At 42.8% G+C, this 57,671-nt stretch carries 54 protein-coding genes, 1 tRNA gene and 1 pseudogene (1 of these 56 cut by a window edge); 36 read left to right on the forward strand and 20 right to left on the reverse strand.

Annotation, left to right across the window (positions count from 1 at the left end):
- The 5 genes from rng to V7R42_RS14690 all read left to right on the forward strand — a co-directional run.
- Positions 1-897, forward strand: partial view of a ribonuclease G gene (gene rng / locus V7R42_RS14670; RefSeq protein ID WP_334021009.1) — the 3' portion only. It extends 570 nt beyond the left edge of the window; 897 of the gene's 1,467 nt are visible here — the last part of the coding sequence; the start codon falls outside the window, past its left edge; its stop codon occupies positions 895-897.
- Positions 898-923: 26 nt separating this feature from the next.
- The gene (locus V7R42_RS14675) at positions 924-4,919 is read left to right on the forward strand and encodes a YhdP family protein (protein ID WP_334021010.1); all 3,996 of its coding nucleotides are present in this window, start codon (positions 924-926) and stop codon (positions 4,917-4,919) included.
- Positions 4,912-5,730 carry a carbon-nitrogen hydrolase family protein gene (locus V7R42_RS14680; RefSeq protein ID WP_334021011.1) on the forward strand — a complete coding sequence of 273 codons (819 nt, stop codon included), beginning with the start codon at positions 4,912-4,914 and terminating at the stop codon, positions 5,728-5,730. The genes V7R42_RS14675 and V7R42_RS14680 overlap by 8 nt, the downstream gene beginning before the upstream one ends.
- Entirely contained in the window at positions 5,723-7,165 is a 1,443-nt protein-coding gene (gene tldD / locus V7R42_RS14685) for a metalloprotease TldD (RefSeq protein ID WP_334021012.1), read from the forward strand. The genes V7R42_RS14680 and tldD overlap by 8 nt, the downstream gene beginning before the upstream one ends.
- An 80-nt stretch (positions 7,166-7,245) precedes the next feature.
- Positions 7,246-8,172 carry an acyl-CoA thioester hydrolase/BAAT C-terminal domain-containing protein gene (locus V7R42_RS14690; protein ID WP_334021013.1) on the forward strand — a complete coding sequence of 309 codons (927 nt, stop codon included), beginning with the start codon at positions 7,246-7,248 and terminating at the stop codon, positions 8,170-8,172.
- 128 nt (positions 8,173-8,300) lie between these two features.
- On the opposite strand, the pseudogene V7R42_RS14695 reads toward V7R42_RS14690, so the two are convergent.
- The 3 genes and pseudogenes from V7R42_RS14695 to yjgA form a co-directional block, all read right to left on the reverse strand.
- Positions 8,301-8,486: pseudogene (locus V7R42_RS14695) on the reverse strand (dual-action ribosomal maturation protein DarP); the annotation flags it as partial.
- Between the two features lie 96 nt (positions 8,487-8,582).
- Positions 8,583-8,951, reverse strand: coding sequence for a hypothetical protein (locus tag V7R42_RS14700; RefSeq protein ID WP_334021014.1), 369 nt, complete (start codon positions 8,949-8,951; stop codon positions 8,583-8,585).
- Positions 8,952-9,011: 60 nt separating this feature from the next.
- Complete coding sequence (gene yjgA, locus V7R42_RS14705; RefSeq protein ID WP_334021015.1) at positions 9,012-9,569, reverse strand: ribosome biogenesis factor YjgA; 558 nt, start codon at positions 9,567-9,569, stop codon at positions 9,012-9,014.
- A gap of 72 nt (positions 9,570-9,641) precedes the next feature.
- Here yjgA and pmbA point away from each other — a divergent pair, with 72 nt between their 5' ends.
- Positions 9,642-10,973: a metalloprotease PmbA gene (pmbA, locus tag V7R42_RS14710; RefSeq protein WP_334021016.1), complete on the forward strand. Its 1,332-nt coding sequence runs from the start codon at positions 9,642-9,644 to the stop codon at positions 10,971-10,973.
- On the opposite strand, the gene V7R42_RS14715 is transcribed toward pmbA, so the two are convergent.
- A complete protein-coding gene (locus V7R42_RS14715; protein WP_334021017.1) occupies positions 10,970-11,824 on the reverse strand; it encodes an AraC family transcriptional regulator in 855 nt (284 codons plus the stop codon). The genes pmbA and V7R42_RS14715 overlap by 4 nt on opposite strands.
- 104 nt (positions 11,825-11,928) lie before the next feature.
- Here V7R42_RS14715 and V7R42_RS14720 point away from each other — a divergent pair, with 104 nt between their 5' ends.
- Positions 11,929-15,054 carry a beta-galactosidase gene (locus V7R42_RS14720; protein ID WP_334021018.1) on the forward strand — a complete coding sequence of 1,042 codons (3,126 nt, stop codon included), beginning with the start codon at positions 11,929-11,931 and terminating at the stop codon, positions 15,052-15,054.
- Positions 15,055-15,383: 329 nt separating this feature from the next.
- Positions 15,384-15,677 carry a hypothetical protein gene (locus V7R42_RS14725; RefSeq protein ID WP_334021019.1) on the forward strand — a complete coding sequence of 98 codons (294 nt, stop codon included), beginning with the start codon at positions 15,384-15,386 and terminating at the stop codon, positions 15,675-15,677.
- A gap of 111 nt (positions 15,678-15,788) precedes the next feature.
- Here V7R42_RS14725 and arcA read toward each other — a convergent pair whose 3' ends face one another.
- From arcA to V7R42_RS14755, 6 genes are all read right to left on the reverse strand, one after another.
- Positions 15,789-16,496: a two-component system response regulator ArcA gene (arcA, locus tag V7R42_RS14730; RefSeq protein ID WP_334021020.1), complete on the reverse strand. Its 708-nt coding sequence runs from the start codon at positions 16,494-16,496 to the stop codon at positions 15,789-15,791.
- 154 nt (positions 16,497-16,650) lie between these two features.
- The gene (locus V7R42_RS14735) at positions 16,651-18,297 is read right to left on the reverse strand and encodes a sensor histidine kinase (protein ID WP_334021021.1); all 1,647 of its coding nucleotides are present in this window, start codon (positions 18,295-18,297) and stop codon (positions 16,651-16,653) included.
- A gap of 107 nt (positions 18,298-18,404) precedes the next feature.
- Positions 18,405-19,829 carry a glycogen synthase GlgA gene (gene glgA / locus V7R42_RS14740; RefSeq protein WP_334021022.1) on the reverse strand — a complete coding sequence of 475 codons (1,425 nt, stop codon included), beginning with the start codon at positions 19,827-19,829 and terminating at the stop codon, positions 18,405-18,407.
- 147 nt (positions 19,830-19,976) lie between these two features.
- Positions 19,977-21,059 carry a methyltransferase gene (locus V7R42_RS14745; protein WP_334021023.1) on the reverse strand — a complete coding sequence of 361 codons (1,083 nt, stop codon included), beginning with the start codon at positions 21,057-21,059 and terminating at the stop codon, positions 19,977-19,979.
- A complete protein-coding gene (trmB, locus tag V7R42_RS14750; protein WP_334021024.1) occupies positions 21,059-21,778 on the reverse strand; it encodes a tRNA (guanosine(46)-N7)-methyltransferase TrmB in 720 nt (239 codons plus the stop codon). Before trmB ends, V7R42_RS14745 begins: the two co-directional genes overlap by 1 nt.
- 92 nt (positions 21,779-21,870) lie before the next feature.
- Positions 21,871-22,575 (reverse strand): alpha/beta fold hydrolase, encoded by a 705-nt coding sequence (locus V7R42_RS14755; protein ID WP_334021025.1) that lies wholly within the window; start codon positions 22,573-22,575, stop codon positions 21,871-21,873.
- Between the two features lie 150 nt (positions 22,576-22,725).
- On the opposite strand from V7R42_RS14755, the gene mutY reads away from it, so the two are divergent.
- The 6 genes from mutY to V7R42_RS14785 all read left to right on the forward strand — a co-directional run bounded on the left by mutY (position 22,726) and on the right by V7R42_RS14785 (position 27,502).
- Positions 22,726-23,793: an A/G-specific adenine glycosylase gene (gene mutY / locus V7R42_RS14760; protein ID WP_334021026.1), complete on the forward strand. Its 1,068-nt coding sequence runs from the start codon at positions 22,726-22,728 to the stop codon at positions 23,791-23,793.
- Positions 23,794-23,857: 64 nt separating this feature from the next.
- Positions 23,858-24,130 carry an oxidative damage protection protein gene (locus V7R42_RS14765; RefSeq protein WP_014947929.1) on the forward strand — a complete coding sequence of 91 codons (273 nt, stop codon included), beginning with the start codon at positions 23,858-23,860 and terminating at the stop codon, positions 24,128-24,130.
- A gap of 151 nt (positions 24,131-24,281) precedes the next feature.
- Positions 24,282-24,357: transfer RNA gene (locus V7R42_RS14770), tRNA-Phe, on the forward strand.
- Positions 24,358-24,665: 308 nt separating this feature from the next.
- A complete protein-coding gene (locus V7R42_RS14775; RefSeq protein ID WP_069943559.1) occupies positions 24,666-25,763 on the forward strand; it encodes a nucleoid-associated protein in 1,098 nt (365 codons plus the stop codon).
- On the forward strand, positions 25,756-26,907 hold the full coding sequence (locus tag V7R42_RS14780; RefSeq protein ID WP_012516803.1) for a hypothetical protein: 1,152 nt from the start codon (positions 25,756-25,758) through the stop codon (positions 26,905-26,907). The genes V7R42_RS14775 and V7R42_RS14780 overlap by 8 nt, the downstream gene beginning before the upstream one ends.
- Before the next feature lie 253 nt (positions 26,908-27,160).
- Positions 27,161-27,502 carry a DNA cytosine methyltransferase gene (locus V7R42_RS14785; RefSeq protein WP_333973638.1) on the forward strand — a complete coding sequence of 114 codons (342 nt, stop codon included), beginning with the start codon at positions 27,161-27,163 and terminating at the stop codon, positions 27,500-27,502.
- Positions 27,503-27,584: 82 nt separating this feature from the next.
- On the opposite strand, the gene V7R42_RS14790 is transcribed toward V7R42_RS14785, so the two are convergent.
- Positions 27,585-28,604: a DUF429 domain-containing protein gene (locus tag V7R42_RS14790; RefSeq protein ID WP_334021027.1), complete on the reverse strand. Its 1,020-nt coding sequence runs from the start codon at positions 28,602-28,604 to the stop codon at positions 27,585-27,587.
- Positions 28,605-28,732: 128 nt separating this feature from the next.
- Here V7R42_RS14790 and V7R42_RS14795 point away from each other — a divergent pair, with 128 nt between their 5' ends.
- Together V7R42_RS14795 and V7R42_RS14800 are read left to right on the forward strand one after the other, a co-directional pair.
- Positions 28,733-29,491, forward strand: a complete 759-nt coding sequence (locus V7R42_RS14795) for a DUF2034 domain-containing protein (RefSeq protein ID WP_334021028.1) — start codon at positions 28,733-28,735, stop codon at positions 29,489-29,491.
- Positions 29,492-29,512: 21 nt separating this feature from the next.
- The gene (locus V7R42_RS14800) at positions 29,513-30,262 is read left to right on the forward strand and encodes an NYN domain-containing protein (protein WP_012516807.1); all 750 of its coding nucleotides are present in this window, start codon (positions 29,513-29,515) and stop codon (positions 30,260-30,262) included.
- Position 30,263: 1 nt separating this feature from the next.
- Here V7R42_RS14800 and V7R42_RS14805 read toward each other — a convergent pair whose 3' ends face one another.
- The 6 genes from V7R42_RS14805 to V7R42_RS14830 all read right to left on the reverse strand — a co-directional run bounded on the left by V7R42_RS14805 (position 30,264) and on the right by V7R42_RS14830 (position 35,469).
- A complete protein-coding gene (locus V7R42_RS14805) occupies positions 30,264-30,557 on the reverse strand; it encodes an RNase H1/viroplasmin domain-containing protein (RefSeq protein WP_334021029.1) in 294 nt (97 codons plus the stop codon).
- Between the two features lie 58 nt (positions 30,558-30,615).
- A complete protein-coding gene (locus V7R42_RS14810) occupies positions 30,616-31,023 on the reverse strand; it encodes a DUF2787 family protein (protein WP_334021030.1) in 408 nt (135 codons plus the stop codon).
- Positions 31,024-31,298: 275 nt separating this feature from the next.
- Entirely contained in the window at positions 31,299-31,766 is a 468-nt protein-coding gene (locus V7R42_RS14815) for a hypothetical protein (RefSeq protein ID WP_334021031.1), read from the reverse strand.
- Between the two features lie 18 nt (positions 31,767-31,784).
- A complete protein-coding gene (locus tag V7R42_RS14820; protein ID WP_334021032.1) occupies positions 31,785-33,815 on the reverse strand; it encodes an AAA family ATPase in 2,031 nt (676 codons plus the stop codon).
- A gap of 12 nt (positions 33,816-33,827) precedes the next feature.
- Positions 33,828-34,721 carry a tyrosine-type recombinase/integrase gene (locus V7R42_RS14825; protein WP_202285880.1) on the reverse strand — a complete coding sequence of 298 codons (894 nt, stop codon included), beginning with the start codon at positions 34,719-34,721 and terminating at the stop codon, positions 33,828-33,830.
- Positions 34,722-34,842: 121 nt separating this feature from the next.
- Complete coding sequence (locus V7R42_RS14830; protein WP_334021033.1) at positions 34,843-35,469, reverse strand: hypothetical protein; 627 nt, start codon at positions 35,467-35,469, stop codon at positions 34,843-34,845.
- 332 nt (positions 35,470-35,801) lie between these two features.
- Between V7R42_RS14830 and V7R42_RS14835 the strand changes: the two genes are divergently transcribed.
- The 20 genes from V7R42_RS14835 (at position 35,802) to V7R42_RS14930 (ending at position 53,013) form a co-directional block, all read left to right on the forward strand.
- The gene (locus tag V7R42_RS14835) at positions 35,802-37,907 is read left to right on the forward strand and encodes a DUF3987 domain-containing protein (protein ID WP_334021034.1); all 2,106 of its coding nucleotides are present in this window, start codon (positions 35,802-35,804) and stop codon (positions 37,905-37,907) included.
- 168 nt (positions 37,908-38,075) lie between these two features.
- On the forward strand, positions 38,076-39,299 hold the full coding sequence (locus V7R42_RS14840; protein WP_334021035.1) for a hypothetical protein: 1,224 nt from the start codon (positions 38,076-38,078) through the stop codon (positions 39,297-39,299).
- 304 nt (positions 39,300-39,603) lie between these two features.
- Positions 39,604-40,491 carry a DNA-processing protein DprA gene (locus V7R42_RS14845; protein ID WP_012516816.1) on the forward strand — a complete coding sequence of 296 codons (888 nt, stop codon included), beginning with the start codon at positions 39,604-39,606 and terminating at the stop codon, positions 40,489-40,491.
- The gene (locus V7R42_RS14850) at positions 40,488-41,150 is read left to right on the forward strand and encodes a hypothetical protein (protein WP_334021036.1); all 663 of its coding nucleotides are present in this window, start codon (positions 40,488-40,490) and stop codon (positions 41,148-41,150) included. The genes V7R42_RS14845 and V7R42_RS14850 overlap by 4 nt, the downstream gene beginning before the upstream one ends.
- Before the next feature lie 1,152 nt (positions 41,151-42,302).
- Entirely contained in the window at positions 42,303-42,686 is a 384-nt protein-coding gene (locus tag V7R42_RS19960) for a CopL family metal-binding regulatory protein (RefSeq protein WP_438823657.1), read from the forward strand.
- A gap of 104 nt (positions 42,687-42,790) precedes the next feature.
- Entirely contained in the window at positions 42,791-43,282 is a 492-nt protein-coding gene (locus V7R42_RS14860; RefSeq protein WP_334021037.1) for a DUF411 domain-containing protein, read from the forward strand.
- Positions 43,283-43,362: 80 nt separating this feature from the next.
- A complete protein-coding gene (locus V7R42_RS14865) occupies positions 43,363-43,716 on the forward strand; it encodes a copper resistance CopC family protein (RefSeq protein WP_012516900.1) in 354 nt (117 codons plus the stop codon).
- A gap of 21 nt (positions 43,717-43,737) precedes the next feature.
- Complete coding sequence (locus V7R42_RS14870; RefSeq protein WP_203565510.1) at positions 43,738-44,625, forward strand: copper resistance D family protein; 888 nt, start codon at positions 43,738-43,740, stop codon at positions 44,623-44,625.
- 20 nt (positions 44,626-44,645) lie between these two features.
- A complete protein-coding gene (locus tag V7R42_RS14875; protein WP_012516902.1) occupies positions 44,646-45,116 on the forward strand; it encodes a YybH family protein in 471 nt (156 codons plus the stop codon).
- Positions 45,117-45,252: 136 nt separating this feature from the next.
- Positions 45,253-45,615 (forward strand): DUF4440 domain-containing protein, encoded by a 363-nt coding sequence (locus V7R42_RS14880; protein WP_231514349.1) that lies wholly within the window; start codon positions 45,253-45,255, stop codon positions 45,613-45,615.
- Positions 45,616-45,873: 258 nt separating this feature from the next.
- Complete coding sequence (locus V7R42_RS14885; RefSeq protein ID WP_015066038.1) at positions 45,874-46,710, forward strand: formyltransferase family protein; 837 nt, start codon at positions 45,874-45,876, stop codon at positions 46,708-46,710.
- Positions 46,711-47,504: 794 nt separating this feature from the next.
- Positions 47,505-47,939 (forward strand): MerR family transcriptional regulator, encoded by a 435-nt coding sequence (locus tag V7R42_RS14890; RefSeq protein WP_012516906.1) that lies wholly within the window; start codon positions 47,505-47,507, stop codon positions 47,937-47,939.
- Between the two features lie 75 nt (positions 47,940-48,014).
- A complete protein-coding gene (locus V7R42_RS14895; RefSeq protein WP_012516907.1) occupies positions 48,015-50,258 on the forward strand; it encodes a heavy metal translocating P-type ATPase in 2,244 nt (747 codons plus the stop codon).
- An 11-nt stretch (positions 50,259-50,269) separates the two neighbouring features.
- Positions 50,270-50,623, forward strand: coding sequence for a cupredoxin domain-containing protein (locus V7R42_RS14900; RefSeq protein WP_012516908.1), 354 nt, complete (start codon positions 50,270-50,272; stop codon positions 50,621-50,623).
- An 8-nt stretch (positions 50,624-50,631) separates the two neighbouring features.
- A complete protein-coding gene (locus V7R42_RS14905) occupies positions 50,632-50,979 on the forward strand; it encodes a DUF2933 domain-containing protein (RefSeq protein ID WP_334021038.1) in 348 nt (115 codons plus the stop codon).
- Positions 50,963-51,628, forward strand: a complete 666-nt coding sequence (locus V7R42_RS14910) for a methyltransferase family protein (RefSeq protein WP_334021039.1) — start codon at positions 50,963-50,965, stop codon at positions 51,626-51,628. Before V7R42_RS14905 ends, V7R42_RS14910 begins: the two co-directional genes overlap by 17 nt.
- Complete coding sequence (locus V7R42_RS14915; protein WP_012516911.1) at positions 51,612-52,022, forward strand: hypothetical protein; 411 nt, start codon at positions 51,612-51,614, stop codon at positions 52,020-52,022. Before V7R42_RS14910 ends, V7R42_RS14915 begins: the two co-directional genes overlap by 17 nt.
- 17 nt (positions 52,023-52,039) lie before the next feature.
- A complete protein-coding gene (locus V7R42_RS14920) occupies positions 52,040-52,411 on the forward strand; it encodes a hypothetical protein (protein WP_012516912.1) in 372 nt (123 codons plus the stop codon).
- A 99-nt stretch (positions 52,412-52,510) separates the two neighbouring features.
- Entirely contained in the window at positions 52,511-52,756 is a 246-nt protein-coding gene (locus V7R42_RS14925) for a DUF5676 family membrane protein (RefSeq protein ID WP_012516913.1), read from the forward strand.
- 101 nt (positions 52,757-52,857) lie between these two features.
- On the forward strand, positions 52,858-53,013 hold the full coding sequence (locus tag V7R42_RS14930) for a hypothetical protein (protein ID WP_012516914.1): 156 nt from the start codon (positions 52,858-52,860) through the stop codon (positions 53,011-53,013).
- 155 nt (positions 53,014-53,168) lie between these two features.
- On the opposite strand, the gene V7R42_RS14935 is transcribed toward V7R42_RS14930, so the two are convergent.
- The 3 genes from V7R42_RS14935 to V7R42_RS14945 form a co-directional block, all read right to left on the reverse strand.
- The gene (locus V7R42_RS14935) at positions 53,169-54,494 is read right to left on the reverse strand and encodes an APC family permease (protein ID WP_012516915.1); all 1,326 of its coding nucleotides are present in this window, start codon (positions 54,492-54,494) and stop codon (positions 53,169-53,171) included.
- Between the two features lie 157 nt (positions 54,495-54,651).
- Positions 54,652-55,398, reverse strand: a complete 747-nt coding sequence (locus tag V7R42_RS14940) for a copper resistance protein B (RefSeq protein ID WP_334021040.1) — start codon at positions 55,396-55,398, stop codon at positions 54,652-54,654.
- A gap of 9 nt (positions 55,399-55,407) precedes the next feature.
- The gene (locus tag V7R42_RS14945) at positions 55,408-57,222 is read right to left on the reverse strand and encodes a copper resistance system multicopper oxidase (RefSeq protein WP_014978042.1); all 1,815 of its coding nucleotides are present in this window, start codon (positions 57,220-57,222) and stop codon (positions 55,408-55,410) included.
- Positions 57,223-57,671 lie beyond the last annotated feature (449 nt).

Genomic DNA, 57,671 nt, shown 5'->3' on the forward strand with positions numbered 1-57,671 from the left:
CGGCTGTGGGACAAAATCCAGTCGCGTATGAAAAAGCGCAAGTCAAACGTGCTTTACGAAGACTTACCGCTAGCGCGACGAGTGCTACGCGACTTTGTTGGTACAGAGCTCGACAGAATTCGTATCGACTCAAAACTATCATTCAATGAACTTCACCAGTTCACCAAAGAGTATGTGCCTGAGATGAACGGCAAGCTTGAGTACTACCCTGGTGATAGACCTATTTTTGATTTATACGATGTGGAAAACGAAGCACAGCGTGCCTTAGAACGTCGAGTTGACTTGAAATCTGGCGGCTATTTGATTATCGATCAAACAGAAGCCATGACCACTATCGATATTAACACCGGGGCCTTTGTTGGCCACCGCAACTTAGAAGAAACCATTTTTAACACCAATATTGAGGCGACGCAGGCGATTGCCCGTCAGTTAAGGTTGCGTAATTTAGGCGGTATGATCCTTATCGACTTCATAGATATGATTGAACCTGACCACAAGCGACGTGTCTTACACTCATTAGAGGTGGCGACGAACAAGGACAGAGCCAAAATAAATATTCATGGGTTTACGGCGCTAGGGCTAATTGAAATGACCCGCAAGCGCACCCGTGAAAGCATTGAGCATATATTGTGCGGAGAATGCCCTGTGTGCAAAGGGCGAGGCACGGTAAAAACCATTGAAACCATTTGCTTTGAAATTATGCGTGAAATTGTACGGGTGAATCGCGCCTATGACGCAGACAAGTTTGTGGTTTACGCTTCACCGAAAGTGGCGGAAGCCTTGATGGGTGAAGAGTCTCATATGCTGGCAGAACTAGAAGTATTTGTGTCTAAACAAATCAAGGTTCAAATGGAAACATTGTACAATCAGGATAAGTACGACGTCGTCATGATGTAATGCATTAACGTATACAAAGGCAAAATGTGACAAATTTTTCGTCGGTAGCCGCCTATTTACTTAAGAAGTTCTGGCTGCTACTCGCCGTATTACTTGTAATTTTCGCGCTTTTTTTAAGCGCTGCACGCTATGCTCTGCCGCATATTGAGCACAACAAACACCTGTTGGAAAATTATATTAATGAGCAGTATGGCGTAAACCTATCCATTCAAAGTGTGCATGCTGTTTGGCAGCGCAATGGTCCAAGTATTGTGCTCAATTCGGTGTCGTTGGCTAAAAACGATGCATCCCCTGTTGCGTTGGATATCAGGCAAATCTACGTCGAGCTAGACTTTTGGCAATCGCTACGTCATCAACTTATCTCATCTACACGTTTCGAGCTGCGTGGTCTTAAGCTTGATATTGATGCTGATCGTCTCTCTGGCGGTGGTAAGAACAATTTCCCTGTGGTGAATGCCCTTGAACGCCTGTTTCTAGAACAGCTTCAAAGCTTCTCATTAGAAGATGGCGTCGTGTCAATTACGCATCTCAATGAAACTAATTCTTTTGATATCGAAAGTTTATCCTGGAATAACCATGAAGAGCGGCACCAAGGTTTAGGGCAGCTTAAGGTTGCAGATTTAGCGGCTAACTCTGCGTCGTTCATCATCGACATAACGGGCACGCGGGAAGACTTTGACGGCGTGTTCTACGCAAAAGCAGAAGAGCTGGATATTTCTCCGTGGGTCAGCGATCTCATCAAAACCAAGCGTCCACTAGCGCAAAGCCGCGCAAACTTTGAAGTATGGACTAACTTTTCTCAAAGCGAAGTCACTAGCGTACAAGCCGAGCTTAGTGAAAGCCTTCTAGAGTGGGGCAGTGGCCGCGCGAAAACGGTAACAGGTATCAGCGGAGGTAGTCTTCAGGCGTTGCCTAACGATGAGAACAAGCAGGGAGGCTGGAATGTTCGGGTTGATCAATTGGTGCTTAATTCGAGCAACGAGACCCTTACCACAGACCTAATTGGCAGTATAAGTGCAAACGGTGATGTGCTGATAAACACCGTAAAGCCAGTGCAAATTAACCCCTTTTTGCTGTTGCTACCGCTTTTCATGGATGATACCAATGAAGAAGAAATACGAGGGCTTAACCCAAAAGGCGAGTTGGCCACGTTACAGATTCAATGGCACAACGGCCAACCTTCTTTAGCGGCTAAAGTGCTAGATTTGCAATGGGACAAAACAGATAAGATACCAGGTCTTTCGTCCCTAGACGCAGACTTTTTCTGGTATAAAAATAATGGCGCTATTTACTTAGAAAGTGCGGATAGCTTACTAAGTGCCAACGGCGTAATTAAGAAAGACGTCAATATAAACCTGTTTAAATCCCAGTTTTATATTTACCCCGAGCAGGTCGATAGCGAAGACAAGCAGTGGGTAGTAAAAGGCAGCAATATGCTGCTAGATAGCGATGCCGTTACCCTTCACCCGCAGTTCAAGCTGAATACTTCGACGGGGTTTATGTCGCTTTATGTGGATGTAAGTCCATTGCCGTTAAATGAGGTGAGCAGTTTATTTCCCGCTTCTTTAATGGGAGCAAATACCGATAAATACCTCACGCGAGCGTTTACAGGGAAAGGTGAAATCGCGAAAGCGCGCGTGCTCTGGCACGGTCGCACGAGTGACTTCCCGTTTGAAGACAACACTGGCATTTTTCAGGCGTATGTCGATATTGAGCAGGGGGATTTTCTTTTTGCGCCAGACTGGCCGGCACTTAATAACTTAGATCTATCTTTGTATTTCGTGAACAATGCATTGGTAATGGAGAGCCCGAGCGCAACACTCGCTGGTATGCAAATCAGTAATATGTCGGCAGCTATCCCAAGCTTCACCTCCGATGCTCGCTTGCTTATTTACGCTATTGGCACAGGCACTGGGGATGCGCTAGCCGCGTTAATGATGGATTCGTCCCTTGAAAAGTCTTTAGGCAAAGTACTTAACGATGAGGTACAAATTAGCGGGCCTTTATCTGCCGACATAAAGCTTGATATCCCGTTCAAAGGCAAAGATGTGGTGGCGTCGGGAACGGCGCATTTGTCGGGTAACCCTGTTTACATTACAACCACAAATATGCTGTTTGATAAGGCATCGGGAGAGGTGTCATTTGTTAATGGCGATATAGACGCAAGTGGACTTCAAGCGCGCTTTCTTAAACAGCCGGTGAATTTGTCGTTATCCGGTAGACAGGGCAACACGTATGACCTAAATGTAGAGTTAAGTGGACGGTGGCATGTACACCCGTTGGCTAACTATGTGAACACGGATCTCACCGAATACATCGACGGCGAAAGTGATTGGAACACTACAGTCGATCTGTCACTTTCAAACAGTGGATTTAACTATACCGCCAATTTAACTGCAGATTTAACGGCGACACAAAGTGTATTGCCTGCTCCCTTCGATACACCAGCGGGCAGCAGTTTACCGCTGCTTATTACCAGTACTGGCGATGGCAAAGCATCAAATGTGGAAGCGTCACTTGGTGATAACATCCGTTTTGATGGCGTACTACCGCACAAAGAAATGCAGTTTTCACGTGCGCACTTGGCACTTGGCGAAAGCGATATAGCCAATATTGGTACAGGTTTTAGTATCAGTGCGAATCTAGCTCAAGCTGATGTGCAAGAATGGTTTACCACTATTAATATGTTACTTTCTGGCAAAGGGAAAGACACCAGCACCGCCATTACAAAAACAAATGCCCAATCGAGTATCCAATCAAACGAAAGCAAAAAAGCGAATTTGTTTGGTACTCCCTCGCGGATATTCGCCAAAGCCGACAAGCTAAATTTTGCTGGCCACAGTATTAAAGATGCGCAGCTCAGTGCAACAGAACGCAATAAAGATTGGATCTTAGACTTAGCGTCGCCTCAAGCAAGAGCCACTGTTCGTATTAATAGTGATTTGGACGAGCAAGGCATTGAAATAAATGCCGACTACTTATCACTAGAGAAGCCTGTTGATACAGAGGTGGCTATAAAGGACGGCGTAAACAGCAACGTCGTATTAGCGACGAATAGCGCTACGCTAAATGAGGAAGGCGAGTCGCCCTACAATATTGACCCTAATTCACTTCCGCCCATTTATTTTTATTGTCAGTCCTGTGGCGTGCACGGCATCGATTTAGGTGAAATTACCTTAGACATCGCAAAGGAAGAGAATGGTTTAGCCATTCGCCAGCTTCTAGTGAAATCTGATGAAACTAACGTTACCGCAACGGGTTATTGGAAGCACATGGGAGGCGAGATTCAAAGCGCGTTAAACGGAACATTAACGTCTCCCGACGTTGGGCAGATGCTAAAAGAGTACGGTGTTGAATCAGGAATAAAAGATTCTAGCGCAAACGTCGCGTTTGATATCAACTGGCCAAATGCGCCAATGGACTTCGGGTTTGAGCAACTAAACGGTAACGTAGAATGGTCGCTGTCTGATGGATATCTCACCGAGTTGAGTGATAAAGGGTCACGTATCTTTACCCTATTTAGCTTGAATTCGTTAGTGCGCAAGCTAAGCCTCGATTTTCGAGACGTTTTTGCTAAGGGATTTTTCTACGACGACATGGGCGGTACGTTAAGTATTGTTGATGGCAAAGCCTACACTGACGATACTGAAATTGACGGCGGCGCGGGTGAAATAGAAATCACTGGTTTCACCGATCTCAATACAGGTGGGTTAAATTACAACGTATCGTTTGCGCCAAACGTAACTGGGAACTTACCGTTTCTGGTGTATTTCTTGGCTACGCCGCCTACTGCATTGGCAGCCCTTGCTATTGATCAAGTGCTAACCTCTGCGAAAGTTATTTCGAATGTGAACTATCGTGTGACGGGCACCATAAAAGATCCTAAGTTCGACGAAGTTGAGCGCAACAGCAAAGACATCAGCTTACCTGCGCAAAATGCGCCTGTACCGGTCAACCCGCAAGACAGGCCATTAACGGAAGATGACGTACGCAGGATTAAAATGGAGGTGATCGATGGTTAATTTAGTTGCACTACAAATGACATCTGCGCCAAGCGTAGAAGAAAATCTCGACACCGTTGCAGACGAAATGGCATCGGCAAAGATTGAGAAAGACAGTTTAGTTGTGCTTCCAGAGTGTTTTGCTTATTTCGGCGGTAAAGACAAAGGCCAACTTGCTGTGGCAGAAACAAAGGGCGAAGGTGAGATTCAGCGCCGTTTGTCAGCGCTTGCTGCACAATACCAGTGTTATCTGGCCTCGGGTACGTTTCCAGTGAAAACCAATAGCCCAGAGAAGTTTTCCGCAGCCTGTATGCTGTTTGGCCCCAATGGCGATGTGTTAGCAGACTACCGCAAAATTCACATGTTCGATGTATCAGTTAACGACAACACGGGCAGTTATCGTGAATCGGCGACAACCGAAGCGGGCAACAAGGTGGTTACTGTTGAAACGCCAATAGGCAACATTGGTCTTGCGGTGTGCTATGATGTACGCTTTCCAGGGTTATTTACTGCAATGGGCGATATCGATATTTTGGTGTTGCCAGCGGCCTTTACCCAGCGCACCGGAGAAGCTCACTGGCATGCGTTGCTGCAAGCCAGAGCCATTGAAAAGCAGTGCTTTGTGGTAGCTGCAAATCAAAGTGGTGTGCATGCAAATGGCCGCGAAACATACGGTCACAGTCTTGTACTGTCGCCTTGGGGCGAGATCCTTGTCGAACGTAAAACTGACGTAGGGTTCGTGTCGGCAAAAGTAGACATTGCAGAAAGAGAAACCATCAAACAGAATATGCCGGTTGCCGAACATAACCGATTCAGGAGTCACTTTGTCTAAATCTGTTGAGCGTCATTTATTATCTGACTCAGGGCTAGATATCACTAAGCTAGAGCGTGCTTTAGCGACTATTCATCGTCACGATACCGACTATGCTGATTTATATTTTCAGTCAAGCCAGCACGAAAGCTGGGTGTTGGAAGACGGCATTATTAAAGAAGGCAGCTATAACATAGAGCGCGGCGTAGGCGTGCGTGCTATTAGCGGCGAGAAAACGGGGTTCGCTTATTCAGATGAAATAAGCGAAGAAGCGTTGACTAAAGCGTGTAAAGCAGCCCGCGGTATTACGCAAAGCGGCGGGTCACAACAAGTTGCTTCGCTTGGACAAAAACCAGTGCAAGCGCGATACAGCGAAAATAACCCTATTCTTGCTATGCGAGACGCTGAGAAAATTTCGCTTTTAAAAGCAGTAGATGCTTATATTCGCAAGCAAGAGCCGTCTGCCAATCAGGTAGTGGTGAGCTTAAGCGGTGTATATGAAGAAATTTTAGTTGCTGGCAGTGACGGTACTTTAGCTACTGATATTCGTCCGCTGGTGCGCTTGAACTGCTCGGTATTGCTAGAACAAGGCGATAGACGTGAACGTGGTTCAGCGGGGGCAGGTGGTCGCTATGCCTACTCGTTCTTTAAGCAAGACGAAAACGGCAAACCGTATTACGAAACGTTGGCAGAAGATGCTCTTCACATGGCACGCGTTAACATGCAGGCTGTGGCGTCACCGGCAGGCGCTATGCCTGTAGTATTAGGTAACGGCTGGCCTGGTGTTTTACTTCACGAAGCGGTAGGGCACGGCCTTGAAGGCGACTTTAACCGTAAGGGGGCATCAACATTTAGTGGCCGTATTGGTCAGCGCGTTGCGGCAAAAGGCGTGACGGTTGTTGACGATGGCACATTAAACGACCGTCGTGGCTCGTTGTCGGTAGACGATGAAGGCACACCAACAGCGCATAACGTGCTTATTGAAGATGGTATCTTGAAAGGCTATATGCAGGATAAACACAACGCCAAGCTTATGGGCGTTGCACCTACCGGTAACGGTCGTCGTGAATCCTATGCGCACTTGCCTATGCCCCGTATGACGAATACTTATATGTTGGAAGGCCAACACGATCCGCAGGAAATTATCGCGTCTATCGACAAAGGTATTTATGCTCCGAATTTTGCTGGCGGACAGGTAGACATTACGTCAGGAAAATTTGTATTTTCTAGCGCGGAAGCCTACTTAATTGAAAACGGTAAAATTACCGCACCGGTGAAAGGGGCTACCTTAATTGGTAACGGTCCAGAGGTTATGCAAAAAATCTCAATGATTGGTAACGACACTGCCCTAGATAAAGGCGTAGGTGTATGCGGTAAAGACGGTCAAAGCGTACCGGTAGGTGTAGGTCAGCCTACGCTTAAAATAGATGAACTGACGGTAGGCGGAACCGCCTGATAATTGTACACTTCCACTGGCTTGCGCCAATGCAAGTCAGTACTTTGCTTCGTGCTTTTTCTAGATAAAAGGAATTATCAATGATTGTTAGTGTATTAAAATGGATGGCTATCGCAGTACTGGTTTTAGTGGCCTCAGCTGCAGGATACGCTCTTTTTGTTCAGCTTTCTTTTGACAGCACGAAGCCCATCGAAAACTATGGCAATGTAGACACTGCCCTTTTCACGGACAAGTCACAAACGCGCCCCCTGCTTGTTTATTTTGGCGGCAGCGAAGGTGGCAACAGCATGACAAAGCCATCCAATGTATCTGAACGAAACCTGTATTTAGACGCGGGCTACGCTGTTCTCGCGGTAGGGTATTTCAAGATGCCAGGTTTACCTGAAGAACTTGATCGTATATCGCTAGATGCAATTTACGAGAAAGTAATAGAGGCCCAGCAATTGCCGTTTATTGACTCTCAGTGTGTTGTCGTAATGGGAGGCTCTAAGGGGGCTGAGTTGGCTTTGCTGCTTGCATCATTATATCCCGACATCGACGGTGCTGTTGCGTTCGCTGGGAGCCACGTTTCTTTTGCAAGCCCCTCTTTTAGGACAGGAGCGTCTACCGCTTCGTTTCAGCACAATGGTCGTGACATCCCCTTTGTTCAGATACCAAATGGCGCTATTCCTAAAATGCTTACCGGAAATTTTCGCGAGGCACATAACATTGCTCTTGAACAAGGCGCGCAGGAAGCAGCAAATGCAGCGATTCGCGTTGAGAATATAAAGGGGGCAGTGTTGCTAGTATCTGGTGAAAACGATCATGTTTGGCCGTCTGCAGAAATGTCGGACAGAGTCATAAAGCGGCTTGAGGAAAACAAATTTGCTTACCCGTACGAACATATTGTGGCACCTGGCGGTAATCATTTTACGCCTCAAAGCGACTACCACGATCGTGCAATAGCCTTCTTAAATAGACATTTTAAGACTACTTGCCAAAGTGAAACCAACGGGAAAAAAGCGTAGAATCATCTTAACGTTGCTTTGAATTAGGTATTGTCTAGACTTCCTGGTTGTACTTCGCAAGATAAGCCACAACAGCTGGCTTCCACCTCTTGGAAGCCATGTGTATTCATTGCAGAGAACGCGCCTTTTTAATCATCTAGCATGGCGTCTTTTAAGTACTGAAACAGCTCTCTGAAAGCTTTAGGCGGCGCATTCTTTTCACGCTCTTTCTTAATTTGGCGGTCAAGTTCAGGGTGCGCTTCAATCAGCTTTTGAATAGCGGGGTCACCCTGTTCAATTACGGCTTCACGGGCTTTTTCTAGTTTTGTATGCGAATAGTTATGCGTCGTGGCTAACTTTCAAACCCTTTTTCGCTGAGCCACTCAATAGCATCTTCCTCGTTGGTAAAAATACCTAGCTCAAGGCCTGCATTATCGTAAATTCTCTGAAATTGCGCTCTTACAATAGGCTGCACCGTGGTATCGCCGATAACTAGCGCGCCAAGCGCCATTCCATGCCTTGCACGCCATTCCATGCCTTGCACGCCATTCTATTGAACGCTGTAGTTCTGTCTCACCTGATTTAGTGAGAAGGGCAGAACCATGCAAAAAACCTAAAAATGCCCAGTGACTCCCACCAAAGCTGTTAATTACATCCATCATATCCCGCGCATAGCGTTCAATGGCTGAACCATCGGCAATACCTTCAGCCGACACGCCAACAATGCTACCAAGTACTGCAATTTGATATTGACCGTACTTGCTCTTAAGTTTTGCGTTAGGGTTAGAAAATATTTTCATACTCTCCCCTTTTGCAGGTGAATATCGCACTTACATTGAGAATCAACGAAGTGTAGACCATTAATCTTCGTGAATAACGCCTTTCAAATACTGAAACAGCTCTCTGAAAGCTTTCGGTGGTGCATTCTTTTCACGCTCTTTCTTAATTTGGCGGTGAAATTGGCGAAGCTTTTGGCGGTCAAGTTCAGGGTGCGCTTCAATGAGTTTTTGAATAGCGGGGTCGCCCTGTTCAATTACGGCTTCACGGGCTTTTTCAAGAGCGTGGAAAGCAGCATTGCTCGCCTGATGCTGATGGGTAATTTTAGCCAACGCCTCTTCAAGAGGAGCGATGTCTCGCTGACGCAATACCTTGCCGATAAATTGAAGCTGGCGGCGGTAACCGTCTTTTTTCTTGTTCACTTTGCGGGCAATAGCCACCGCGTCAGCAAGCTCTTCATCCATAGGGATTGTAGCAATGTGAGCATCGGTAAGATTAACCAACGTTTCACCTAGCTTGTGAAGTTCTTTAGCTTGACGCTTTAGCTCAGTTTTACTGATTAATTCTTCCTCTTCGAACTCATCTGCTTGCGCATCTTCGAAGTAAGGATCTTCAGGAGAATTGTATTTCTGATCACTCATTTCAAACTCATTAGTGTTACACTTTAGCTAAATTGTAACTATCACAGTCGAATTAAGACAGCGAAACTTACTATGCAAATTGAGCAGCAGTTAGCCGACATTCAAAATGTCGTAGATGATGTACTGAAATTAGCCCTTTCTAAAGGCGCAACACAAGCCGAAGCCAGCATGTCTAAAGTGCAGGGCATCGCCGTTTCTTCACGTATGCAAGAAGTTGAAAACGTTGAATTTACCAACGACGGTGGCTTAGGTATAAGCGTATACGTAGGTAAACGAAAGGGGAGTGCGTCTACTGCCGACCTGAGCAAAGCGGCGCTAACACTCGCGGTAGAAAAAGCCGTCGATATTGCACGCTATACCAGTGAAGACCCTTGTACAGGTTTGGCCGATGCCGATCTTATCGCCACTGAATTCCCAGATTTAGACCTGTATCACCCTGAAGAGTTAGATACTGAAAAGGCCATTAAAACTGCCATTGAAGCCGAAACGGCAGCAATGAATTACGACTCGCGCATTACAAATTCAGATGGCGCGTCGTATAACGCGAATTTAGGCATGCGTGTGTATGGTAATACTCACGGCATAAATGCGGGCTATCCAAGCAGCCGTTATTCATTAAGCTGTATGGTTATTGGCTCACAAGATGACGACATGCAGCGCGATTACGCTTACACAGTAAGCCGTAAAGCCTCTTTGCTGCAATCGGCAAGTACAGTAGGTATTGATGCCGCGAAAGCTACTGTAGACCGTTTAGGCGCCCGTAAAATTAATACGGCCAATGTGCCTGTTCTTTTGCACCGTGACATCGCATCTAGCTTGTTTGGCCATTATGTTGGGGCCATTAGCGGTGGTAGCCTTTACCGTCGTTCTAGCTTCCTACTTGATAGTCTCGGTAAACAAGTTTTCCCAGAATGGCTTAACATTGAAGAACGTCCTTTCATTAAAGGCGGGCTGGCAAGCTCAAGCTTCGATAACGAAGGTGTGGCATGCTCAGATATGACTATTGTAGATGCAGGTAAGCTGGCCACGTACCTTTATACCACTTACTCGTCGCGCAAGCTTAACACCCGCTCGAATGGTCACGCTGGTGGTATTCATAACTGGTTAGTAGGCGATACGGGCCACAGCGACGACGACCTGCTTAAAGAAATGGGCACAGGGTTGTTCGTTACCGAACTGATGGGGCAGGGCGTTAACGGTGTGACGGGTGATTACTCGCGCGGCGCAGCGGGATACTGGGTTGAAAATGGCATCATTCAATACCCAGTTCACGAGGTAACTATTGCCGGTAACCTAAAAGATATGTTTAAAGGCATCGTGGCAATTGGCGCTGAAAAAGATGTGCGCGGTAGTGTACAGACCGGCTCTGTGCTTATCGACCAAATGAAGATAGCTGGCAGTTAGTGTTCGCTTTCTCGAAACGCTGAAGGAGATTGACCCGTGGATTTCTTAAAGCGTTTCGAGAATGTAAATACATTTGCATAACCCACATAACTGGCGATATAGGATACGGGCCACTGCGTGCTTAGCAATAAGCTTTTGGCTCGCGTCATACGCAAATGAATAACGTGCTGTTTTGGGCTTCGCCCGAACAATTGCAAGCACAGCCTGTGAAGGTGAGGGGCAGAATAATGCGCTTTCTCACTTAAGTTTTCCATATCCCAATCAAACTGAAGCTGTTTTTCAACCGCAGAAAAGAGGCTGTGTAGTCTGCTTACCTGGCGTTGTTCTTTCTCATCGTGAGTATGTACGTTGTTCAAAGGCGCATCAATAATACGGTACAGATATCTAGACACGACCTGCATCGCTGCACTTCTATTGTCGACGTCACGTTCCAAATAAAGTAGCTCCATGGCGTGATGTAGTCCTTCTAGCATGGCATTATCCATTACTACAGCATTGCTATTGTTAAAGGATTGCCAGCGTTCGACGTCTGCTAGATTTACCCAAATAATATCCCATTGCTCACTGACTATTGTGACTTCAAAACTTTGTCCAGCGGGTAAAATAATCAACTGTCCTTCATTTAACTGTATCTCGCCTGACGGGACGCGAAACTTTCCTTGTCCATGAATGCTGTAAAACAAGGTATGGTTGGGAGGCGAAACGCGACCTACGGTATAGTTACCTGATAAGTTAGAGCATCCAGCTAATTCAATCTCTAGATCGCTGATTTCTGGCGCGTTACTACTATCAATAAAGCGTTCAAAGCAGTTGGGGCCTATATCGACTATGTCTCTGAAACTAAGTTGCATAAATGTAAAATGATAGTTTTGGATAAATATATGAAAGATTAGAGCATAAAGGATTTAATGAAAGTTAGCTATATTGCGCTTAACGAAAAAGTAAAGGATATGACATGCTTAATGTTGCGCAAGTAGTGGCTCAAAACGATTGGCAAAACCCGGTTGTATTTCAGAGGAATCGCATCAATTCCCACAGTCCACATCACGGGTATAAAACGCTAAAAGACGCATTGCACAATACCAATGCGCAAAAGCGTAGCTTAAATGGTCAATGGGATTTCCGTTTATTTGATGCTCCAGAAAGTGTACCTGAAAGCCTGCTTTCTAAAACACTCAGTGATAACGAGTCTGCTAATTGGCAGCCTATTCCCGTGCCTTCTAACTGGCAGTTGCAAGGTCACGACAAACCGATTTACTGTAACGTGAAATATCCCTTCGCGGTGAACCCTCCTGTGGTACCCAGCGAGAATCCAACGGGTTGCTACCGCACAACGTTCAACATCACCAGTGACCAGTTAAAACAGCGCAATCATATTGTCTTTGAAGGGGTAAATAGCGCGTTTCACTTGTGGTGTAACGGTGAGTACGTAGGCTATTCCCAAGACAGCCGACTACCGGCTGAATTCGATTTGTCTGACTACTTAGTTGAAGGCGAGAACCGTCTAGCTGCAATGGTGATCCGATGGTCAGACGGCAGCTATTTAGAAGATCAGGATATGTGGTGGCTTAGCGGAATCTTCCGCGACGTAAATCTAGTCACCAAACCTCAGCACCACATTCAAGACGTGTTTGTTACGCCAAGCCTCGACGCCTGCTATCGCGACGCAGCTGTATCAGTTCGTACCGCTATTAATGCGCCTTCTACTTTCAAAGTGGGTATCCAGCTTTTTGATGGCGATAACGCTGTTACCGAGCAAGTCATTACCGGCACTAACAATAAGCGTATTGATGAAAAGGGCGGTTGGGATGATGTGGTTTTTCAAACGTTACATGTGAAAGAGCCCAAACACTGGACTGCGGAAACGCCTAATCTGTATCGCATTGTGGTGTCACTGATTGACGATAGTGGCAATACAGTAGACCTTGAAGCCTATAACGTTGGCTTTAGAAATGTCGAAATGAAAAACGGTCAGTTGTTAGTAAATGGCAAAGCCGTGCTAATTCGTGGGGTTAACCGTCACGAACACCATCAAACAAAAGGGCATGCAATCAATGAAGATGACATGCTAGAAGACATTAAGTTGTTAAAGCAAAACAACTTTAATGCCGTGCGTACTGCACATTATCCAAATCATCCAAGATGGTATGAGCTTTGTGATGAATACGGGCTTTATGTGGTAGACGAAGCTAATATTGAAACCCACGGCATGTTCCCCATGGGAAGGCTGTCTCGTGACCCACTATGGTCCGGCGCTTACATGGCCCGCTTCACGCAAATGGTCGAGCGAGACAAAAACCACCCTTGTATTATTATCTGGTCGTTAGGTAACGAATGTGGCCATGGGCCCACTCATGATGCGATGTATGGCTGGGCAAAGTCGTTTGACCCATCGCGCCCCGTACAGTACGAAGGCGGCGGCTCTGATACAACGGCCACCGACATTATTGCGCCCATGTACGCAAGAGTTGATACCGACGTTAAGGACGATGCTGTACCTAAATGGGCGATTAAGAAATGGTTGTCAATGCCGGGTGAAAACCGTCCCGTGATCCTGTGCGAGTATGCTCACGCAATGGGTAATAGCTTGGGTAGCTTTGATGAATACTGGAAAGCATTTAAAGACTATCCGCGTCTTCAGGGCGGCTTTATTTGGGACTGGGTGGACCAAGGATTAGTAAAACACACCAATAGCGGCGAAGCTTACTGGGCTTACGGCGGAGACTTCGGCGATACCGATAACGACCGTCAGTTCTGTATTAATGGTTTGTTGTTCCCCGACAGAACGCCACACCCGCATTTGTTTGAGGCGAAATATTGTCAGCAACACTTAAGCTTTTCGCTGGTTGAAAAAGACAACAAGTTTGAGCTTAAAGTAAGCAGTGACTACCTGTTTAGACGCACAGACAATGAGCTATTGCGTTGGCAAGTGCTAGAAAACGGAAAACCCATTGCCGGAGCAAAGGGCGAGTGCAAAATCGATATCGGGCCGCAACAAACACAAACTTTTTGTCTAGCTGTTGATATTGATTGTAAGGCGGGGGCAGACTATCACCTAAACATTGACGTGGTACTAGTAAGTGACTGCCCGTGGGCGAGTGCTGGACACGTTATGGACACTGCTCAGCTGACGCTAATCAATAAGCGTGGAATAGTGTCATTTACTCTTAATGATAATGACATAACAAACGGTACTAGTGAGCTATCAATTGAAGCTCAGGATGGGATGTTGCTGGTACATGCGCGAGACAACGTATTAAGCTTCAATAGTGAAAGCGGGCTGTTAACCTCGTGGCGTAAAGCCGCAGAGGAAACCCTCAGCGCGCCACTAGAAGATAGCTTCTTCAGAGCGCCGCTTGATAACGATATTGGGGTAAGTGAAGTTGATAACCCAGACCCAAATGCGTGGGAGTCTCGTTGGCGTCGTGCAGGTATTGGCCAGTGGACACGCACTTGCACGGGCGTAAGCGTTGAGCAAGGCGCGCAAGACGTGCGTATAACATCGTTATTTGATTATCACCATACAGAAAAGTTAGTGGCGGCATCCAAGTGGATTTATACCATCAATTCACAAGCCGAGCTTTCGGTAGAGGTAGAGGTGCAATTGGATGATGCTTTACCACCCATGCCTCGTATTGGTATACAAACGGCAGTACCTGTAGCCCAAAAATCGTTGGCCCAAGAGGACATGCCGATCACTTGGCAAGGACTAGGGCCGTTTGAGAACTATCCAGACAGAAAAGCGGCGGCGCGTTATGGTCGCTACTCCTTACCTATCGGCGATATGCAAACGCGTTATATATTTCCAACAGATAGCGGCTTACGCTGTGGCTGTAAACAACTTGAAGTGGGCAGTCTAAAAGCAAAAGGGCAGTTTTATTTTAATGTGAGCGAATATGGGCAAGCACAGCTAGATAAGGCAAAACATACCTGTGATTTAACGCCTCAAGATTGCGTGTTCGTTTACATTGATCATGCCCACATGGGGGTAGGTGGCGATGACTCATGGAGCCCAAGTACACACAAAGCATTCCTGTTGGAAGAAAAGCATTACCGCTACAGTGTGATATTTCACAACTAAAGCTAGATAAATGGTTAGTGGAAATTCAATGTCTGCAATGCGCTGTAGTCATTAACAAAACAACATTTGCTCAATGAATAAAGTCAGCGGGTATTGCAAACCCAGAAAACCCGCTGTCTTTAATTTCATCCGCTGAACTCCAGAAATGGTTGTTATTTCCTTGATAATAACTACTATTTGATATTGATTCGCATTATCGGTATCTTAAAACACTTGAGACCGAGAGCCCCTTATAAGTATTGAACTGAGTTATTTTTGATATTTTTCGCCTGACCTCGCTTACTAAATTTATCAATACTAGTTATCACCAAGCAAGAGATGTCTGAAAAATGAAGAAAGCAAAAAAAATTTCGAAAGAAGATGCATTCGACATTGTTAAAGGCATTCTCTGTGAGTATTGGGACCCAATTGGCCTATACCGTTGTAGGGCTGATTGGGATTGGGAATATGACAGTTACATAAAGCCGATAATAAAACATCTGAAAGCGGGACGAGACCAAGTTTGGATGGAACAGTTGCTGATTTCTTTCGTTAAGGGAATGGGGTTAAGCCCAGAAGGAGAGCTTTCATTAGCATGCGAAACTACCGCTGAAAAATTGGTAGACGTCGCTGACTTATTATAAGGGGATATTGATAAGGTTGGATAAATCCAAAACAGTCAGAGTTAGCCAACAACCAAAAGCAGAGAGCTAATTTAACACTCTCTGCTTTTGATAACTCTCACAAGCGAAACGTTAGCCGTCAACCTGACCGCAGAAACGGTAACCTTCACCATGGATGGTTACAATCAATTCTTCATCTGTTGGATCTGATTCGAAGTGCTTACGAATACGACGAATGGTTACGTCAACCGTGCGGTCATTAGGACGAAGTTCACGTCCTGTCATTTCCATAATTAGCTGTTCACGGGTAAGAATTTTACCTGGGTTGCTTAGGAAAAGGTGAAGAGCGCGAAATTCACTGCGTGGTAGGCGGAATTCTTTACCATTAGGTGAAATCAATGAGCGGCTATCACCGTCAAGTGTCCAGCCGTTAAAGCTAACACGGCTAGGTAAATCGTCATCTTCTGAAGAGTTTGTAGTACGAGACAGTAAGTTGCGTGCGCGAATGGTCAATTCACGAGGGTTGAACGGCTTCGTCAGGTAATCGTCTGCGCCAATTTCAAGACCTAAAATACGGTCAACGTCGTTATCACGACCCGTTAGGAAAATAAGTCCAACGTTTTTACGATCACGAACTTCTCGTGCCAAAATAAGGCCGTTTTTGCCTGGTAGGTTAATGTCCATGATAACCAAGTTGATAGCGTGATTCTCGAAGAAATCATGCATTTGATTACCATTTTCGGCTTCAAACACATTATACCCTTCCGCTTCAAATAAACTCTTAAGCGTGGTACGGGTTACCACTTCGTCTTCAACAATTAACACATTTGGCGTCTGCATGGTGTTCTACACTCTTTCAAAAATACGATTTAAGCAACTAACTAGTTAAATTTTAATATTCATGTACTTGATTGCAAGCAACTTGTGAATATTCTTACTGTTAAGGTATTGGGGTTAGCCAATAAAAATCAAGAAAAGTTCATACTTTATACAACTATTCTGATGTTTTCGCATTAACAACGGGGAAGATAATTACAAATTCCACACCACTGCCTTCCTCACTGGTAATCGATATAGAACCATTGAGGGCTTGCGTCACTAAGTTGTATACCAAATGCATTCCCAATCCGGAACCGCCTTGCCCACGCTTTGTGGTAACAAAGGGATCAAATATCCGTTTTCGAATTTCTGGGGGAATACCCTTTCCGTTATCGGTATAAACAAGCTTGAGCTTATTGCTACTCACCATTTCGGCACTTATATCTATGGTGCCTTCATCCATGGTCTCAAAACCATGAATAACCGAATTCATGATTAAATTAATCAAGATTTGATTTATTGGGCCAGCCTTCGTTTCAACGCTAAGGGTAGGGTCGCAATGTACGTTGATGTTGTGTTTTAATTTTTTGAGTCGAGGCTGTAATGACAGTAGTATCTCATTAACTAGCTGCACAACGCAAAAACTTCGACTAGATTCTGAGGTTTGATCTACAGCGACCTGCTTAAAACTGCTTATAAGTTCGGCAGCTCTATTCAAATTGCGGTAAATAATGTTGAGGTTTTCGTTACTTTCATCCAAAAAGCGCTTCATTGCGCTGGCTTTTAACGTTTTGTTTTCGAAATCTTTTTGAATTACAGCCAGTCTATCTAACATCATCGTTGAGGCTGTCACACCTAAACCAATAGGTGTATTTACTTCATGAGCAACGCCCGCAACCATGTCACCTAATGATGCCATTTTTTCGTTCTGTACAATTTGGCGCTGGAATTGATGTAGCTTTTCTAATGTTTGAATGAGCTCTTGGTTTGCATCTTTGAGGGCGGTAGTGCGGTGACTTACCATATCTTCAAGGCTGGCATTCAGCTTTCTATGCTGTTCCTCTGCTTGCCGTTGCTTTTGCATGTACTCTTGTATGCGAAACAGCATGACATTCACGGCGTCTGCTAAGATATCGAGTTCCCTAATGGTAGAGCCGCTAGCGCGGGCTGAATAATCACGCTGCCGCGATGTGCGTTGCAAAAAGTTAGCTATACCCTCAACTGGGCCAGTCACAATACGCTGCATTCTCACTGCGGAATAAAAGCTGATAAGCAGTAGCGCTAAAGCTACCGCTAAATTTAGCCAAATTGACTTTCCAACCAGCTGGTTAAAATTCTCTGAAGAAATTCGTAAATAGATCCAGCCCAACTGAATGTTAGTCTCAGTGTCGAAGACTTTTGCGCTTAATTCCAGATACTGCCCATTATCAGCCAACTGAGGCGTCATAAACATGGAGGCCAATTGATTTTCTTTACCTCCTAACAATAACTGACCTTCTTTATTGTACGAGGCAAAAATCTGAGGCTGCGAGTTGTCGCTTTGCGCTTTATAAACGTGAGCATTCAAGACATGATCAGCAGCGGCAAGATTGCGCAGGGCGAGTTCAATGCGTTCAGGCGTTTCATCATAGAGGTACATAGCCGAACTCCTAGCGACAAGCTTGGCCAACATGAGAGCGTTTGACTCAAGTTCATGACGGTAGGTTTTTATTTGCGTGTAAACGGCAAGGCTGGATAATACCGCAAGCGAAAAAGTAGTAATTGACATTACCACCCAAATAAAAAGGCTTTTTATAGTAAGCTTGACTACTTTATCCGTCATATCCGTTTCGCGTATTGTCCATGCGCGTCTTCCGTACATCAATAGTGGCGCAAAAATGCGTAAAAAGAAAGGCGTGCATAAACAATAATTAATGTACGTAAAGCCCTTTAGTTGAGGGTTGAAACGTAGAGTTGTTGGTAATTTCTCGCAGCCGCTTCCCAAGTGAATCGGGTTCGCATTCCTCTTTGCTGCATTGTTCTAAACTTATCAGTATCTTCGTAATAAGCCAGCAGTGCTCGCCTAATGCACGACAATAGTGCGTTAGGCGTAGGCTCATCAAACACAAACCCCGTGCCTTCTCTATCATTACTGTAGTCGATGACCGTGTCTTTTAGTCCTCCTACAGAGCGCACAATGGGAATGGTACCGTAGGCCAAGCTGTACATTTGATTTAGTCCGCACGGCTCAAATTGCGACGGCATAAGGAAGAAATCAGCGCCGGCTTCTACTAAATGTGCGTGCTCAGAACTAAACCCATTTATAAATGCAAACTGGTCAGGGTTTTGTTGGGCAAATTCACCAAGGTCCATGCAAACTTTAGGATCCCCCGTGCCTACAATTACTATTTGAATGTTGTGTTTAATGAGGTCATCCAAGATGGGCAGTATGTAGCTGAAACCTTTTTGTTCTGTAAGTCGACATACCATGCCAATAAGCGGAATATTGCCATTCTCAGGCAATCCGAACTTTTCTTGTAATGCGCGCTTACATGCGGTTTTTGGATGAAGGTTCTCTACACTGTAGTTCTCTGGAAGAAATGTGTCTGTCTCTGGGTTCCACTGAGTATAGTCACATCCGTTCAAAATACCGCTCAAGTCGGCTTGGCGATTTACAAGACGCTCGTGAAGGCCATGACTGCCCAAATCAGTGAGTAGCTCGCTTGCATAGTTCGGACTTACAGTCGTCACTTTGGAAGCAAACTCAATACCGCTTTGCAGCATATTGATGTAACCGCCGTGCACTTGCGCCAGAATGTTTGGGTGATGACGAAGAAAGGGAATGCTCTCAAGCTTATGTACACCTTGAAAAGCCGCATTATGAATAGTGAATATGGTTTGCGTACCGTCAAAATATCCCGATTTGTCGTGAGTAAGCAAAAACGGCAGCATGGCCGTGTGCCAGTCGTGACAGTGAATAATGTCAGGCTTTTTATCGATGGCTTTAAGCGTTTGCAGAACGGCTCCACTGAAAAAGCTGAAACGCTCACCATTGTCTTCATATGCTTCAAATGCATTGGCATATAGCCCTTCACGCCTAAAATATTCAGGCGAGTCTATAAAATAAATAGGAATATCGTGCCATTGCATGTAGCGAATATCAAAATGGTAAACCTGACCTTCAGTGAACAGGGTTTGTTGCTCGGTTATGGTTGATAGATTCAACTGCTCTGCTAACACTTGGTAATAAGGCATAACAATGGTGATGTTTTCGCCCAAGTTACTTAGCGCGAGAGGAAGTGCCTTCCCAACGTCTGCAAGACCGCCGGTTTTTACCAATTCTTCAACTTCTGAAATAGCAAATACAATATTCACAGGTAACCCCCAGAGCGTAACGTGCAGTGCACTTGTAATGCTTAATATAGTGTACGGAAAAAGCGCCGAATGCCATTGCATTGAGAACGCAATGGCATGAGCAACAGGTAGAAGCGTTAAATTAGCACATGCTAATGGTTTTTTTAATTACAAAGCCGCTTGATAAACGGAAAATTGCGACGTTTGTGCTGTGGTATAGACGGTTTGGAAATGCTCAGCAAGTAAACCGGGGTAAGGTAAGAATCGGTTAGCCACCATTTGCATAGTGCCACCACGACTTAAGCTTGCCTTTGCGTCAGAAATAAAGCGCTTAGTGATGGTGTAGTCAGTTTTAACACCCGTATGAAACGGTGGGTTGGTGACAATATGCTGCACTTTTTGGGTAAAACCGTGCAAACCATCAGCAGCATGTAGTGTTGCTGATAATTCATTCTCAGCAAGGGTAAGTGCGCTACAATAAACTGCAAGCGCGCTAACATCAGTAAGATGCAGCTTCAAATGCGGATATTTCAGCATTATATAGCTGGCAATCACTCCAGCGCCGCATGCGAAATCCAGAACGTCACCACTTAATGATGTCGAGAGCTTTTCTAGCAACAACTCTGTCCCCGCATCCAGTTCTTTATAGCTGAATACACCAGGCATAGAAGCCACTTGCCAAGCAGTACCTTCAACGTGATATGTGTTCATATCAAGCCATGCATCGGGTTCAAAGGCAAGATGTGGCTCTTTGACCAAAACGGTGATAAGACTGCAATGGCGTGCGGAATCAACTTTTTGCGTAGGGCCGTATTGGTCCATCAACTTAGCCGCACTCTTAATACCGCCTTTGTTTTCACCTACCACGTGAATTTTCCCGTTTTGACCCACCATACTGGCTGCCATTCGCAACAGCATTTGGAAATGGTTTTTTGCTTTGGGTAAAAAAATCATCACGTCAGTGTGAGATTTTTCTAATGCCACAAAAGGCGCAAAAATATGGGTATGATTTCCTACCTTCTGTTTCACCTCAAAACCTGTGCGCGTAATGTCTCGGCTATCAAATGACACCGAAGGTATTACTCTTACGCACTCTGAAAAAATATCAAAATACTGATGAATTACCGTCACTTCTTGCGATTTAAGTCCGTCTAGAAAATACGCATCAGAAGGATTAATAAATGCCCACTGGCCTTCGTCGAAAAGCGCGATATTACGCTCTAACAGTTGGCTTTGAGGAGATAGAATCATTACTTAGTACGCTCGAAAATTAAATCCCATACGCCGTGGCCTAATTTCTGGCCGCGCGTCTCAAATTTGGTGATTGGACGATAGTCAGGACGAGGTACATAGTCGCCGTCAGTTGCCGTATTGGTATAACCGTCGGCATTGTTCATAACATCTAACATGTGTTCAGCGTATTGTTCCCAGTCCGTTGCCATATGAAAGCAGCCACCAATGGCTAATTTAGTGCGAACTAACTCAACAAATTCCGGCTGAACAATACGACGCTTGTGGTGACGCTTTTTGTGCCATGGATCTGGGAAAAATAGTTGTAGGCGAGACAGTGTACCGTCTGGAATCATATTTTTAAGCACTTCTACCGCATCATGATCCATTACACGCAAGTTCTCGACGCCCTGTTCGCTTGCATCAGCTAAGCATGCGCCAACACCAGGTCGGTGAACTTCAATGCCAATAAAGTCTTTTTCAGGTGCATTCGCGGCCATTTCAACCAATGATTTGCCCATACCAAAGCCAATTTCAGCAACAACAGGCGCGTGTCGACCAAAAATATCTGGTAGCGATAACGGTGCGTCAGCATAATCAATGCCCTTGGTTGGCCAGTGATCTTCCAACGCTTTTTCTTGTGCTTTCGTAAGTCTGCCTTCGCGCTTCACGAAGCTTTTCACCTTGCTTACGTATACTCCAGCGGCTTCTGCTTCCGCCTGACTTTTGAATTGCCTCATATGCAATGCCTTTCTTACCCAATTTTCTGGTGGCGCATTATCCATTTACCCGCGGCTTATGCAACGCTCTCGTGGTAAAAAATGCCTTAATTTTATACGCCCACTTGTTTCGCAATAATAGACGCTACAGCGTCAGTTTGCTCAAGTATCATCATGTGCCCAGCATCACTAATGGTGTGGAACGTAGCTTTGGGAAGTACGTTTTCTAGCTGCTGTATTGCTCCTGCTGGTGCGATAGCGTCTTGCTGGGCGGTAATAAACGTCACCGGCGCATTGATCTTTGCGAGTGCTTTTACGGTACTTTCTCGTGGTGTGGTAGCTAGCGTGTGATTAAGTAAGGTTGTTTTGCCTAAATCTTGCGCCATTGATTTTACAACGCCAGCCACGTTTTCGTCCCTCAAACGAGTGGGGTGAATAAATCGCGAAAGATAAGCATCGTTGTCTGGCTTAAAGTTTCCCTGCTTAAGCATAGTGGTTAATTGCTTACGCTTGGCAATTTCTTCTTTCGATAGGCCTTCCGGGTTATAGCCGATTAATGTTACCGAGGCAATAGTGGCAGGATTACGCTGTGCCACTAATGCTGCTATAAATCCGCCCATGGAATAACCCACAAGGTGCACTTTTTCGTTATCAAGAATACGATCTTCACTTAATGCCAGCATTTCTTCTTGCGATGCTGCCCATTGAAGTGGCACATACCGACGTTGCGCAATGCTTAACGCACGCCAAAGCGGCAGAAACACACGTTCGTCGCAAAGCGTACCGGGAAAAAATAAAACAGGGTGCTGCACAGACACATGTGCTCCTTAACAATAAACTGGCGAGTTACATGCTACCATAGTGGGCTTTTTAATGAATGGTCGCTAAGCAGAAAACGGCCACGCTTTGTTAGTGAATAAGCGCTATTAACAAACACCCAAGCGGTAGTAACTTCCATACAGACGATTATGATAGAACAACAATACACAGGTACCTTTGCCGAGCGAGTGCTTGCATGGTTTGATAAACACGGGCGAAAGCACTTGCCTTGGCAGCAAGACGTTACACCGTATAAAGTGTGGGTGTCGGAAATTATGCTCCAGCAAACTCAGGTTACTACGGTAATCCCTTATTTTGAGCGCTTTATGGCGTCATTTCCCACCGTGCATGCTTTAGCTAAGGCATCCCAAGACGACGTGCTTCACCATTGGACCGGACTGGGTTACTACGCAAGAGCAAGAAACCTTCACAAAGCCGCTAATACGTTGGTAGACAAATATCAGGGCGAGTTTCCCAATAGTCTCGAAGCAGTGATGGATTTGCCCGGCATTGGGCGCTCAACCGCCGGGGCCATATTGTCGCTATCTCGCAATATGCGCTTTCCGATTTTAGATGGCAACGTTAAGCGTGTACTCGCGCGCTACTATGCAATAGGCGGGTGGCCGGGCCAAAAAAAAGTAGAGAATCAGCTTTGGGAAGTGGCCGAGAAAAATACCCCTACTAGCCCAGAAGGTGGGCGTTGTGCCCACTATACGCAGGTGATGATGGACTTGGGCGCGATGATCTGTACGCGAAGCAAACCTAAGTGTGACGAGTGCCCACTTCAAGCCGACTGTATCGCCTACGCACAGGGCGCGCAAGCCGACTATCCGGGCAAAAAGCCGAAAAAGGCACTGCCTGAAAAGTCGACTTTTATGATGGTGGCACAGTTTAACAGTCAAGTGTATTTAGAGCAGCGTCCTTCAGCGGGACTGTGGGGCGGCCTATATGGCTTTATCGAGGTATCTTCACTAGAAGAAGGGGTTGAGCAGCTTACCAAGCGAGGTATCAGTATTGATGAGACTAGAGTACTGGAAGGGTTTCGTCATACCTTTAGTCATTTTCATTTAGATATCACCCCAGTGGTGGCCGTGGTAAACTCTCCGCCAACAAAGCACGTAGCCGAAAGGGCATATCGTTGGTTTTCGTTGAACGAGCCTATTGAAGTTGGTTTAGCGGCACCTACCACCAAGATTATTCAGCAGTTAATGCGTTAGATGCTCCTGAGCCCAACGTAATACTTACTGCTAAACAGATAGCGAACGAACGAAAGGAAATAATATGGCAAGAACGGTATTTTGTCGCAAACTTCAAAAAGAAGCAGACGGCTTGGATTTCCAACTTTATCCTGGCGAGCTGGGTAAGCGTATTTTCGACAACATTTCTAAAGAAGCATGGGCTGAATGGCAAAAAAAACAAACCATGCTAATTAACGAACATAAGTTGAATATGATGGAGCCGAATGCCCGTAAGTTTTTGGAAGAAAAAATGTCGGCATATTTATTTGACGACGTAGAACCTACGATTGAAGGCTATGTTCCGCCTGAAAAATAAGCAAAAAAGCGCTTTTTGAGCAAACAATGCGCAAACAGTAATAAAAGCGAAAAAAAAGCGAGAAAAACGGTTGACTTGTGAAGGCGAAAACCGTTTAATACGCACCCACAGCAGGACAGGCAATAAACGCCTTGAACGCTAACAAGTTTCAGCCTCGATAGCTCAGTTGGTAGAGCAGCGGATTGAAAATCCGCGTGTCCCTGGTTCGATCCCGGGTCGAGGCACCACTTATAATGAAGCCCTGATCATAAATGATCAGGGCTTTTTTATTTTCAGTAATGTAATATTAGTGGGTCGTAGTGGAACTCAAATCGGAGTAGCTATGACTCTATACCACCTATGGGCAGCATTCCTGTTGTTGCTTATATTATCTACCATGCATTCCCTATAGTTGTCTTATAACATCTCTATATTTTACCCAATTCAATTTCCATGATATTCGAGCACCTCAATGGCTCGTAATAGAGCAGTTGTCTTTAACTATTACATTGGTAAACTCATTTGAGAAAATTGTTAAACTGGGAAGTTTATAAAAATGAAGATAGAAGTTTCTGGCGGTATAAGCATACCCTATAAACAAGATGACGAAACAAAAAAATGGGTTAGCACTATCGGACACTCTTGGGATGTTACAAATAGCTATGTTGTTGACTTTGCGAAGGAAGCTGAGCAAAAAATTCGCAAGCGCTCAAAAAATCACGCTAAAATTTCTTTTCCACCTAAGCCAAAATCACTAGCTAGTAGCTTTCACAATCATTTAATTAGTGAAGGCAAAATAAGCTTCTTTGATTTTGTCAAAAGTATGCAAACAGAGAACAGTATTGCGCTAAAGACATCGCGAGTTCAGAGTAAAGTTGTTCAGATCTTTCTCAAATACAAGAAGGAGAGAGAAGATAGTACAGAAGACAACACATCGTATGTTGAAAATCTTTTAGTTGTGTTGTTAAAAGATAAGTCAGCACTTCGTTTTAACGATGATGGAGCTCCGAGAGGCACAAATATAATTGATTTCGAAGATGTAATGCAAGGAGCCATAATTAACATAGGTGAATTCGTTGAATCTATTTCAGAAAAAAAAGATATAGACGTTTCATTCATTAACGGAAGTGGCGGCACAACTAATTACTTTGTTGATTTTTTTGATGCAGATAATTTGATTAAGAACAATGAGAGCGTTACTAACGTAATTGATGCTTTAAATAAATTTTTAGAGCATAAAAAATTAGATAGAACACAGCGTGAAGAATGTATAAGTAAAGTTGTTGGAAGAATTGACTATAATGAAAGGCAAAGTTTCGCAACTAAAGTTCATGAGCTGAGCGCTGTGATTTATTCTACGCTTCGAAAAGAAGAAAATATTGAAATATCCTCATCATCATTCGAAGATTTTATACATGAATATAACTATAAAGTTAATGAAGAATTTAAAGTGACAAAGAGTGATAGGGACAAACTTGTCTTTATTTCTTTGGATACTGAAGTTGGTGAGTTAAAACTTAAAAAGTCCCTATTTAAAGGAGTGGGTAGGAAAGGGAATGTTGATTTTAATAGCAACAATAATGAGCTAACTGTAAAAACGAAAATAAAAGACCCTGCTATTATAGAAGAACTTAAGAAGTTACAAAATGACTAAAATATCTGCAAATTTAAAGCAGTTTTTTTGTGAAGGAAAGTTGTTTGTAAACGGAGATTTTTTGACATCAAAGGAATTGGAGGAAGAAAAATTTAAGCAACTCTTTTCTCCAATTAACCATCAAAGTTACCATTTTGATGTTAATAGTAATGTTGGGACAGTCTCTGTTGAAGAGCTAGATTTTATTTATGAAGATTTTCATGATTTATTAGAATCAGCACTATCATACAATGAAGGAGCTTACCCGGATGAAGTAATAATCTTAAGTGCTGGAAACTCTTTCGTGAAAGTTGATGATTTTATGAAGAATATTAATGGTTGGTTCGAATTTTTTCGAATGACTGCTGATCATTTTTTTTCGAATGACCGAGAAGAGAGAAGTTTTTCCTATGTATTCATAGATCATAGATCTAATAAATCTTCTACAGTCGTTACTTTTAATCCTGCTGATATTTGCTCATCAGTAATAGAAGGTCTTGTAGATTCTATTACTGACCCATCGAAGTTGTTAAAGTCATTAAATAAGAATGATGCACATAAAGGTGAGAAGCTTTCGACTATGAGGGTTTCTATTATCGATATGGTGAAAAATAATGGTTTATGTTTTGTTGATTTTTTAGAGTTTGGAGAAGAGCTTTTAAATAAGTTTCACATAAATTATGAAACTTATTTAAAAAGTTTTTCGTTTGAAGACTTTGTTAAAGATTTGGAAGAGGATGTAGGTGATTTTATAAACAAAGTGGAAGAGCAGATTCAAGGTTTTTACATGCAAGCATTAGCTGTCCCTGGGGCTGTAATACTCGCTTCAGCTCTGCGAGGTGCCGAAAAAAGTGTCAGTCTGGCATTAATTTTTAGTGCCTCATTAGCTCTTTTGTTAGTTTTCAGGTCCTTAATAAGTAAGAAGAAGTTTATAAAACGTATAGCGGAAAATACCCAGACGAAGCTGCAACTATATAAAAGTCGTACAGCCGATATTAATAACAATTTCGCAAAGAGCATTATTTCAGAGAAAATTGAAGCTGCAATGACTTCAGTAACTGAAACGGAGAAGGATAGTATCAAAGATATTAGAAATCTAAGGGATATAATTATTTCGGTCATAGCAATGTACTTAATATGTGCAACTGTATTTTGGAAGTTTTGAACAGGGCGCATGAAAAATGGCGTGAATGTTATAAGTTATCGTTTAAATTGTTAGATGTGCGTCTCTTCCTCTGTACTAGTTCTGGCTTTTAATTACTTTAAAAACTGACAGCTTCTGCCCAGATTGTAGAAAATTGCCTTCCCATATCCGGTATATGTCCTTTGCTTTTTCGATATAAAAAAAAAATAGGTTTTTGAACACACCCGCCTGAAAGTCAAAGTCGAGGTTTTAAGCTATCTTTGCAAACGAGCCAATGCCATATCGCTTTGGCTCTAAAGCAGAACTTGAAAATTACTTGAAAGCTCATCCTACGAAGAAACAAACTCAAAAAGCCTTAATTGCTAACTCACCTGCACCTGCTGCTTTATCCATTCCGGATGATGCTTGTCACTATGATGATCACGAGCTTCGAGTACTGACAGTTAGAGAAATGGCTCGAATTCAGTCTTTTCCCGACCAATTTGTATTTCGTTTAAAAGTTACTACTGGTGGGAACATGAGAAAATTTGAGGTTCTTCAATATACTCAGGTAGGTAATGCAGTTCCACCAATACTAGGGGCTGCACTAGGTAGCTGCTTATCTCGGCTTTTATAAAAAATTATTGGAGTTTTATGGGGGAACGAGCGCAAATCTAAATTTCATGTAGATCCCTGTCAGCTGAATTTTCCCCTATCTTTTAGTTTTGGCTCTTTGAACTGTTTATAAACCTCCGCTTAAACTCCTTTTTTCTTGCCTCAGGCTCGACCGCTTTAAGTCCAGTGCACTTGTGAGTAGCATGCGCGTCCCATCCAAACGGCCATCGTTTAAATTCATGCTGATGACAGGCAGGACAAGAACGCTTATTTTCTGCATTGAAGACAACCTGTTTTGTCTTGGTTATGGGAATGGGCTTTGTCGGTGGCTTTGCAGATATACCGTTTATAGGCTTAACTTTTGGTATCCAGATAGCATCGCCTTTCTCTGGGTCACCAAAACAGGTGCGCTCCATTTCGGGTAAGCTGGCTACCCATGCGGCACTATAGGCGTCCACTCTATCGTGCATCGGACCAAGACACATGTTGGCTGCTTGTTCCCAGTCTTCGTTAGTTATCGGCCAACCCGTATATTGCGACATGGCAGATAATTGTAACTCGGCCTGATTCCCTTTGCTTTTATGGATATCAGCAACGCCTAATTGTTTCACTGTCGCGTGTGGATAGACTTCTATGCACTCAGCTACTTTGCTTTGCCGCTCGTTCAGTGCAAAACCTAATAGCATAAATATTTGATGAGCATGTGGCAGGTTTTGTATTGGCTTATCTGCTTGCAGATGATCAATACCCTTTGCCTTAATGGCTTCGAAATCGTCTCTCGATGGCGTTGTGTAACAACTGATGCCTGCCTTATCGAGTGCCTGTTCCGCGAGCCTGCGTTTAAGCCGGTTATCTCTTGGTCTAAGTGGTGAGTCAATGCCAATACGAACAGGATTCAACTGATAGGTGACGCATACCGTTTCAATGTAGCGCGCGACATCGTTTGCAAATGCTTGATTTACTTTTTCGTGCAGTGTTAGAGCGTTTCCCAACCCTCTAGGTGATTTTATTTGGTAATTAGCTAATGGAAACGGCAATAATTGTCCATTTTGTCTGGTGCAAATCACCAGCGGTAAATACTTATCTTTCGCACAAGCGACATCAATGCCGATAAACACGTCCATGTTTACCTCTCCTATTTCTCAAAAACCTACCGTCTATTGTTAGACGATACTACACGATTGAAATTAATACCCAATCAAGATATTGCCTGAGTTAATATATTTTTGATATTTAACAAGGATGTTTGATTATGCCTAGAAAAAACACATCTTTTGCTGACCTTCTTTTCCAAGCGCCATGGTGGGTTTCAGTTACAACATCGGCAATTACCTATTTATTGATCGGCCATTTGCTGCCTTCTATCGAGACGAATAATCAGCTAATCAATATGGTATTTAAGGCGCTCGCAGTTCCTGCGCCTTACTTTGCAATTTTCATATTACTCATTGCTCCATTTTCATTTTTTAATGCTCGACGCAAGGCCAAGCAATTAGATGCTCAAAAGAGTATTGAAACTATACGTCAGCTGCACTGGCGCAACTTCGAAGAACTAGTGGCAGAAGCCTATCGTAGACAAGGGTATCGAGTAACCGAAGGTGGGTTTGGTGCTGACGGTGGAATTGACCTAGAGCTTAGGAAAGGCGATGAACGAGTCATCGTTCAGTGCAAACAATGGAAGGCACAAAAAGTTGGTGTCAGCGTGGTACGTGAGATGTTTGGCGTGCTCACCGCTAGCAATGCAAACAAGGTTATTATTATTTGTTCGGGTAAATTCACCCAGCAAGCTATAGATTTCGCCTCTGATAAGCCCGTTGTACTCATTGACGGAGACGAGCTGCTTTCACTTATCCATGATGTGCAAACGGAGCCAAAGGTAGAGGAGATAAAAAAGACCACTTGCCCTAGGTGCGGAAGTGATCTTGTTGAACGACAAGCAAAGCGTGGAGCCCATGCAGGCAATACCTTTCTAGGTTGTTCTGCCTTTCCTAAATGTCGTTACACAGAATAAGTATTTTTAAGGATAAAATTGATGAAAGACTTGGATGTTCATAAAAAAGTAGCGGTACTAATTGATGCTGATAACGCTCAGCTGTCGAAACTTTCTGCCATTTTGGATGAGATATCAGCACACGGCCATGTTCTCATCAAGCGTGCCTACGGGGACTGGTCTATTGATGCGTTGAAGAATTGGAAGACGCCTCTTAATGAATTAGCCATACAGCCGATTCAGCAATTTGCTTATACAACGGGTAAAAACGCAACAGATGCGTCGATGATTATTGATGCGATGGATTTACTCTATTCTGAAAAAATAGACGCATTTGCTTTAGTATCCAGTGATAGCGACTTTACTAAGCTAGCGTCACGTTTGAGAGAATCAGAGAAGTTTGTGTTTGGCGTAGGTGAGAAAAAAACGCCAGTGTCATTTCGCAACGCCTGTGATGACTTTATATTCACCGAAAACCTAGAGGCTGGTCAGGTTTCTAAATCAGGTAAACCTAAACAGGAGCAAAGTAGCGCTGGTAATGGTGCAGAAGAGCTAATACCAGCAATGCTTAAAGCTTGGGAGTTATATCAGAATGATGATGGTTGGGTGAATGTTAGTCCAGTTGGTAATTTTCTAAAACGTGCAAAACCTGATTTTGACCCAAGAACTTATGGTGCAGCAAAAGTGACCGATATTGTTTCCAGTCTGCCTACCGTCTTTGAAATGACGAGACAGAAAGGAAAAGGGACGACACAAATTATCTTGTACCGTCCTATCTTCGCGACCACTTAGCCTAATCTAATTCCCAAGGAGGAAGATCAACGTTTTCCATATTCGACTTTAAAGGTTTCTTTTGCTTGGTTTTGCGTTTTGTCTTGAGCACTATTTTGCCCTCGTCCAAAAAGCGTCTGTAGGCGCGTTTTGCTTCTTCGATAGACGCGAAACCTTGGTAACGGCTTCCTGAATAGCCATTCACTAAGGCTTTAGTTTCTTTCCATGATTTGTAAACTCCCGGCGTTCGACCTTTAAAGACTACATAAGCGGCATACCTGCTAGTGATGTTGTAGTTGGAAAAGCATCTCGACATGATTACCTCCTTTGGTTTGTCAGCTTTCCCAATGCGTTTACACTTTTATGTTTTGTAGCTACTCGGATACCGATATCGAGAAGACATCTAATTCCAGCCAGTAATGCAAGAAGTTACCTTCCCATATTTGGTACATATCGGTTGCCTGCTCAATAGGAAATACACCAAACAAGTTTTGAAAAACACCTGCATCGAAATCAAAGTCGAGGTCTTTTGCTAGCTCTGCATAGGGGCCGCTTCCTAGATAGGCGAAGTCGGTGACGTAGCAAAAGTGCCATGCGTTATTGCGTTTCTCCAAACGAATCTCTACAGGGTGAAAACCACCATTTTCAGCTGAGTAATTAGGGTCTCTGAAGTTAATTGTTACGCTTGTTTGTGACACGCTATGCTGCACAAGTAAATCGACGAGTGCTCGTGCAAATCGCTTTGAGACAGGCAAAGCGAGTCCTTCATAATGAATATGCATAATAAAAACTCTTCTAATTGGAATCTATGAATGTGAGTGCTGCCTAGCGCGTCTGTACGACGCTTTCAAGCAACTAAGTAACGTACCTGACTAGCAGTTTTCAATGTCTTCTACGTCGCTTTCAGTAGCGCTATTCGTTAAGCTTCTGAAACGCTAGCGCTACGTAAGTGCGACTTACTTTTGTAAGATAGACAGCACTCGATTCTTGGTTCGTTGTCGTTGTTCATACAATCACGCGCTAAGGGCGATAACTGATGAGTAGAGCAGGGGGCTAACTACGATTTTGCTAACTTTGCGTTGGTCGGAGTCTTCCCCTTTGCGACAGTCTTTGGCGGCGATATTAAGAACTCATCAAGCTCTCCTTTTTCTACCGCGCTTATCAAGATGTCGATGACCTCGGGAAGCTTTTCTTTAGCGCCAACATCTATGGCTGGTTTCCCCTTTTGTAACTCGATTGCTCTTATGCCCACTTTTACTTCCAGGAAATAGTGGTTATCTGTGTCGTAGTACCAAGGACGAACAGTAGCCTGCCAACGTTTTTTAATCCGCTCTCCTGTTTCTGGATCTTTGACTGTTTTTTCTTTGTATGCCACGAATGGTGTGCCTTCAAGCATACAAGTGGCGAGCTTTTTTTGCTGTTCAAGTCGGTTGATTAGCTTCATACGCTTGTTCAATACCGGTGGCTTTTGCTTGATTTCAGGACGAGCGATAACCTTGAGCGAACTCAATACAGATGTAGTCATAATGTTTACCTTTAAATGTTAAGGGCGAATAAAGCCCATTGGTGTGTGTTTCTGCTTGCGCAGGTTTTCGTCTGCCAACAGGTTGATGGCAAAGTCACGAATTTGAATTTTGGGTTGAAACTTCTTTCGACGAGCCAATAGAGCGAAATCACCGGGTGTAAGGTTGCTAAGTGAAGATAACCTTTGTGTCTCAGCTTCCTTGAGCGTTCTAACTTTAGTGAGTTTTTTGTACAACTCTACTACTTGAGTAGACGTAAGGTATTGGCAGTCTAGTTTGAAATCGAACCGACGTAACACGGCTTTATCAAGCTTGTCGGAAAAGTTAGTAGCAGCGAATAAAGGCTGTGTGAAACACTCTATTTGCGTTAAGAACTCATTAACCAGCTGATGTTCGTGATGAGCAGTGAGCGCTTCACGTGAGCTTAGTAAGCTATCCACTTCATCAAGCAATATGACTTGCTCCTCATCATGAGCGCGCTGAAATAGCTCAGCCACCTTTTGCTCACTTTCACCCACCCATTTACTTAAAATATCAGAGCATTTAACACGCAGCAGTTTCCTACCATGTTGCTCTGTCAAATAGTGCGCGAAAGCCGTTTTTCCTGTTCCTGGAGGACCTGAAATCAATGTTCTCGCTGGCTGGTTGTGTTTAAGTGCGAACGCTATCTCGTTGAGATACTCCTTTGACTGCTTAATATTTAAGTAGCTCGTATCGAAAGGTAGCTCACTTTTGTACTCAAGTTTATTTTGCCATTGCTCCGTTGCTCTGAGTGAAGCTTCGACAACTTGACCGATTACAGCTTCTGCGCGAGCACGTTTAGCGTTTACAGCGTGAGCGACATGTGTTGCGTTAGCAACAATTGCTGGCGTAATGTTCTCTGTTTGACTAATCATTTTTCGTGCTGACGGAGAAACACTCAAGCCGTGATAGTAAGGCCGCGTTATCTGTTCGATTTCTTCTGGTCTTAACGTAGGAACGTCTAATACGAGCTTGAATCGCCTTATAAAGCTTGGCTCAAGATATTGGATATGGTTTGTAATCCAAATGCAGGGAATTTCGTTTTGCTCAATGAATCGCTGTAGATGTTCTTTACTGTATTGGCTGTCAGCACAATCGAATAAACTCTCGCATTCATCTACCAGCAACATAGCGTCCGCCTTACGCGTCAGCAATGATTGAAGTAACGCTAAATAACGTAGCCTTTCTTTGTTTGGAAAGCGGCTATTGAACTCATCTTCAGAAAAATTGCTAGCAAGTGCAGTAGAGCGAATTTCGTAAAGTGTTCTATCGCAGTATTTGGCAAGTGTCCTCGATAACTCTGTTTTACCTGTTCCTGAAGCTCCATAGAGCAAAATACTTGCTCCAGACTGTCTAGACTTACTAGCAGCAGTGAGATATTGCGACAAAAGCGCAGTATTCACGTGAGGAAAGTCATCCAATGTGAAGTTTGCATCGGGCGAAGGATGCAGCAACGGTGCTATAAGTGTTTCCCTTGAGGTGATTGTTTCACTTAACAACGTTCGAACAAGTGCTTTTGGCATTGCACCATACTCGAAGGACAAAAAGTCTGTATCAGGCAGAAAACCATAATGATTGAGCTGTGCAGTTGCGTGAGAAAATAGTTCGTCACTGATGCCTGAAATGTCTTTGAGGATTTCGTTTAACGAAAGGTGGCTTGTTTGCATGTGCACCTCAGAAGAAAGCGCTCTAATCCACTTGTTAACCTGCGAGAGCAAGGCGAACTGAATCAGTAACTCGGTTTGCTTAGGCAAGTCCATCACGGTTCTGATATAGCGACAATTTGCTAAAAAGGTTTTCGTTACCTGAGGCTGAGTATCAGTAATAGTGAGGCAAGCTTTGTAATTGACGTTTTTGCTTCTACCTATGAAAAACGATTGGGTAGATACCTTGCTACCACGTAAGTTACTGGCAAGACTTTTACCGAGTATATCGGTATCGACTAAAGGCAGATAGTTGAGCAATCGCTTGCCCCATTCACATGCAAGGTAATTAAGCTCACTCGACTTATTGAGTACTTTATAAGACATGCTAGCGCCCCATTATTGATAGGAAAGTAGAGATGCAGCTTCTTTCATCACTTTTTCATCTCGCTTGTCGTACATGATGGTTGTACTGATATCCTCATGCCCTGCCATTTGGCGCACAGTGTTTATATCTACATTTTGTTCAAGTAATCGTGTGATAAACGTTCGTCGAAGGTCATGCGGCGAGACTCCTTCTATGCCAATTGATGCTAGCGACTTTTTAGTGAGTGAATAGATAGAGCACGATGACAACGCGGTGTTGTGTTTAATATTTCCACCTTTTGCAACACGAACAAACAAGTGGCCGTTGCTTTTACTTCGAAGTGCTAGCCATTGATTCAGCGCAAGTTGCGTCCATGCTGGCAGATGAACAGTTCGGCTCTTGTTACCTTTTCCTTTTCTGACGATCAAAGCTGTACCTTCGATAAAGTCTTCTACCAAGAGTGCTACTAGTTCACTTCGTCGTAACCCTGTGCCTAAAAGTGTTGAGATTAACGCGTAGTTTCGAATGCCAAGAACAGATTTATCGCGTTGTAACTTTATCAGCAGCTTATTGACCTGCTCAGTTGAGAGAGGCTTTCCATCATGTTTGCCATGATTCACTTTGCTGATAGCCCGAAGTTGAATTGACTGCATTTCTGGTACGAGCCCAGACAGTACAGCTATTTTTACGATACTTCTGATTGCTATCATTGCTCTGTTGATAGATCTAGCTGACCAACCCTGAGTGATAAGTTTCGTTTTGATATAGGTAGCTTGTTGAAAGTCGATATGATGATATTTATCTTCTCGCTCTTCATCAGTCCAACCCATCATGTCTGCGATGCTATTTAGTTGTGAAGCAATAGAGCGCTGACTATTAGGCGCAAGTCGACCTAAATACAGCGCATAGGGGCAAGCTGCATTCATAAAATGCTCCGAAGTTGTAGTTAAAAGTATTGAATTTGAATGGAAGTGCTTAGAAAGCGAAAAAGATAATATCAGGCGATATTAGTGATTTATATGGCTGTTTTGTCCCAGTAAAAAATAGTTATTTTGTTGATTTCCCCCAGCGCTTAGTGAGATCTATTTTGTTGAACCGCTCATTGAGACGGATGTGAACAATTTTGGCATCTTTAGATAACAAAACTTCTTCCTTCGTGTACTTGAAGCCTATCCTATTTACAGCGAGGTTTTCTTCACATAACTCTGTACAAGTTATGTAAAAGAAACTGTGTAGTCTATTGAGCAAACTAATAAGATGTGATGTATCCAAGTCCAGCCGACATTTATTAGCAATGTCTAACAGACTTTGCTTTTCCAAAAAGTCATATCCAAACTCACAGTTGCGAGTGCCGTGAAAGTAGAGCACCCCATTTTCTCCAATTTGTGACATATGGAAGTCAGACATTGGTATGAGAAGAAAGCTTTGGCTTCCTAAGTTGTGCTCAAGTAAGTCAAAGAGTAAAAAGCCGAGTCGAATATCGTCAGCATCAAGCCTTGGATTTCGGACCAAATTTTTAAAATACAGGTCGAAAGCTTGCTGCGGCGGTTTCATGCGACTTAATTCAATATTTACATCGCCGCTACGACCTAGCCCTGTCGCTTGTTCTAATGCCTCGCGTTTAACGTTATCTGGCACCAGTCTGATTCGGTTTTCTTCCGTTCCTAATTTCACAATTACTCAACTCCGAACTATTGGAAAGTTTTTTATTTTAATTTTTTTTAGCCTATCAGTTTTTTTTGGTAATAAGAACAATAGCTTAAAGAGATAAATTTCACCTTAGTATTGATGTTAACTATCACGCTTCTAAACATGTCTGACGACAACGAAAAAAAAAGCTCTGCCTTTCCTGTTTAAGTGCTTGATATTAAATAGTTATTTTTGCTTTATTTATGAGGTGTTTAATAGGTCTTTTTCACTGAGGACACTGCTGCTACACATCCGGAAAATAGGTTTTGATTTAACACATCGAATGGTCATCAAAGTAATTTTTTGGAGTATAGCCAATGAAAATAAAAACATGTATTTCTACATTAAGAAAACTACAGTTCAATCGTATTAAGGATGTTGACGAGCTGATTGAAATAACTGGAATGGTGTATGAAGACTTAATATATGGTGTATTTAATGGGGAAAATTCATCAAGAAAAACATTCAAGAGCGTAGCTGAAGGAAAAAACTGGCTAAGAGTTAAAAATAACGAACGCAAAAATGTCCTTATCAGAAATGACGTGTGGCCCAAAAATAGGGAATTAAAGGGCATTCAAGGTATGTTTGAGATTGTTAATGTGGAAGAAGAAAAATTTCTTAAAAGTGTCTCTCATGCCTCAGTCATTACAAAAATAGGAGAAAAAAAGTACAGTGTAACATGGTTCGTCTGTCTAGAAGACGAAGAACAGCATGTGAAGTTAGCTGATGCCATAAAAGCAGAAAAAGAAGGTTGCATTAGCGCAAAAGTCATATCCTATTTTCCCATTCGACTTCCAGGCTCAAAGAACTGGAAGCAAAACGCTTTTGCGCAAATGCTTTGGTTTAAATATCAGCCGCTTACGCCAGTAGAGTTCGTTCTTAAGAATGAGCTAAAAGTATGGGTGTCACCATCTAAATTAAACGCGGATGAGGGGACCAGAGAATCTTTACCAATTGATTCTCTCCCTGCATTAATGCAAGAAACTGTAAGAAGCTTTAGCAAAGCCTATTGTTGCCCTCCTGAATTTGCTTTTGCTCCGCTTTTGACAATGATTGGTTCTGTCATAGGTCATAAAATTCACGTAAAACCTGAGAAAAATAGTGATTTAGTTATAGCGCCAAATTTTTGGGCTATATCAATAGGAGACTCGGGAGCAGGAAAGTCACCTGTGCATTTGCGAATGAGGGAGTTTTTTTGCCCACTGAATGATAAGGCCCTGTCAGACTACGAAGATGCTATAGAACGGTATGAAGCGCTGAAAAAAATAAGAAAAGAACGTGAGAAGACTGTTTCAAAGCATATCAGACAGCGCATTACCGCTATCGATAAAACCTTAGACCCTATAGAAAAAAGAAAGATGGAGGAATTACTAGCATCTGAAGTAAGCGAAAACTCAAGACAGCCTCAAAAGCCGACGTTAGTACGTTATACAACCAACAAGGCAACGTATGCCGCCCTGCAACACATGCTAGGCGAAAATCATAATGGCATTTTGATGGACCTTGAGGAGCTAAAACTATTTATTTATCAGCTTCGAGGCTCTAAAGGGTTTGAATATCGTTCATTCCTACTGGAGTGTAATTCGGGGTTTGGTCAGCATGATATCGATAGGCTAAACACGGGCACTACGTATGCCAGTAACATGCTCTTGTCGATTTTTGCAACCACCCAACCATCTGTTATTTATCCGCATATTCGAAATACCTTAAAGGGAAGTGAGGAAAATGATGGACTGTGGCAGCGCTTTAACATTCTTCTTCATCCGAAAACTACTGACAACGTTTCATCTGCTTCCGGAGAAGTGGAAGTATCATTAATTTCGAAAGTACAGAGTCTCTTTAGTTCAATTAATCGATGTGATTTCGGCTTCCAGCCAAATCTTGGCTTGAAAGAACGCAGCGTTTGCTTGTCAGAGCGAGCATTGGGTGTTTATAAACAGTGGTACCGCGAGATTACTTCCTTCAAGAGTAACAAAGACGTACATAATGTGTATCAAAACTACCTATTAAAATATAGAACGCTAGTGCCTAAACTTGCACTGCTTTTTGAAGTGGTTGAAAGTTTTGACAATGCGAAACAAGTTGTCGGCCCTATAAAAAGCGTTTCCGAAACCTCAGCTAAAAAAGCCGTCAGAATTGCAAAATTCTTGGAATCTCATGCTCGCCACGTTTTCGATGTTAGAACAAATGTTGATACTGCTAATGCGATACTGATTTTAAAACGAATAGATCGACTCCCGTCCAAGTTCTCGGCTCGTGACATAGCGCAAAAGAATTGGAGCGGGCTAAACACAAACACCGATGAAGTGAACCGAGCCATTATGGTTTTAGAGTCTGCATTAGTGGTTAGAAAGGCTACAAGTTGCAGACAGAAACCTTTGTGGGAAGTGAATCCTTATATCACTGAAGCTGGTGCCCAATGATATAAGCCTTAGTAGTTGTTTGAGGTGCATTTTTAGTTCAACAAAATGCACACTCAACACCTTCATTTTTAGTTGTTAATGTCTGTAATACCACTGTAACTATCTATTAATACACATTATTAATATACGGTATAGGCAGACACTTCTACGTATTAAAAGAGTGTTTTTATGGCAGAACGCAAAAATACACAGTCATGGATTCGTAGCACTTTTGATAAGTCTCGCTATGAACTTATTAACGACAAATACAATTCGCAGCTGTTGGCACTGCTTGATTTGGAAAATTCTGTTCCAAGTTTTATGGGAATTGATTGCGCTACAGCATTGTTGCAAGACATTGCTTTATGCCAGTACCAAGCAAAGTTACTGAGAAAATATAGTAGTGAACCACAACGATATCTGACTCTCGATTGTGATGGGATTACTATCACGGTTAGGTGTTCAAAGGTTGATGTTGATAACGTACTAAAACCTATTGGTAAAGATGGTAAACCACGTATTTACAAAGCAGGAACAGCTGCAAAGCCAGCTGCCTTTAAAGTTCTTACAGTTTCAACATATGAGTTAAACAAAGGCCCTACCTTAGGTAACGGCAAGCCGCGTTACTCACACGGATTCGAGCTTCGCTTTTACGGTGATAATTATAAGTCCTTGTTCTTATATTTAGAAAGCAGCGAAAATAAGTCCGGTAAGCATTCTCTACGATTATCGTTTAATCCAAATAAGCTAACACGGGATGAAATAAAGCAGGCGCTAATTCATGTTCAAAAACGGATTGGTGGTGAATACCGGTATATGCAATTGTTCAGCAAGGCCAAAGTGACAAGAATCGACTTCGGCATTTTATTACCTGGTGTTTCATCAGCGTTTGTACAAGCGTTCAGAAATAACGCGAAACGTATCGTATCTGAGTGTATACCGTTTGATGGTCAACGAGTTGTAGAAACCACTTATCTTGGCAAAAGGCAGAAATCCAGCCATTGCATCGTATACGAAAAACTGCTGAAAGAAAGTAAGGATTATTCAGAAGTCAAAACAGCAATCGATTGTTTGGCTGTCACTACGCGTATTGAGTGGCGACACTTACCTAACCGTGAAGGTCATAGTTCCGAATTAAAGGGTTTGACTGCATTTCCATCACGACTTAAGCAAATGAGGCTAATATCTCCTAATTACTTTTACCTACAAAGTAATGACATTTTGCAAACGATGCTTACAGACAAGCGACAGGAAAGTGTAAAACTAAGGAGAAGTCATATACGACGCGTATTAAAAAGCAAAGGTAAGAGAATGTCAGTATATAAGATTGAACCGACGTGGTTAGAGCAACAGCAACAGTTGCTAACCGGGAAACTGGTCGAGTTAATATTGTATCCAGAATTTGAATGCTAAGCCTATAAAACAGAATTTAGTATTCGAAGTAAAATACTAATTTATCAGAAACGAAAAAGACAAAGCACAACTTCAAGGTACGCGAAATAATAAAGATAACTTGTGATTACTTTCAGTTTACTTAATACATAGTGTGGGTTAGATGAAAATCAAAAAAAAATGTCAAATGATAATGCGTATTCTTGACTTACTGCATTCTGACTTGTAGTGCAGCACGCGTTATGACATTCATCTATTCACCGTTTCGGCAATTTAAATTCGATGATAGACTGGTTAAAAATACAGTTTGTGAGAAATAAATTAAATGCAGCTTAACCTTTCAAACCAAAGTGAATTTGAACCTATAAGTCCAGCGACTGAAATGGGTGCCTATGAAGCTTTATGGGCAGAACAAGGTGCGACATTCAAACGTATTGCAGAAAAATTTAAGAGTTCACCTAGCTCTCTACCATCTGACTTTGTTGAACCCGATGAAATTGAGAGCTACAAAAAGGAAGCTTTAGGTCTTATTCACAAGGCTGGGGTTGAGGATTTCGGTATTCGTATTCATGGTACCGCTGAATATATGCCGAAATTAAGAGATGCCAGATATCCTATTGAATTGATGTACTATCAAGGATTTTGGGATCTTGCGAGTTCTCCATCAATAGCAATTGTTGGCACACGTGAGCCATCGGATGATGGAATCAAGCGTACTCGAAAGCTAGTCAAGTTACTCGTTAAAGATGGATACACGATTACTTCAGGGCTAGCCAAAGGAATCGATACTGCCGCGCACAAAACTGCGCTACAAGCTGGCGGGAGAACAATGGCAGTGATTGGCACACCGTTATCTGAAAACTACCCAAAAGAAAATAAGAAGCTTCAGGAGTTTTTGAGCAAAAACTTTCTTGTGATCAGCCAGGTACCTTTTGTTCGTTACTCAAAGCAGACACCGATGTATAACAAGCTTTTCTTTCCTGAAAGGAATAAGTTGATGTCGGCAATTACTGAAGCGACTGTCATAATTGAAGCAAGTGAAACTTCTGGTACTTTAGTTCAAGCAAGAGCAGCCTTGGAGCAAGGACGAAAGCTATTTATCTTAGAAAGTTGTTTTCAAAACCCTAACATTACTTGGCCAAGCACATTCGAAAAGAAAGGTGCTATCAGAGTGAGAGAGTATGATGACATCAAGGAGCATTTACAGCCTTGACTTTCCGACTTCAAAAAGTAGATGAATTGAGTCTTCGGGATCACTATCATCTAACCGATAATGATGAGTGTTGGTACTTTGGCGAATATACCGCCTATAAAGATTGGTCTTTTAGTGAGACCAATCAGCTTATTAAAAACTTGAAAAAGAAAATGTCCGTACAAGGCACTAATCAGTGGCCTTATAAGTTACGGGCAATTGAGCGTGTAGGTGATTTGTTGGCAAGTGTAATCGATACTTCCAGGCTTCAAAGGTTTTTATTTGTCCCTATTCCACCCTCAAAGATCGTTGGTGATCCTGATTATGATCCGAGGATGAGACAGACATTAGATAATGCTGCTGCAAAATTGAATTGTCGTCTGCCAATCGCAGAATGTATCACGCAAGTCTCAAATACTGAACCTGATCATGAGTCTGTTGATAGTCGACTTTATCCTGAAGATAGGGCTGATACCTATCAAGTTCATCAGGAAACAATACCTTCAGGTACAGAGGCTATCCTTCTTATAGATGACGTGCTAACAACAGGCAGTCATTACAAAGGTGCTGAAATTGCGATAAAAAGACTATATCCGCAAATGCGGGTTCAGGGTTTGTTTGTTGCTCGCCGAGTTCATGAAAACCCTTTTGAAGAAATTGATTTGTCTGACTTTTTTTGAACGCGAACTCAACTTCTTCAAGGTGCACTACTCGTTAACTAAGGTAGACCTACGAAAGTCATTAAGTACATTGGCACGTTACCTGAAACCAATACGCTTTCTCTATCTTACACTTAATGTCCGTGCAATCTAGCTAATACAAACTTGTTGCTCCATGCTAGCAGAAGAATAAAGCAGATAAACGTTCTATTCAGGAAAAGACCGTCTTGTTGTTCCCTTTGACTACGTAAAAGTGGCGATAAATCAATCAGCTTCACTGTAATAGCGTCTCGAATAGTTGTTAACTAGAAAGTAGCTATGTAGCTTTCGATAATCGCTACTAAAGGATAGATCACGTTAATATAGATTAACGTTACCTGTCTCAATCAATGTTCCGAGATCGATGAAATAATTAGAACCAGCATAAAAGTGTTATTCAATTGATACTAGGGAAGATGCAAATAAGTTCCTAACGTGAGATCATGACTGCATGTTAAGTTACATTCTCTACTGCTCGTGAGCCAACAGTTAATTATTGCCAGTAGTCAGCTAAAGCAAGCGCTGATAGCCCTATAAAGAGGTTTTCCTATCACGGATAGACAACTTATTACCGTGCTCACAATTGATAGAAGTGATTGAACTTTTGTATCCTAAAGCTGATATTAATCGCCTTATTCATATGCAGAAAAATAAGTGAAGCAGAGAGTATCTATAACCGCGGGGCGAGAGTCACTTATCGACCAGCGCTTGAGTGGCGCTTAAGTTGAAATCGCTGAAGTTAGTTTGTGCCTCAACGATTTAAACAGAATATCTGATTTCTCTTTCAAGTTGCCGATGAATTTATATTTATCGGGTGTGTTTATTTATATAGCTCCTCAAGCCTCCTCAATTTTTTGTATTTCTGGTTAGCCCCCGTTATAACGTTAATGGAACTGGACAAAAGGGAAGTATTGTGGCGGCTACTTAAAGCGTTCAAGTTCTACCGCAGTATCTGAATTATGGAGTTGGAGACGCGCCCAAAAATTTGCATGGTTGTAGGCTATCTCTCTCATCATGACTATTTCTTAAATTCTGCCGATGAACGGGCTATTCTAATCACAAATCAGCCTCAACTGTTTACCAATTCGCGAAAATCCATTATTCTCCATATTGGTTATGTTTAATGCTTAAGAAATGTTTAAATCCATATCAAAAGTAATATTAGTGTTTACAGTGCTATCTGCCCTCGTCGGGCAAGCGATGGCTGTAGATACTATGAGTTTTGAAATGGCTATTGACAACAAACATTACAATAGTAATTCTGAATCGAATTGCTCTACGAACATGAGCCATGGTATGAGTGTAGATTCTAGCAGTTCGGAGAACGCTAGTATTAAAGATTGTTGCAACACTTCGGAATGCACATGCCCACCAGGTGGTTGTACTCATGCTCCCGTCCTTATAGCTTCCATGATGACTGTTCAACACCCAGTGGTGCCGGACGCTTCATTTGGCTTGTTCTTCCAACAGCCAGTTTCAGTAACATCCTCACTTTTTCGCCCACCGATATTTGCCTAACACGGGGTCAGTGCGTCCAAATTTAACGCACAATTTGTTTCAGTTCCTGTTTATTATCTAGGTGCTAGCGTACCTATATGTGCCAGCTTTGTCTGGAGGCAAAAATGTTAAAAAAAATCATCTATCAAGCTGCGGTATTACTGCTAATTCTACCTAGCATTGCCATGGCAAATATCCACCATGGCGCAAACGACGTCTTCGAATTATTAGTTTATAAATCACCATCGTGTGGATGTTGCAAAAAGTGGATAACCCATCTAGAAAACCAAGGGTTTCAACTACGTACAAAGGACTTTCATAACTTGAGCGACATCAAGAACGAATACGGAATTTCGCCAAATCTTCGCTCTTGCCATACCGCTGTTACAGAAAGTGGCTTTGTATTTGAAGGCCATGTCCCTTCTAAGTTTATAAAACGATTCTTGTTAGAAGAACATCCAAAGGCTATCGGGTTATCTGTTCCAGCTATGCCAGTAGGTTCACCCGGAATGGAAGTAGCAGAGCAGTTTATGCCTTATACCGTTTTCATTATATATCAAGATGGGAGCTACGAACCTTACGCGAAAGTAGAAAGCTACGAAAGTCAATTCGATTGAAGTCAAAGTTAAACAAATAAATGCGCACTTTTGACAATCAAAGCAATTTTAATTTTTAAAAACCAAAGATAGAGGTAATCATGAAAGCACTTGTTAAATCATTTGCAATATTTAGTGTACTGCTAAGCAGCGTGGCATTAGCACATGAGGCTATAGAAATTAAATCTAGCACACCAAGCAAAAATGCAATGTTGATGGAGGCCCCAATGGAACTATCAGTCAGCTTTACCAAGGGAGTTAGATTAATAAAAGTAGTTTTAAAAGACAGTGAAGGTGCAAAAGTTGATTTTGGCTTTGAACCTCCGAAAGAGGTTGCAACGGATTATTCTTGGACCTTACCTAAATTACGTCCAGGTTCATACAATGTTGAGTTCATCATGCTTGGCTCCGATGGGCACAAGATGAAAGATAGTTTTGGATTTATGGTGCACTAAAAAGGGGATTCAGCTGTGGAAATGTATATCTGGAACACTGTAATTGTAGTGACAAAGCTAATGTTTTATTTAGGTTTCGCGGCCACAGCTGGATATACATTTTTCTGGCGAGATATTAACGACAGTAGGACAAGTTATACAACGCCATCTTATAGCGCTGTATGGGTAAAGGTTTGTGTCTTTGTTGCGTTTATTTCTAATGCAGTGTGGTTTATCGCGAACACTGGAGCGATGGTAGAAGAGGGAATTCAAGGCGCACTTGACCCCTTTATGCTTAAGATAATGTTGAGTTCTCCTATCGGTGAAGTCACCTTGTATCGTGCGGGGGGGCTAGCCGTAGCTTTAATAACTATCTACTTATTGAAATTTAAACCTCTTAAACCTTTCCTAAGGTTAAAGTCTTGCTTACTTGTGCTGTGTCTATTCACTCTCTCGTACACATTTACTTTAACCGGCCACGTTTCTGAATTAGGAAGTATTGCTCGAATACTACTTATGGTTCACGTATTTGTTATGGCTTGGTGGTTTGGTGCATTGATTCCGTTAAAGCTCTCCTGCCATTACCAGAGCTACGAAAAGCTTTATAAATTAATGGATAGGTTTGGTACGCAGGCGGCCGTATTGGTTACCTTATTATTATCTGCAGGCATTTGGCTAGCTATTCAATTGGTAGGTAGTTTTGAAGGGTTATTTAGCTCCATATATGGGCAAACTCTTCTTGTTAAAATGTTCCTTGTAACTAGCATTCTAGCTATTGCTATACGGCACAAACTGAAATTAGTCCCAAAACTTAAAAGTGGCTCGGGAAGCGAAGCACTCTCAAAATCCATTTCATTAGAGTTAACAATAGCAGTTGCTATTTTAATCATTACTTCTGGGCTTACGAGTATTGTAGGTCCCGAAAGATAAAACTTAGAAGAGAAATTCAAATGAAAATTAAATTATTAGTCTTACTATTTATCATGCCCGTAATCATGAGTTTTGCTGCTAGTGCCCATGAAAAAGAACATCATGAGAAAGGTATGTTTAGTGGGTTAGATACGCCTGCAGCTAAAATAGTTATTGCATTCCATCACGCGCTTAATACGGGAGACAAAATCACTGCGAAGAGCCTACTGGCGGATGATGTGACTATTTATGAAGGAGGCGGAGTTGAGAGGAGCGCAGATGAATATGCTCAACATCATATGAATTCAGATATGGAATATCTATCGTCAGTGACAAATAAAGCGTTGGAGCATCAAGTCAAAGTTCTGGGCAACACAGCAATCTCCGCATCGCGGTTTCTGGTCAATGGGATGTTTAAGGGGGAAGAGAGAGACTACCAAAGTATGGAAACAATTGTCTTAATCAACACCGAAGGAGAGTGGAAAATCAAACATATTCATTGGTCAAATTGATTCGATTAACTACCCGAGAGAGCTCGTATGAAAAAATTTTTAATCATAATCATTTCGTCTTTGTTATCTTTTTTTCACTTTCGCTCATGATAACAATGCAACTGATAAAGATCAGATAAAAGACATTATAAAGCAAATTGAATATGGCTGGGAGAATGGAGACGGTGCCCCCTTTAAAAAGCACTTTTTCGACTTTAAAGGCGCAAGATACTTTGAATCTGGCGGACAGAATGTAGGGTTAAGTGACTTGATAGAGCATCATGTTGAACCAGAAAAGGATGCCTTAGTTTTCTTAAGTTTAGATTTTTCTAACATTCAAACTCATGTAGAAGATGATTTTGCTTGGACACTCGTTGATACAACCGTTCAAGGAGAGGTTAGGAAGTCTGGAAAAACTTTCAACAAAACGGGGTTTCAAACCTTTCTTTTTAAAAAAGTTAACGGTGAGTGGCTGGTAGTTCACACGCATTCCTCTAGTAGAAATCGTGCAAAAGACTAGCGAAATAAATGTATTGAAAGCTACTTTGGTAATATCAACGGTAGCTTTCCAGTTTGCTCAAGATCAGAACCATCTCGGCTATCCTATTGCCAAAATGCCTTACACTTCATATTGGCACGAACTAAGCTTCCCGCCAGCCAATGAACCCTTATTATTCGTTTTTGCACAGATTTTTAATCAACATCGAATCCTTAAACACTTGTCCTCCCAACCTACATTTTGTTCCACATACGCTATTCTCAAAAGGTGCAGAGAAATATGAAAATCGTTTATTTTGGAAACGACTTATTCTCGAATTGTTTGTTACTTCTAATTAAAAATAGATTGAACATTGAACGCGTTTTTATAAACGATGTTCAGGAAAATGCGAGCTTCATCAAACGAATTTGTCGTAAATACAATATTGTTTATTCCACTGAAAAACCAAGTATCGTGACTCTTAAAGGATATTTAAATGACGAACAGACAGTCTTTGTTGTAGCCGATTACGGATACAAAGTACCCACAAACGAAATAAAATATGCGATTAATATCCACCCATCTTTACTACCCAAAAGTAGAGGCCCAACCCCACTCACCTACATTATCGACAACCCTGAGAACGCGGGTGTTAGCATTCATAAACTCACTGAGAAACTTGATGCAGGTAGCATCCTAATCCAAGAGAAATTTGAGGTCGAAAACAATGAAACGATTTCATCATTGATGGTCAAGTCTCAGTTACTCGCAGAAACTCTGTTAGAAGAATTACTTAATAACTTTAATGAACTTTATAATAACGCCACACCTCAATTGGAAAAGCTAGCGTCATTCCAAAGTCTACCTCCAGTAAAAAGAAGGTTTGTAAATTGGGATCAAAACACCGCTCAATTTAGTCATGCCCTTCGACAGTATGGGCACTTTGGGATTCTTATTTCGTTAGATAACGCGTTATATATCGCAAATGATGTCGAAGTCACAACTTTCAGTCACGATTTCACGTGCGGTAGCATAATCTTTGAGGATGCACTAATTAAAAGCATTGCTATAAATGATGGCTATGTTGTACTTTCTAAGCGTAGTTTAAGGCTATATGAATCAAGAGTACTAAACTAGTTGATTACGGCTTTAATGTTTAAAGGTCCTAAGCACTTTTTTGTGTTGTGTTGATCTACGTCAAAGTAAGAATAACGGAATACCGCTACTATTCCCTTACTCACTGATGGAGTTTATTGTGTCAGGCATTTATAAGTGGTTTAAATTAGTACTAATAGCTGCGCTGCTTTCACAGCACGGCTTTGCTATGACGAACCCAATTAAATGTGATGGTCACGACACATCAGAATCTCATATGTCCTCAAATGATTCCTTATCAAGCGTAGAACATACTACTTTAAATAATCACACACTTCATTCAGAAAAGAACCAGGATGTACAGCACTGCGAAGGAAATGATCAATCGATATGCGCGTGCTGTATAGGTGCTTACTGTGCAACTTCTTTAACCCAATTTTGTATACTTTCAAATATTGAAATTCTGATAAGTGAAAACATTAAGCAAAGCTCATTTTCAGATATAAATATTACCCCTTTAATTGGTATACACTCTCCTCCCTTCCACCCTCCGATTAAGAGCTACACATAAACTCAGTGAGGCTTTTCTCTAAGTTTTCTTTACTAATCAATTGCAATCAAAGAATGTCTTAGACGATCAACTGCTTAATTAATATACATTAAGACACTGTTTGCTATCAGTAAACGAACAGCAAGTATTATCCGCCTCACTTAAAAACGCATTACATCTTAGAACCGAAAGTTTCACGAGTTACATGCCTATTGACCTGCGTCCCACACACAGGTTTAGCCTTTAGGTATAAGTAAAATTTTAGGTTAAAGACATCGGAACAACTATGAAAGTAAGAGAGATCGCAAGCGCCTTGGCTACAACGCCAGATACTGTTCGCTATTACACGCGCTTGCAGTTAATAACGCCGGCAAAATCTGACAATGGTTATAAATTCTATTCAACGAAAGATGCTTCCAGGTTGCGGTTTATATTAAGTGCAAGGCATTTAGGTTTTTCAGTTGAAGATATCAAGCAAATTCTCAGAGAAGCAGATAATGGAAAGACCGCTTGTCCCCTAGTTAGAACCTTAATTGCAAGAAGGCTAGCAGAAACAGAAAGACAATTTAAGGCAATGTTGTTACTCAGGCAAAATATGATGCTGGCAGTAAGGAAATGGGGAGCAATGGGTGACAAAGCCCCATCCTCACACGTGGTCTGTCATTTAATAGAAGAGTTTGAACACACCGTCCTGGAGGAAAACATAAATGACAGAACTTAATGCAGGTGTTTCTTCAGAAAAATTGTTGTCCGTCAAAAAACAAGTCTTCTAAAAATAGGAAAAAAGGAGAGCACTATGAGTGCAGAAGTAACACAGCGACAATTAGTGATAGAAGGCGCCGGATGTGCCAGTTGCGTTGGAAAAATAGAAGCTGCCTTGAAGCAGACGCCGGGAGTGCAGAATGCCGAAATGAACTTTGCAGACAGAACAGTACTTGTATCGGGTACAGCGGATTCTCAATTATTGGTTCAAGCAGTAGAGTCCGTTGGTTACAACGCAAAGCCTTTCGAAGATAAGCCTGACACTGATGTAGTCGATGAAAAAGAAGCAGCGGATAGGACCTATTACAAAAAGCTGATGCGAGATACTTTCATTGCGCTTTCGCTAGGTATCCCTCTAATGACTTATAGCATTGTTGTCGACGAAATGACGGTCGAGACTAATGTCGAGAGGTTGTTGTGGCTAGCAGTTGGCCTACTGACGCTGGGTGTAATGTTCTTTTCCGGCCGGCATTTTTACATCGGTGCGTGGAAGAGCTTTAAAAATCATTCTGCCAATATGGATACACTCATTGCACTTGGTACAGGCACAGCATGGTTCTATTCGATGTTGGTAGTGTTGGTACCTGAAGCAGTGCCGTTAATGGCAAGGCACGTTTATTTTGAAGCTACAGCTATGATCATTGGTCTAATTGATCTGGGGCTTGCCTTAGAACTAAAAGCCCGCGGAAAAACCTCAGAAGCAATCAAACGTTTAATTGGATTACAAGCGAAAACAGCCACGGTTATTCGCGACAATAAAGAGGTCCAGGTCGCTATCGAGCAAGTGCTTTTTAACGATGTCATCAAAGTCAGGCCTGGAGAAAAAGTGCCTGTTGATGGTGTGGTTGTTGAAGGCCATACGTCAATCGACGAGTCAATGCTAACCGGGGAACCGATGCCAGTTGAAAAATCACATGACGATGAAGTCGTTGCTGGAACTCTCAACAAGTCAGGAATGTTTCTATTTAAAGCAACTCGAGTAGGTAAAGACACGGCACTGGCGCAAATCATTGCAATGGTTAAACGCGCACAAAATTCAAAGCCGCCTATTGGGCGCTTGGCCGACGTGATATCCGCTTACTTTGTTCCTGTGGTCATGATTATATCTGTGCTCAGTGCGCTAGCATGGCTGAACTTTGGGCCTGAGCCCGCACTGGCATTTGCCATAGTTTCGGCCACCACTGTATTGATCATTGCTTGTCCATGTGCATTGGGCCTAGCCACGCCGATGTCAGTTATGGTGGGGGTTGGAAAGGCTGCTGAAGCCGGCGTGCTAATTCGCAACGGCGAAGCGCTACAAACGGCATCAAAAATCAGTGTGATGATACTGGATAAAACCGGAACGATTACGGAAGGTACACCCAAGGTCACTGACATAATTTTAGCCAATTTCAGTGATGAAAAGACAGTGCTGCAATTGGCAGCTAGTCTGGAAAATGGTTCAGAGCACCCATTAGCAATGGCGATAGTAGAAAGTGCCCACGACCAGGGCATTGAGCTGCTGAAAACCGAAGAGTTTAATGCGATTACCGGTATGGGGGTTGAAGGCCGTTGTGAAGGAAAGGCCTTATTGTTTGGTAACAGCAAGCTTATGGCTTCAAAAGGGGTGGGCATAGGTAATTATTCAGAGAAAGCACAAACACTGGCCAAAGACGCCAAAACTCCCATGTATTTCGCTGTAGATGGACAACTTGCTGCCATCATAGCGGTTGCCGACCCGATAAAACCTGACTCTGTTTCTGCCATCAAGCGTCTTCAGGCTAATGATATCCGGGTCATCATGTTAACGGGGGACAACAAAGAAACTGCTGCTGCAGTGGCAAAGAAAGCGGCAATAAGCGAGTTTTTTGCTGAAGTATTGCCCGAAGATAAGGCCAACAAAGTACATGAATTACAGCAGCAGAGAGAAGTAGTGGGTATGACTGGTGATGGAATTAACGATGCTCCGGCTCTTGCCTTGGCTGATGTTGGCTTTGCCATTGGTACAGGAACGGACGTTGCCATTGAAAGCGCCGATATCACCCTGATGCGCGGCTCGTTGCATGGTCTGGCCGATGCTATAGCGGTTAGTAAAGCCACCTTGCGCAACATTAAGCAAAACTTGTTTGGAGCCTTTATCTACAACGTAGCAGGTATACCTTTTGCGGCGGGCGTGCTCTATCCATTTTTCGGAGTATTGCTAAGCCCAGTTATCGCCGGAGCCGCCATGGCATTTTCTTCGTTAACAGTGGTATCAAATGCGAACCGGCTTCGCCTATTCAAGGCAAAGGACCACTAAGGAGTTTTCTTATGATGATAATTAATATTGTAGGACTTACGGGTATTGCACTGATTATTTGGTGGTTTTGGTTATACAAGCCTGATCAGACAGTTACTGAAAGTAACGAAATACTCATAGAAGTAAAAAATGGCGTGTACTCACCAGCGTCTATTCAGGTAAACGCAAACCAATCTGTTACGTTGAAGTTTTTGCGCAAAGATGAGTCTCCCTGTTCCGAAGTACTGCTAATTCCTTCATTAGATATCAGTGAGCAGCTAACGCTTAATGAGGTAACACCAATTCACCTCGAAAACGTCCCACAGGGCGAACATACTTTTCACTGCCAGATGCAGATGTATCGCGGTGTTCTTACGGTGGTATAGGAGGAGTCATGAAAAACAGTCACCCCAGATTTTGGTCAACACCTACAGGGTGGGCAGCATTAGCGATGATCGCTGCCGTTACTTATTTTTTAATTTTCGAACATGGTCATCATGTCCTTCAGTTTCTTCCCTATTTGATTTTATTGCTGTGCCCATTCATGCATATATTCATGCACAGTAGCCACGGTAAACACGGACACGCCCACGAACATTCTCGCGACAGTGACAATAAGCAGAAAAGTTTTCAGGAATTGAGTGATAACAACGCGGCTTATCGTGATGGATACATTCAGGGGTTGGAGGAAGGCCGAAAGGAGTCACTTAAAAAGGACAACCAAGATGAAAGATACATATGATTATGGCTTATGGTCAATGGTGATACTGAACTCAGCTATTTTTATCTTTTTTGCATTCAGTTTTGTAAAGCCAAAATCTTCCACCGACTGGCGAAGTTTGGGGGTATTTTCTGCGTTTATTGTAGCCCTGTTTACCGAAATGTATGGCTTCCCACTGACTATTTATTTCTTGTCAGGATGGCTTGCTGAAACCTATCCGGAAGTAAACTTTTTTGCGCACGAAAACGGACATCTGTTGCATACTTTCTTTGGTTTTAAAGGCGACGCCCACTGGGACCCATTTCATATCGCCAGTATGGTATTTATTGTTGCAGGATTCTTTATCTTGTCCTCAGCATGGAATGTGCTGCACCACGCTCAGAAGAACCATCACTTAGCTAAGACTGGATGGTATGCGCGGTGTCGCCACCCTCAATATTTAGCCTTCATACTGATCATGTTCGGTTTTTTGTTGCAATGGCCGACCATTCCCACACTGGTCATGTTTCCAGTTTTAGTTGTTGTGTATGTGAAACTGGCAAAGCGTGAAGAAGCTCTGGCTATTGCTGAATTTGGCGATGAGTATGTGAGCTATATCAACACGACACCTGGCTGGATCCCAAACCTCAACTTTAAATTAAAAGGTGAAAACCATGAAAAAATTCACTAAATCAATCATTTTTTCAACCACATTAGTAATGGCTGCAACATCGCAAGCTCAACAAATGGAAGAGCATGAGCATAAGGGCTCAGACAAGCCAGAGATTCAAACGGGAATGCCTATGCGTGGCCAAGATATGCATATGATGAATGCAAAAATAAAGTCGATGAAGGAAGAAGTTAACGCTATCAAAGAAGAAAAGAATCCCAGCAAGCAGCGTGAAATGATGAAAAAACACATGCAATCCATGATGGGAATGATGCATATAATGCACGAAAAAATGGAAGGGCAACCCATGCAAAACCAAGTTGATATGGCAGAAAGGCATCTTAAGATGATGGAAGTAATGATGTCGAAAATGGATGGAAGCCATTCACCCGAATCTCAGAAACATTCAAATTAACACCCGAGGAGAAAGATATGAGTGATTTAGACCACAGAGTCGGTGTCAGAGAAGCAAATTTAGTCGTTCGGAATTTACGGCTCAGCAATGTCTATGAAGCAAATTGCGAGCCCCTAATTGAAGAGATTGACAAGCTCTTTGGCATTGATGAGGTGAGCTACAACATCAAAGAAGGGGCTATTCACCTGGCATATGATGCGACACATATCGATTTAGACGGTATTGAAGCGATCATTCGAAAACACGGCGCAGATCTTCACAATGACTGGTGGACACACACAAAAGAAGGTTATTACCAGTTTGTAGATCAAAATATAAAAGACAATGCGACGCACAAACCGTGGAGTTGCCACCACTTGCCGCAGGGCGCTCACAGGAAGCGTACATAACCTTAATGTGCTCTACGTTCTCACTCAACAACAATGCTGAGCGATGTCGTTACATTATGATGCTGGCTTTAAGGAGGCGTAAGATGAAAATTCGAGAAAATGTATTTGCGTTCGCGTGCGCCGCATCGTTCAGCTTCGAGAGTGTTGTTAGTTGTTAGTTCTTTGTTCATTATTACAATGCCCGACATGATGTCACCCATGGCTGGTAATATAATGTTTTCAGACTGGCAAGGGATGATATGGAACGTGCCTTTATTGGGTGTAGTGATAGGCGGAGCTTTATGGGCTTTGTTCGCAGGTGTACTGGGTTGGCTTATTGCCAGTATTTACAATAGGCAGCTGTAGTAGTGAGGGCTAAATAAATAGTCAGTATTTGTCCTTTTAGCACAGGTACGATATTTGCTGATATCTACTGCCACATAAATTTAAACTAACGGTGAGATATTATGATAACCAATAATTCAGAATTAGCCTTACAGCAAGCCATGCAACTACCCAGTCAAACCAATACAGAGAAGCAGGGTTGTAGCCAGCCACCTGAGTCAAAAGGACAGGAGTTTGCTGAAATAATGAATACACTGAAGCAGCAAAAAAGCGGTTAAAGTGTGCCACGAGTAAAAATAACCGGCACGCTAATGCCGGTTAATTCCTTTCCTATTCATAACAACTGCGCTTACCTTTTAGGCTGCTACTCTGCCTACGCTGAATATTGTCTTACTCCGTCGATGTAGTTCATGAACAGCTTCAATGATTTGCATCAGTTATAATTTTTATCATCATCATCATACGCATGGAGCTTTAGAAACCATTTCTCAGCCGCGAATACGATAAGAAGTCCAGCCACAGAAATCCCAACAATGAAGATATCTGATTTTGCTTTCACCCACATAAAAGATAGAAGAACAATGATATCGAGAATAATTGCACTGACTAGTACCCAAGCTTTAGCTTGCACATCATCTCGTAAATGCTTGAACACTCCCCAGTGGATGAAGATATCCATTACGATATAAAAAACTACACCGATGGAGGCTATGCGGCTCAAATCGAAGAATATGGTAAGAAATATTGCGATGACTAACGTATAAATTAAGGAATGTCTTCTTATATCTCCCGGTAATGAAAAATGACGGTGAGGCACAAGTTGCATTGATGTAAGCATCGATAGCATTCTTGAAACAGCGAAGATGCTGGCAACGACACCGGAAGACGTGGCAATAATCGCGAAAGCTATAGTAAACCAAGCACCATACTGGCCGAATGCGGGTCGAGATGCTTCAGCAAGCGAATAATCTTTTGCCTGTATTATTTCGCCAATTGATAAATTTGCTCCTACTGCAACTGCGACAAAAACATAAAGTACCACACAAATGGATATAGAAATGACTATGGCCCTTCCTACATTTTTTTCTGGTTGTTTGAGCTCGCCTCCGCTGTTTGTGATTGTAGTGAATCCTTTGTATCCCAAAATACCAAGTGCCACGGCTCCGAGAAAACCGGTTGCGCTGGTATCTTGCGGTTGAGCTGAAACGCTCTCAAACGACAAACCGGTTGCCCACAGCCCACCAATTGCCAAAACTGCAAGTCCTGCTATTTTGATAAAAGCCATAATAAATGAGAGGGTCTGTATGAATTGATTACTCAAAATATTAACAATGAATGCCACAATAAGAAGACTCACGCCAAGCGCTGGTATAAGCCACTCAGCGCCCTGAGAGTCAAACAATTGTAGGACATAAGTGCCAAAAGTGCGGGCTACCAAACTTTCATTGATAACCATGGAAAAAAACATTAGCAATGCACAGGCACCAGTCAGCAGACCTCTACCATAGGCTTTTTTCAGAAACATGGCGATACCACCTGCAGAGGGGTATTTCTGTGCCATTTTGATGTAACTGTATGAGCTAAACCCTGCAATTATCGCTGCAACTAAAAACGCAAAAGGAAACCATGTGCCTGCCAGCTCTGCTATTTGCCCGGTTAAAGCAAATATACCAGCACCTATCATTACACCAGTTCCCATCGATACCGCGCCCCAGAGGCTTAACGAATCTTTCCTGTTTGAATGCTCGTGTTCATTCATATTGGTTACTCCTTTATGTCATGTGAGCCTGAGTAACAACAAAAGCAACCTGCAGCAAATATAAGGACACAGGCCCATTACAAAACAAATTCGAAGACGTGTAGAAAGAAATAACTGGCAATGGCATACCAGTTATTTCATTTTTAGCGTAGGGCGTTTAAAACCAAATCCTTGCACCTAACACTACACCAGTTTCACTGGTTGACTTGCCTTCAGCCTTTAATGCATCAGCTGTATTTCCCAAAGCTTTGCTGTAATAAACACCGACATAAGGTGCTACCTCCCTCACTATTTCATGCCGATATCGCAAACCAATACGAATATTACTCAACCCGCTTTGACGGTCATACTTTTCAGAATCGGTGAGGTTGGCAACAACTTCCAGTCGCGGTTGCAGATAGGAAGCTTGACTTAGTTGCCAGTCATATTCGGTTTCATTGATGAACTGCATGTCACCGTCTTCGTTAATACGCAGTGAATTTTCCATTTCAAACCAGTAAGGCGCTAGACCTTGATAACTGACCACCGCATAGTTTTCCATATCCGCATCGGATGACAGCTCTCCCTTTGTGCCCACACCAAATTGTATAGACCAAAAAGAAGAAACGAGATAACCGTACAACAGTTCTGCTCGTTCCAGATCAGTAGGCATTCCATCGTTTTGTGTATTTTCGCCTTCGCTTTTAAAAACAAGACGATGGTAATCTCCGCCATACCACGCCTGCATGTCCCAGACCGCTATATTTTGCTGCTCATCAGTGCGAGTATATTCAAGCCGGTCAAATAGAACTTGGCCAAAATATTCATTAGGAATAGGAGATGGCCAGTCATCTCTTGATTGAGCCAAAGCATTGTCAACGCTCAAAGTTAATGTTATTAGGCCTGCTATTAATATCTGTTTCATTTTAATCTCCTATGCGACCTGTACAACACGAAACATACCTGCTTCCATGTGGTATAGCAGGTGACAATGAAACGCCCACTCACCGGGGGCATCTGCGCTGATTTGTAACGAGACCTTCTCTCCAGGCTTGAGGCTGATCGTGTGTTTACGAGGTCTTGGATATTGGCCGTTTTCAAGTTCCATCCACATACCATGTAAATGAATAGGGTGATCCATCATAGTGTCATTAACCAAGATCAGACGTAGTCTCTCGCCATAATTGAAACGTACATATCCGTCTACTTCACTAAACTTTTTGCCATCGAACGACCACATGTACCTTTCCATATTGCCCGTTAAGTGAAGCTCAATTTGACGTTCCGGCTCTCTTTCGTCAGGCCAAGGACTTTCACCGACTAAATCTGTATAAACAAGGACACGATGTGGGCTGTCTTCCAAACCGATCCCAGGTTCATCCAACCTAGAGCTTGGATTTTTAGCAATCATCGCTGCACCAGCGCCGTGCCCGTCTTCGCTGTGGACAATGTCTATGCTTTCTACTGGGAGCTTTTTGGAGGGGGTCATTTCTCCTTCCATTTGGGTGCCATGCATTGTATGGGCGCTATGCTGCCCCATTCCTTTCATTTCACCTTTTGGAGCAGCCATGCCCGAGCTGTCGACCTTGGACTTATCCATATTCATGCCTTTCATACCAGACATGTCCATCCCCATCGCCGCCATGCCACGCTCTGTGATAACTCGCTGTGGGGGAACCTCTGCAGTAAGGCCAATTGACGGGGTTAGGGTGCCACGCGCATATCCACTTCTATCAAAACTTTCCGCAAAAAAGGTATAAGCTTTTCGCTCTTTTGGCTGAACGATTACGTCATAAGTTTCCGCTACTGCAATTCGAAATTCATCCACATTTACTGGTTTAACAGGCTGACCATCTGCAGCTACAACCGTCATTTCAAGCCCTGGGATGCGAAAGTCGAAATAAGTCATCGCAGAACCATTTATAATCCTCAACCGGATTTTTTCGCCTACTTTAAACAGGGCCTGCCAGTTGTCCTGTGGTGTCCGGCCATTCATTAAGTATGTATATGTACTGCCTGTAACGTCAGCTATATCGCGAGGGCTCATACGCATTGCACCCCACATAGCACGCTCTTCCCATGTATCGGCAAACCCTTTTTTCTTTACGTCTTCTAACGTGTCGAAAATAGTTCGCTTTTGATAATTGTAATAACCTTCCGCTACCTTCAGTTTTCGCATAACTTCATGGGGGTCTGAAAACGTCCAATCGCTTAAAATAATTGTATGTTCCCTATCAGCCCCAATGTCTCCATTTGCAGGGTCGATCACAAGAGGTCCTAAATGGCCCAACTGTTCTTGGAGGCCTGAATGACTGTGGTACCAGTAGGTGCCGTTTTGCTCGACATCGAATGCATATTTAAATGTTTCGCCAGGTTTTATTCCGGCAAAGGAAACTCCCGGAACGCCATCCATATCTGGTGGTAAAATAATCCCGTGCCAGTGTATTGAAGTATCTTGGTTAAGGTGGTTAGTTACATTGAGGTGCGCTCGCTGTCCTTCTTTCAATCTAATCAACGGGCCCGGCATTTGACCGTTGATCGTTATAGGTGAGCCCATATTTGAGCCTATTGGCAATTGCGCTTTTGACACATTGAGATTTTTAATATCACCTGTCAAAACTTGATCTTTAAAATGGCGACCAACAGGTGCTGCCCATAGAGGACTAACGTTGGTTAACGCAGCCGCAGCGCTCGAGGTTAGGGCACCGAGCACAAATCTTCTGCGACCGTTGTCGATAGAGTTTTTCATAGTTTTTAGCCTTTGAATTGATACTAACTGGACGAAGGAAGTTCATCCATTTAAAAAGTATTACTAACTAAGTCAGTGCCTTAGGCTATCGGTGGACGAAAAGGTGGAGTGAAAATTTTGAAGGGAACAGCTAGAGCGATAATGTCATACTGCTCAGCAAACGTTGTTTCAAATTGACGAATGGGAACGTAAAAAAGACTTGTAAAGTGGTAGCAATTGGTAGCTATACACATACATCCATCATTGCAGCAACCTGATTTACCCGAATGCGAGGGGTGTCCATCAGTGTGAGCGCTTTGATGCTTAGAACTAGGTGAACTGCTACGTTTCTCCTCATGAGCGTCTGCGAATTTGTGAGAAACCTTAGTTAATGAGCTATGTTCATCCATTTTCATTTCACACGCATCAACTGGCACGGTAAACAGTACCAATAAATATCCAATGCATAG

It is taken from the genome of Alteromonas sp. S015, assembly GCF_036864485.1.
GTDB lineage: Bacteria > Pseudomonadota > Gammaproteobacteria > Enterobacterales > Alteromonadaceae > Alteromonas.

Bases quoted from the DNA above. Each gene is read 5' to 3' on its own strand.
- V7R42_RS14680 (WP_334021011.1), top strand. From the start codon at position 4,912: ATGGTTAATTTAGTTGCACTACAAATGACATCTGCGCCAAGCGTAGAA.
- V7R42_RS14690 (WP_334021013.1), top strand. From the start codon at position 7,246: ATGATTGTTAGTGTATTAAAATGGATGGCTATCGCAGTACTGGTTTTA.
- V7R42_RS14700 (WP_334021014.1), bottom strand. From the start codon at position 8,951: ATGAAAATATTTTCTAACCCTAACGCAAAACTTAAGAGCAAGTACGGT.
- yjgA (WP_334021015.1), bottom strand. From the start codon at position 9,569: ATGAGTGATCAGAAATACAATTCTCCTGAAGATCCTTACTTCGAAGAT.
- pmbA (WP_334021016.1), top strand. From the start codon at position 9,642: ATGCAAATTGAGCAGCAGTTAGCCGACATTCAAAATGTCGTAGATGAT.
- V7R42_RS14715 (WP_334021017.1), bottom strand. From the start codon at position 11,824: ATGCAACTTAGTTTCAGAGACATAGTCGATATAGGCCCCAACTGCTTT.
- V7R42_RS14720 (WP_334021018.1), top strand. From the start codon at position 11,929: ATGCTTAATGTTGCGCAAGTAGTGGCTCAAAACGATTGGCAAAACCCG.
- V7R42_RS14725 (WP_334021019.1), top strand. From the start codon at position 15,384: ATGAAGAAAGCAAAAAAAATTTCGAAAGAAGATGCATTCGACATTGTT.
- arcA (WP_334021020.1), bottom strand. From the start codon at position 16,496: ATGCAGACGCCAAATGTGTTAATTGTTGAAGACGAAGTGGTAACCCGT.
- V7R42_RS14735 (WP_334021021.1), bottom strand. From the start codon at position 18,297: ATGACGGATAAAGTAGTCAAGCTTACTATAAAAAGCCTTTTTATTTGG.
- V7R42_RS14745 (WP_334021023.1), bottom strand. From the start codon at position 21,059: ATGATTCTATCTCCTCAAAGCCAACTGTTAGAGCGTAATATCGCGCTT.
- trmB (WP_334021024.1), bottom strand. From the start codon at position 21,778: ATGAGGCAATTCAAAAGTCAGGCGGAAGCAGAAGCCGCTGGAGTATAC.
- mutY (WP_334021026.1), top strand. From the start codon at position 22,726: ATGATAGAACAACAATACACAGGTACCTTTGCCGAGCGAGTGCTTGCA.
- V7R42_RS14765 (WP_014947929.1), top strand. From the start codon at position 23,858: ATGGCAAGAACGGTATTTTGTCGCAAACTTCAAAAAGAAGCAGACGGC.
- V7R42_RS14775 (WP_069943559.1), top strand. From the start codon at position 24,666: ATGAAGATAGAAGTTTCTGGCGGTATAAGCATACCCTATAAACAAGAT.
- V7R42_RS14780 (WP_012516803.1), top strand. From the start codon at position 25,756: ATGACTAAAATATCTGCAAATTTAAAGCAGTTTTTTTGTGAAGGAAAG.
- V7R42_RS14785 (WP_333973638.1), top strand. From the start codon at position 27,161: ATGCCATATCGCTTTGGCTCTAAAGCAGAACTTGAAAATTACTTGAAA.
- V7R42_RS14790 (WP_334021027.1), bottom strand. From the start codon at position 28,604: ATGGACGTGTTTATCGGCATTGATGTCGCTTGTGCGAAAGATAAGTAT.
- V7R42_RS14795 (WP_334021028.1), top strand. From the start codon at position 28,733: ATGCCTAGAAAAAACACATCTTTTGCTGACCTTCTTTTCCAAGCGCCA.
- V7R42_RS14800 (WP_012516807.1), top strand. From the start codon at position 29,513: ATGAAAGACTTGGATGTTCATAAAAAAGTAGCGGTACTAATTGATGCT.
- V7R42_RS14805 (WP_334021029.1), bottom strand. From the start codon at position 30,557: ATGTCGAGATGCTTTTCCAACTACAACATCACTAGCAGGTATGCCGCT.
- V7R42_RS14810 (WP_334021030.1), bottom strand. From the start codon at position 31,023: ATGCATATTCATTATGAAGGACTCGCTTTGCCTGTCTCAAAGCGATTT.
- V7R42_RS14815 (WP_334021031.1), bottom strand. From the start codon at position 31,766: ATGACTACATCTGTATTGAGTTCGCTCAAGGTTATCGCTCGTCCTGAA.
- V7R42_RS14820 (WP_334021032.1), bottom strand. From the start codon at position 33,815: ATGTCTTATAAAGTACTCAATAAGTCGAGTGAGCTTAATTACCTTGCA.
- V7R42_RS14825 (WP_202285880.1), bottom strand. From the start codon at position 34,721: ATGAATGCAGCTTGCCCCTATGCGCTGTATTTAGGTCGACTTGCGCCT.
- V7R42_RS14835 (WP_334021034.1), top strand. From the start codon at position 35,802: ATGAAAATAAAAACATGTATTTCTACATTAAGAAAACTACAGTTCAAT.
- V7R42_RS14840 (WP_334021035.1), top strand. From the start codon at position 38,076: ATGGCAGAACGCAAAAATACACAGTCATGGATTCGTAGCACTTTTGAT.
- V7R42_RS14845 (WP_012516816.1), top strand. From the start codon at position 39,604: ATGCAGCTTAACCTTTCAAACCAAAGTGAATTTGAACCTATAAGTCCA.
- V7R42_RS19960 (WP_438823657.1), top strand. From the start codon at position 42,303: ATGTTTAAATCCATATCAAAAGTAATATTAGTGTTTACAGTGCTATCT.
- V7R42_RS14860 (WP_334021037.1), top strand. From the start codon at position 42,791: ATGTTAAAAAAAATCATCTATCAAGCTGCGGTATTACTGCTAATTCTA.
- V7R42_RS14865 (WP_012516900.1), top strand. From the start codon at position 43,363: ATGAAAGCACTTGTTAAATCATTTGCAATATTTAGTGTACTGCTAAGC.
- V7R42_RS14870 (WP_203565510.1), top strand. From the start codon at position 43,738: ATGTATATCTGGAACACTGTAATTGTAGTGACAAAGCTAATGTTTTAT.
- V7R42_RS14875 (WP_012516902.1), top strand. From the start codon at position 44,646: ATGAAAATTAAATTATTAGTCTTACTATTTATCATGCCCGTAATCATG.
- V7R42_RS14885 (WP_015066038.1), top strand. From the start codon at position 45,874: ATGAAAATCGTTTATTTTGGAAACGACTTATTCTCGAATTGTTTGTTA.
- V7R42_RS14890 (WP_012516906.1), top strand. From the start codon at position 47,505: ATGAAAGTAAGAGAGATCGCAAGCGCCTTGGCTACAACGCCAGATACT.
- V7R42_RS14895 (WP_012516907.1), top strand. From the start codon at position 48,015: ATGAGTGCAGAAGTAACACAGCGACAATTAGTGATAGAAGGCGCCGGA.
- V7R42_RS14900 (WP_012516908.1), top strand. From the start codon at position 50,270: ATGATGATAATTAATATTGTAGGACTTACGGGTATTGCACTGATTATT.
- V7R42_RS14905 (WP_334021038.1), top strand. From the start codon at position 50,632: ATGAAAAACAGTCACCCCAGATTTTGGTCAACACCTACAGGGTGGGCA.
- V7R42_RS14910 (WP_334021039.1), top strand. From the start codon at position 50,963: ATGAAAGATACATATGATTATGGCTTATGGTCAATGGTGATACTGAAC.
- V7R42_RS14915 (WP_012516911.1), top strand. From the start codon at position 51,612: ATGAAAAAATTCACTAAATCAATCATTTTTTCAACCACATTAGTAATG.
- V7R42_RS14920 (WP_012516912.1), top strand. From the start codon at position 52,040: ATGAGTGATTTAGACCACAGAGTCGGTGTCAGAGAAGCAAATTTAGTC.
- V7R42_RS14925 (WP_012516913.1), top strand. From the start codon at position 52,511: ATGTATTTGCGTTCGCGTGCGCCGCATCGTTCAGCTTCGAGAGTGTTG.
- V7R42_RS14930 (WP_012516914.1), top strand. From the start codon at position 52,858: ATGATAACCAATAATTCAGAATTAGCCTTACAGCAAGCCATGCAACTA.
- V7R42_RS14935 (WP_012516915.1), bottom strand. From the start codon at position 54,494: ATGAATGAACACGAGCATTCAAACAGGAAAGATTCGTTAAGCCTCTGG.
- V7R42_RS14940 (WP_334021040.1), bottom strand. From the start codon at position 55,398: ATGAAACAGATATTAATAGCAGGCCTAATAACATTAACTTTGAGCGTT.
- V7R42_RS14945 (WP_014978042.1), bottom strand. From the start codon at position 57,222: ATGAAAAACTCTATCGACAACGGTCGCAGAAGATTTGTGCTCGGTGCC.